The sequence below is a fragment of the Actinoplanes sp. NPDC049265 genome, from assembly GCF_043197135.1.
Classification (GTDB): domain Bacteria; phylum Actinomycetota; class Actinomycetes; order Mycobacteriales; family Micromonosporaceae; genus Actinoplanes.
Genome location: NZ_JBICSP010000002.1, coordinates 354,070 through 404,794 on the forward strand (window position 1 = coordinate 354,070; position 50,725 = coordinate 404,794).

At 70.8% G+C, this 50,725-nt stretch carries 45 protein-coding genes (1 of these 45 cut by a window edge); 27 read left to right on the forward strand and 18 right to left on the reverse strand.

Annotation, left to right across the window (positions count from 1 at the left end; translation table 11 throughout):
• On the forward strand, positions 1–208 hold the 3' portion of the coding sequence (locus ACGFIO_RS07370; RefSeq protein WP_392823278.1) for a prolyl oligopeptidase family serine peptidase. It extends 1,547 nt beyond the left edge of the window; the window shows 208 of its 1,755 coding nt (coding positions 1,548–1,755); its start codon lies off the left edge, out of view; the stop codon is at positions 206–208.
• Here the strand turns inward: ACGFIO_RS07370 and ACGFIO_RS07375 are convergent.
• Positions 186–623, reverse strand: a complete 438-nt coding sequence (locus tag ACGFIO_RS07375; RefSeq protein ID WP_392823280.1) for a hypothetical protein — start codon at positions 621–623, stop codon at positions 186–188. The two genes, ACGFIO_RS07370 and ACGFIO_RS07375, sit on opposite strands and share 23 nt — an antisense overlap.
• 167 nt (positions 624–790) lie before the next feature.
• Between ACGFIO_RS07375 and ACGFIO_RS07380 the strand changes: the two genes are divergently transcribed.
• Genes ACGFIO_RS07380 through ACGFIO_RS07390 form a run of 3 tightly spaced genes read left to right on the forward strand, consistent with a single transcriptional unit; the run spans position 791 to position 3,458 of the window.
• Complete coding sequence (locus tag ACGFIO_RS07380) at positions 791–2,098, forward strand: nitrate/nitrite transporter (RefSeq protein WP_392823283.1); 1,308 nt, start codon at positions 791–793, stop codon at positions 2,096–2,098.
• 51 nt (positions 2,099–2,149) lie between these two features.
• The gene (locus tag ACGFIO_RS07385; protein ID WP_392823285.1) at positions 2,150–2,941 is read left to right on the forward strand and encodes a hypothetical protein; all 792 of its coding nucleotides are present in this window, start codon (positions 2,150–2,152) and stop codon (positions 2,939–2,941) included.
• Between the two features lie 10 nt (positions 2,942–2,951).
• Positions 2,952–3,458: a DinB family protein gene (locus ACGFIO_RS07390; protein WP_392823288.1), complete on the forward strand. Its 507-nt coding sequence runs from the start codon at positions 2,952–2,954 to the stop codon at positions 3,456–3,458.
• A 10-nt stretch (positions 3,459–3,468) separates the two neighbouring features.
• On the opposite strand, the gene ACGFIO_RS07395 is transcribed toward ACGFIO_RS07390, so the two are convergent.
• The 4 genes from ACGFIO_RS07395 to ACGFIO_RS07410 are packed head-to-tail and all read right to left on the reverse strand — an operon-like array spanning position 3,469 to position 8,061.
• Positions 3,469–4,941: an ATP-binding protein gene (locus ACGFIO_RS07395; protein WP_392823290.1), complete on the reverse strand. Its 1,473-nt coding sequence runs from the start codon at positions 4,939–4,941 to the stop codon at positions 3,469–3,471.
• Positions 4,938–6,596, reverse strand: a complete 1,659-nt coding sequence (locus ACGFIO_RS07400; RefSeq protein ID WP_392823292.1) for an FAD-dependent oxidoreductase — start codon at positions 6,594–6,596, stop codon at positions 4,938–4,940. Before ACGFIO_RS07400 ends, ACGFIO_RS07395 begins: the two co-directional genes overlap by 4 nt.
• Positions 6,597–6,606: 10 nt before the next feature.
• Entirely contained in the window at positions 6,607–6,906 is a 300-nt protein-coding gene (locus ACGFIO_RS07405; RefSeq protein ID WP_392823295.1) for a UBP-type zinc finger domain-containing protein, read from the reverse strand.
• A gap of 3 nt (positions 6,907–6,909) precedes the next feature.
• Entirely contained in the window at positions 6,910–8,061 is a 1,152-nt protein-coding gene (locus tag ACGFIO_RS07410) for an NAD(+)/NADH kinase (protein ID WP_392824340.1), read from the reverse strand.
• Positions 8,062–8,243: 182 nt separating this feature from the next.
• Between ACGFIO_RS07410 and ACGFIO_RS07415 the strand changes: the two genes are divergently transcribed.
• The 4 genes from ACGFIO_RS07415 (at position 8,244) to ACGFIO_RS07430 (ending at position 13,816) form a co-directional block, all read left to right on the forward strand.
• Positions 8,244–9,773, forward strand: a complete 1,530-nt coding sequence (locus ACGFIO_RS07415) for a ricin-type beta-trefoil lectin domain protein (RefSeq protein ID WP_392823297.1) — start codon at positions 8,244–8,246, stop codon at positions 9,771–9,773.
• Between the two features lie 70 nt (positions 9,774–9,843).
• Positions 9,844–11,466 carry a beta-1,3-glucanase family protein gene (locus ACGFIO_RS07420; RefSeq protein ID WP_392823298.1) on the forward strand — a complete coding sequence of 541 codons (1,623 nt, stop codon included), beginning with the start codon at positions 9,844–9,846 and terminating at the stop codon, positions 11,464–11,466.
• Positions 11,467–11,722: 256 nt separating this feature from the next.
• The gene (locus ACGFIO_RS07425; RefSeq protein ID WP_392824342.1) at positions 11,723–12,946 is read left to right on the forward strand and encodes a multidrug effflux MFS transporter; all 1,224 of its coding nucleotides are present in this window, start codon (positions 11,723–11,725) and stop codon (positions 12,944–12,946) included.
• A gap of 69 nt (positions 12,947–13,015) precedes the next feature.
• A complete protein-coding gene (locus ACGFIO_RS07430) occupies positions 13,016–13,816 on the forward strand; it encodes a PrsW family intramembrane metalloprotease (RefSeq protein WP_392823300.1) in 801 nt (266 codons plus the stop codon).
• A 340-nt stretch (positions 13,817–14,156) separates the two neighbouring features.
• Here the strand turns inward: ACGFIO_RS07430 and ACGFIO_RS07435 are convergent, their stop codons facing one another.
• Entirely contained in the window at positions 14,157–15,164 is a 1,008-nt protein-coding gene (locus tag ACGFIO_RS07435; RefSeq protein ID WP_392823302.1) for a hypothetical protein, read from the reverse strand.
• Between the two features lie 130 nt (positions 15,165–15,294).
• Here ACGFIO_RS07435 and ACGFIO_RS07440 point away from each other — a divergent pair, with 130 nt between their 5' ends.
• Genes ACGFIO_RS07440 through ACGFIO_RS07460 form a run of 5 tightly spaced genes read left to right on the forward strand, consistent with a single transcriptional unit; the run spans position 15,295 to position 20,396 of the window.
• Positions 15,295–15,690 carry a molybdopterin-binding protein gene (locus ACGFIO_RS07440; protein WP_392823305.1) on the forward strand — a complete coding sequence of 132 codons (396 nt, stop codon included), beginning with the start codon at positions 15,295–15,297 and terminating at the stop codon, positions 15,688–15,690.
• Positions 15,690–16,475: a molybdate ABC transporter substrate-binding protein gene (modA, locus tag ACGFIO_RS07445; protein WP_392823308.1), complete on the forward strand. Its 786-nt coding sequence runs from the start codon at positions 15,690–15,692 to the stop codon at positions 16,473–16,475. Before ACGFIO_RS07440 ends, modA begins: the two co-directional genes overlap by 1 nt.
• Positions 16,472–17,251 (forward strand): ABC transporter permease, encoded by a 780-nt coding sequence (locus ACGFIO_RS07450; RefSeq protein ID WP_392824344.1) that lies wholly within the window; start codon positions 16,472–16,474, stop codon positions 17,249–17,251. The genes modA and ACGFIO_RS07450 overlap by 4 nt, the downstream gene beginning before the upstream one ends.
• A complete protein-coding gene (locus ACGFIO_RS07455) occupies positions 17,248–18,279 on the forward strand; it encodes an ABC transporter ATP-binding protein (RefSeq protein WP_392823311.1) in 1,032 nt (343 codons plus the stop codon). The genes ACGFIO_RS07450 and ACGFIO_RS07455 overlap by 4 nt, the downstream gene beginning before the upstream one ends.
• A gap of 32 nt (positions 18,280–18,311) precedes the next feature.
• Positions 18,312–20,396, forward strand: a complete 2,085-nt coding sequence (locus ACGFIO_RS07460) for a S8 family serine peptidase (RefSeq protein WP_392823313.1) — start codon at positions 18,312–18,314, stop codon at positions 20,394–20,396.
• A 233-nt stretch (positions 20,397–20,629) separates the two neighbouring features.
• Here ACGFIO_RS07460 and ACGFIO_RS07465 read toward each other — a convergent pair whose 3' ends face one another.
• Positions 20,630–21,724, reverse strand: a complete 1,095-nt coding sequence (locus ACGFIO_RS07465) for an AraC family transcriptional regulator (RefSeq protein WP_392823315.1) — start codon at positions 21,722–21,724, stop codon at positions 20,630–20,632.
• Between the two features lie 85 nt (positions 21,725–21,809).
• On the opposite strand from ACGFIO_RS07465, the gene ACGFIO_RS07470 reads away from it, so the two are divergent.
• Both ACGFIO_RS07470 and ACGFIO_RS07475 read left to right on the forward strand, forming a co-directional pair.
• Positions 21,810–22,097 carry a DUF1330 domain-containing protein gene (locus ACGFIO_RS07470; RefSeq protein WP_392823318.1) on the forward strand — a complete coding sequence of 96 codons (288 nt, stop codon included), beginning with the start codon at positions 21,810–21,812 and terminating at the stop codon, positions 22,095–22,097.
• Between the two features lie 10 nt (positions 22,098–22,107).
• Complete coding sequence (locus ACGFIO_RS07475) at positions 22,108–22,686, forward strand: DUF1684 domain-containing protein (protein WP_392823321.1); 579 nt, start codon at positions 22,108–22,110, stop codon at positions 22,684–22,686.
• 107 nt (positions 22,687–22,793) lie between these two features.
• Here ACGFIO_RS07475 and ACGFIO_RS07480 read toward each other — a convergent pair whose 3' ends face one another.
• Positions 22,794–25,043, reverse strand: coding sequence for a M4 family metallopeptidase (locus ACGFIO_RS07480; RefSeq protein WP_392823323.1), 2,250 nt, complete (start codon positions 25,041–25,043; stop codon positions 22,794–22,796).
• Between the two features lie 127 nt (positions 25,044–25,170).
• A complete protein-coding gene (locus tag ACGFIO_RS07485) occupies positions 25,171–26,151 on the reverse strand; it encodes a hypothetical protein (RefSeq protein WP_392823324.1) in 981 nt (326 codons plus the stop codon).
• Between the two features lie 136 nt (positions 26,152–26,287).
• On the opposite strand from ACGFIO_RS07485, the gene ACGFIO_RS07490 reads away from it, so the two are divergent.
• Together ACGFIO_RS07490 and ACGFIO_RS07495 are read left to right on the forward strand one after the other, a co-directional pair.
• The gene (locus ACGFIO_RS07490) at positions 26,288–27,145 is read left to right on the forward strand and encodes a helix-turn-helix transcriptional regulator (protein WP_392823327.1); all 858 of its coding nucleotides are present in this window, start codon (positions 26,288–26,290) and stop codon (positions 27,143–27,145) included.
• Positions 27,146–27,173: 28 nt separating this feature from the next.
• Positions 27,174–27,497, forward strand: a complete 324-nt coding sequence (locus tag ACGFIO_RS07495; RefSeq protein WP_392823329.1) for a putative quinol monooxygenase — start codon at positions 27,174–27,176, stop codon at positions 27,495–27,497.
• A 211-nt stretch (positions 27,498–27,708) separates the two neighbouring features.
• Here ACGFIO_RS07495 and ACGFIO_RS07500 read toward each other — a convergent pair whose 3' ends face one another.
• Positions 27,709–28,077: an STAS domain-containing protein gene (locus ACGFIO_RS07500; RefSeq protein WP_392823332.1), complete on the reverse strand. Its 369-nt coding sequence runs from the start codon at positions 28,075–28,077 to the stop codon at positions 27,709–27,711.
• Positions 28,078–28,334: 257 nt separating this feature from the next.
• Here ACGFIO_RS07500 and ACGFIO_RS07505 point away from each other — a divergent pair, with 257 nt between their 5' ends.
• A complete protein-coding gene (locus tag ACGFIO_RS07505; protein WP_392823334.1) occupies positions 28,335–28,736 on the forward strand; it encodes a response regulator in 402 nt (133 codons plus the stop codon).
• 148 nt (positions 28,737–28,884) lie between these two features.
• A complete protein-coding gene (locus tag ACGFIO_RS07510) occupies positions 28,885–29,214 on the forward strand; it encodes a hypothetical protein (protein ID WP_392823337.1) in 330 nt (109 codons plus the stop codon).
• Here ACGFIO_RS07510 and ACGFIO_RS07515 read toward each other — a convergent pair.
• A complete protein-coding gene (locus ACGFIO_RS07515; protein WP_392823339.1) occupies positions 29,204–29,755 on the reverse strand; it encodes a GNAT family N-acetyltransferase in 552 nt (183 codons plus the stop codon). The genes ACGFIO_RS07510 and ACGFIO_RS07515 overlap by 11 nt on opposite strands.
• Positions 29,756–29,930: 175 nt before the next feature.
• Complete coding sequence (locus ACGFIO_RS07520) at positions 29,931–32,066, reverse strand: carbohydrate-binding protein (RefSeq protein WP_392823341.1); 2,136 nt, start codon at positions 32,064–32,066, stop codon at positions 29,931–29,933.
• 81 nt (positions 32,067–32,147) lie between these two features.
• Here ACGFIO_RS07520 and ACGFIO_RS07525 point away from each other — a divergent pair, with 81 nt between their 5' ends.
• Together ACGFIO_RS07525 and ACGFIO_RS07530 are read left to right on the forward strand one after the other, a co-directional pair.
• Positions 32,148–32,843, forward strand: a complete 696-nt coding sequence (locus ACGFIO_RS07525; protein ID WP_392823344.1) for a nicotinamide riboside transporter PnuC — start codon at positions 32,148–32,150, stop codon at positions 32,841–32,843.
• A gap of 59 nt (positions 32,844–32,902) precedes the next feature.
• Entirely contained in the window at positions 32,903–34,048 is a 1,146-nt protein-coding gene (locus ACGFIO_RS07530; RefSeq protein WP_392823346.1) for a PQQ-binding-like beta-propeller repeat protein, read from the forward strand.
• 69 nt (positions 34,049–34,117) lie between these two features.
• Here ACGFIO_RS07530 and ACGFIO_RS07535 read toward each other — a convergent pair whose 3' ends face one another.
• Positions 34,118–34,450 (reverse strand): DoxX family protein, encoded by a 333-nt coding sequence (locus ACGFIO_RS07535; RefSeq protein WP_392823347.1) that lies wholly within the window; start codon positions 34,448–34,450, stop codon positions 34,118–34,120.
• A gap of 258 nt (positions 34,451–34,708) precedes the next feature.
• Between ACGFIO_RS07535 and ACGFIO_RS07540 the strand changes: the two genes are divergently transcribed.
• Together ACGFIO_RS07540 and ACGFIO_RS07545 are read left to right on the forward strand one after the other, a co-directional pair.
• Positions 34,709–35,128, forward strand: coding sequence for a hypothetical protein (locus tag ACGFIO_RS07540; RefSeq protein WP_392823349.1), 420 nt, complete (start codon positions 34,709–34,711; stop codon positions 35,126–35,128).
• A gap of 160 nt (positions 35,129–35,288) precedes the next feature.
• On the forward strand, positions 35,289–37,916 hold the full coding sequence (locus ACGFIO_RS07545) for an AAA family ATPase (RefSeq protein ID WP_392823351.1): 2,628 nt from the start codon (positions 35,289–35,291) through the stop codon (positions 37,914–37,916).
• Here ACGFIO_RS07545 and ACGFIO_RS07550 read toward each other — a convergent pair.
• On the reverse strand, positions 37,913–40,747 hold the full coding sequence (locus ACGFIO_RS07550; protein WP_392823352.1) for an ATP-binding protein: 2,835 nt from the start codon (positions 40,745–40,747) through the stop codon (positions 37,913–37,915). The genes ACGFIO_RS07545 and ACGFIO_RS07550 overlap by 4 nt on opposite strands.
• Before the next feature lie 357 nt (positions 40,748–41,104).
• Between ACGFIO_RS07550 and ACGFIO_RS07555 the strand changes: the two genes are divergently transcribed.
• Positions 41,105–41,599: a ricin-type beta-trefoil lectin domain protein gene (locus ACGFIO_RS07555; RefSeq protein WP_392823355.1), complete on the forward strand. Its 495-nt coding sequence runs from the start codon at positions 41,105–41,107 to the stop codon at positions 41,597–41,599.
• Between the two features lie 93 nt (positions 41,600–41,692).
• Here ACGFIO_RS07555 and ACGFIO_RS07560 read toward each other — a convergent pair whose 3' ends face one another.
• From ACGFIO_RS07560 to ACGFIO_RS07570, 3 genes are read right to left on the reverse strand one after another with little or no spacing between them, the layout of a single operon-like run.
• Entirely contained in the window at positions 41,693–42,652 is a 960-nt protein-coding gene (locus ACGFIO_RS07560; RefSeq protein WP_392823357.1) for an NAD(P)-dependent alcohol dehydrogenase, read from the reverse strand.
• Positions 42,649–42,885: a helix-turn-helix transcriptional regulator gene (locus ACGFIO_RS07565; protein WP_392823360.1), complete on the reverse strand. Its 237-nt coding sequence runs from the start codon at positions 42,883–42,885 to the stop codon at positions 42,649–42,651. The genes ACGFIO_RS07560 and ACGFIO_RS07565 overlap by 4 nt, the downstream gene beginning before the upstream one ends.
• Positions 42,879–43,283, reverse strand: coding sequence for a hypothetical protein (locus ACGFIO_RS07570; protein ID WP_392823362.1), 405 nt, complete (start codon positions 43,281–43,283; stop codon positions 42,879–42,881). Before ACGFIO_RS07570 ends, ACGFIO_RS07565 begins: the two co-directional genes overlap by 7 nt.
• Positions 43,284–43,384: 101 nt before the next feature.
• On the opposite strand from ACGFIO_RS07570, the gene ACGFIO_RS07575 reads away from it, so the two are divergent.
• The 3 genes from ACGFIO_RS07575 to ACGFIO_RS07585 are packed head-to-tail and all read left to right on the forward strand — an operon-like array spanning position 43,385 to position 47,770.
• Entirely contained in the window at positions 43,385–44,026 is a 642-nt protein-coding gene (locus tag ACGFIO_RS07575) for a TetR/AcrR family transcriptional regulator (protein WP_392823364.1), read from the forward strand.
• A complete protein-coding gene (locus tag ACGFIO_RS07580) occupies positions 44,026–45,762 on the forward strand; it encodes an ABC transporter ATP-binding protein (RefSeq protein WP_392823366.1) in 1,737 nt (578 codons plus the stop codon). The genes ACGFIO_RS07575 and ACGFIO_RS07580 overlap by 1 nt, the downstream gene beginning before the upstream one ends.
• A gap of 40 nt (positions 45,763–45,802) precedes the next feature.
• Positions 45,803–47,770, forward strand: a complete 1,968-nt coding sequence (locus ACGFIO_RS07585; RefSeq protein ID WP_392823367.1) for an ABC transporter ATP-binding protein — start codon at positions 45,803–45,805, stop codon at positions 47,768–47,770.
• Positions 47,771–47,839: 69 nt separating this feature from the next.
• Here ACGFIO_RS07585 and ACGFIO_RS07590 read toward each other — a convergent pair.
• Positions 47,840–50,725, reverse strand: a 2,886-nt coding sequence (locus tag ACGFIO_RS07590; RefSeq protein ID WP_392823369.1) for a Calx-beta domain-containing protein, incomplete at its 5' end; no start/stop codon positions are given.

Genomic DNA, 50,725 nt, shown 5'->3' on the forward strand with positions numbered 1-50,725 from the left:
CACCCCGTTGCTGATCGTGCACGGCGAGAACGACAGCAACGTCCCGGTGATCGAGGCCGAGCAGGTGGCCGCGGCCCTGACCGCGCGCGGCGTGGAGCATCGCTACCTGCTCTTCCGCGACGAGGGCCACGAGCTCCTGCACCGCCACTCCCGGGCGGAATACCTGCGCGAGACCGTCGACTGGCTCACCCGTCACCTGCGCGCCTGAGGATCGCCGCCACGTCGCCCTCGGTCCGTCCCACCCGCCCGTCGTCCCGGAGACGCTCCAGCCACTCCGGGGCGGCGTCCCGCACCTCGTCCATCGCCCGCCGTTCGGCCTCCCGCCGACGCGCCCACCGCCGGCATTTGGGCGGCGGGGTGAGCCGGCCGGGAAAGCCGGCGTGGAAGGTGCCGTCCGGGGCGTGGGCCACGGCCGCCCGCCCGGTGTCGGCGGCGAGCACCGTGCCGGTCAGCAGAGCCAGCTCGGCCCCCTCGGCCACATCGACACGGCTGAACGACACGAGTGTGTGGAGCCCGCTGCTCCACACCACCTGAATCGGACCGGCCACCGACCTGATCGGCTCGCACGGCGCGGGCGTGGCGGCCAGCCGGCGAACGACGTCGATCAGCCGGTGCTGGTCCATGTCGTCGGCTCCTTCGCTCGTGTGTCCTGGGTCGCACAGGTCCCAACGAGCGCCGGACCGCACCGTGACCAGGCCCACGTGTGGTGTGGGACAGATTCCGTTGTGACCTTGGGCCGGCCCGGACAAGTGTGGGGGGCGTTCCCCGTAGTCCGGCTGGAAGGTTTGAGATGGCCCTGCGAAGAGCCTGGGCCGTCTGGGCCGTGGGTCTGTCCGCCTACATCATCGCCGTGCTCAACCGCACCTCGCTCGGGGTCGCGGGCCTCGACGCGCAGGATCGCTTCGGCGTCGGTGCGAGCGCGCTCGCTTCGTTCGCGGTCCTTCAGCTGCTGGTGTACGCGGTCCTGCAAGTGCCCGCCGGCCTGTTGCTGGACCGCTTCGGCTCGTTGCGGATGGTGGTCGCCGGCGCGGTCGTGATGGCGGCGGGGCAGGCTCTGATGGCGTTCGCCGGCGGGATCACCGGTGCCGTCATCGCGCGCGTGCTGGTCGGGGCCGGTGACGCGGTGACCTTCCTGAGCGTGCTGCGGCTGGTGCCCCGCTGGTTCCCGGCCCGCCGGGTGCCGGTGCTGACCCAGCTGACCGGCATCGTCGGCCAGCTCGGCCAGATCCTGAGCGCCGTGCCGCTGGCCGCCCTGCTCGCCTACCAGGGCTGGACGGCCGCGTTCGTCGCCACGGCGGCGCTGGGCGTGCTGGTCGCGGTCCTCGCGGTGGTCGCCCTTCATGACACCCCGGAGGTACGGGTGAGCGCCGGCCCGGCCATCACCCCGCGGCAGGTGGCCACCGACCTCCGGCACGCCTGGCGTCATCCGGGCACCCGGCTCGGCCTGTGGACACACTTCACCACCCAGTTCACCGGCACGGTGTTCGCGCTGATGTGGGGCTTCCCGTTCCTGGTGGCCGGTGAAGGCCTGGCCCGGGGCACGGCGAGCGCGCTGCTCACCGTGTTCGTGCTAACCGGCATGGTGGCCGGGCCGGTGATGGGGGTGCTGGCCCAGCGGCATCCGTTGCGGCGGTCGTGGCTGGTGCTGGCGGTGGTCGTGATCAACGCGGCCGGGTGGGGCCTGGTGCTGGCCTGGCCCGGTCCGGCGCCGCTGCCCGTGCTGGTGCTGCTGGTGCTGGCGCTGGGCCTGGGCGGCCCGGGTTCGGTGATCGGCTTCGATCTGGCCCGTACGTTCAACCCGCCGGCCCGGCTGGGCACCGCGACCGGCATCGTCAACGTGGGCGGCTTCACCGCCTCGCTGCTGACCATCCTGCTGGTCGGGCTGATCCTCGACTGGCGGACCGGCGGGACGTCGGCCTACGGGCTGGACGACTTCCGGGTGGCCCTGAGCGTCCAATATCTGGTCGGTGTGATCGGGGTCGTCGGCATCCTGCGGACCCGGCGTCTGGCCAGGCGAAAGATGGCCGAGGACGGGGTGGTGGTGCGCCCGATCCGCGAGATTCTGGCCGAGCGCCGTGGTTTAGCGATTCGCCGCTAGGTAAAGGCACAGACTCACGCGTGGCGTCGAGAACAGGATTCTGAGGAGGACATGAGCGAGCAGGCAGTAGCACCAGAGCGGATCTGGTCCGGGATCGACATCACCAAGGCGCTGGGCGGTGCACTGGCCGCGGTGTGCGCGGCGGTGCTGGGTTCGTTCCTGGGGGTGGCCGGCACGCTGATCGGCGCCGCCCTGGCGAGCATCGTCGGCACCATCGGTACGGAGATCTACACCCGGTCGCTGAGGCGGGGCGCCGAGAAGCTGCAGACGCTGGCGCCGGCCTTCGTGACGGCACCGGCCGCGGTGGGCACCCCCGAGGTGGCCGCGGCGACCGACGACGACAAGCCGTCCGAGACGGTTCCCGAGGAGGAACGGGGGCACACGATCCGGTGGAAGCGGGTGGCACTGATCGCCGCCGGTGTGTTCGTGCTGACGATGGGTGCGCTGACCGCGGTCGAGCTGATCGCCGGCAAGTCGGTGGCGTCCATGGTCGGGCACGGTTCGTCCGGCTCGACCACGTTCAGCAGCGTGACCACGGACGGCGGCCACGACCAGCAGCAGCGGAACATCCCGGTCGAGCAGCCGTCGACCAACCCCGCGACCCGGTCGACGGGTACGCCGGCCGATCAGAGCAGTGCGCCGGCCGGAACGCCGACGACCGCCCCGACGGACGCGCCCCCCACCGGTGGCACGACGACCGGGCCGGCCGAGGCCCCGGCGACCGACGCGCCCACCCAGGGCAGCACGCCGGACAGCGGCACCGGGGAGGGGGACGGCACCGGCGAGGGCGGCGGTCAGCAGGAACAGCAGCAGGCGCCGCCGGGAGACAGCGGCAACGAGTGAGGGAGCAGCGGTGCGTGGCAACGAGGTGTTGATCGAGGCGTTCGGGCGGCTGCCCGAACTGGTCGCCCGGGCGGTCGAGGGGCTCAGCCCCGAGCAACTGCGCCAGGCGCCGGCCGAGGGCGCCAACACGATCGGCTGGCTGGTCTGGCACCTGACCCGGGTGCAGGACAGCCACCTCACCGAGCTGATCGGCGGCCAGGAGGTCTACGTCTCGGGCGGCTGGGCGCCGATGTTCTCCCAGCCCGCCGACTCCACCGACACCGGTTATGGGCACTCGGCCGAGCAGGTGGCGGCGCTGGCCCCGGAGACCTCGCAGGCGCTGCTCAACTACTACGCCGCCGTGCACGAGCGCACCCTGGACTACCTGCGCGAGGTGTCCGACGACGACCTCGACCGGGTGGTCGACAAGAACTGGGAGCCGCCGGTCACTCTCGCCGTGCGCCTGGTCAGCGTCTACGACGACGACGCTCAGCACGCCGGGCAGGCCGCCTACGCGCGCGGCCTGCTCGGCCTCTGAGCAAGGGCGGTCAGGCCGAGGAGGGCTCGCTGAGCGGCAGCCGCACGATGAAGCGGGTGTCGCCCGGCGCGCTCTGCAGCTTGATGTCGCCGCCGTGCCGGTTGACCACGATCCGGTACGAGATGTCCAGCCCGAGGCCTGTCCCCTCGCCCACCGGCTTGGTCGTGAAGAAGGGCTCGAAGACCCGCTTGCGCAGCTCCTCGGGCACGCCGGGCCCGGTGTCCCCGATCGACACGCAGAGCTGGTTGCCCTTCAGGTAGGTCTTGACGGTGAGCGTGCCGGCCCCGTGCATGGCCTGCACCGCGTTGTCGATCAGGTTGGTCCACACCTGGTTGAGCTCGGCCGGGTGGGCCGGGATCTGCGGCAGCGAGCGGTCGTAGTCCTTGACCACTGTGACGCCGTCGCCGATCTTGTGGGTGAGCATCACCAGCGTGCTGTCCAGGCCCTGGTGCACGTCGATCCACTGGTGCGCGGCCCGGTCCATCTGGGAATACTGTTTGGCCGCGGTGACCAGGCTGGAGACCCGGCTGGTGGCGTCCTCGATGTCGCTCATCAGCTGCTCGGTCTCGAGGGCGTACCCGAGCCAGTGCACCGCCTGGTCGAGCAGCTCGGGCGCACCGACCTTCTGCTCGATCATGGTGAGGCACTCGACGTCCAGGCCGCCCTGGGCGAAGACCGGCGCGATGTCCCAGCCGCCGGTGATCCGGTGCTCGTCCATCCACTCGCCGAGTTCGTCCTCGAGGTCGGCGGCCTGCATGGCGGTCAGCGCCGGCGCCTTGGCCGCCCGCTCGATGACCTCTTCCTGCAGCTCGACCAGGGCGTCGAGGCGGGCCGGGTCGACCTTGCCGGCGGCCAGCATGCCCAGCTTGTGGCGCATGCCGGCGACCCGCTGGCGCAGTGAGCCGGTGGCCCGGGAGGCGGCGGCGGCCGGGTTGTTGAGCTCGTGCATCAGGCCCGCGGTGAGCGCGCCGAGCGCGGTCAGCCGCTGCCGTTCACCGATGGCCACCTGCTGGTTGCGCATGCCGATGGCCAGGCCTTCGAGCAGGTGTACGGCCATCGGGAACCACTCGCGCATCATGTGACCGAAGTCCTCGGCCTCGATGACGTAGAACTCGCACTGGTCGAGCGCGCGCATCGAGCCCATGTACTTGCGCTCCACGCCGTCGTCGCGCAGGTAGGCGTTGGTGGCGCCCATGTACACGCCGCGCTGCTCGGTGCGGTTGGTCTCGACCTCGTCCTGGCCGACCAGGCGGGTGAGCTGGATGGTGCCGCTGAGCAGGATGAAGAACTTCTCGGCGGGGTCGCCCTCGCGGAGCACGTACGAGCCGGCCTTGGCCCGCATCGTGCACCCGTGGTCGGCGATCCAGGTCAGCTGCTCGTCGGTGAGCTTCTCGAACAGGAAGAGGGTCCGCAGCTCGTCGATGGTGAGCTTGCCCGGTTCGCACGGTTCGAGAGAGATCTCCCTGCTGTCGGTGTCGGTCATTGCGCCTCCAGGTAGCGGTGCACGAGCGTCACGGCCATCGCGCCCTCGCCGACCGCCGAGGCCACCCGCTTGACCGAGTTGGCCCGGACGTCGCCCGCCGCGAAGATCCCCGGAACGCTGCACTCCAGGTAGAACGGATCGCGGTCCCGATCCCATCCCTTCGGGCGTGTGCCGTTCGTCAAAAGATCCGGCCCGGTGTAGACGAAGCCCCGTTCGTCGCGGGCGACGGCACCGTCCAGCCAGTCGGTGCGAGGCTCGGCGCCGATGAAGACGAACAGGTACCCGCATTCGACAGTGGTGGACATGCCGTTCTTGCCGTCGCAGACGGTGATCGCCTGGAGGTGTCCCTCGCCCTGCGCCGCCACGACCTCGCAGCGCGTACGGACCGAGATGTTCTCCTTCTTCTCGATCTGCTGGATCAGGTAGTAGGACATCGACGTCTCCAGAGAGTCGCCGCGGACCAGCAGGGTGACGTGCTTGGCGAAGCGGGAGAAGTACATCGCCGCCTGGCCGGCCGAGTTGGCCCCGCCGATGATGTAGACGTCGGCGCCCTCGCAGGCCGGCCCCTCGGACGCGGCCGAGCCGTAGTAGATGCCCGAGCCGGTCAGCTCGTGCACGCCGTCGGCGACCAGCGGCCGGTACGCGACACCGGTGGCGAGGACGACCGAGTGGGCCGACACCTCGCCGCCGTCGGAGAATGCCAGCGTCTTGGCCGGCCCGTCGACCCGTAGGCCGGTCACCTCGCGGGTGTTGAGCACCTCGGCCGAGAACTTGCCGACCTGGCGCCGGGCCCGGGTGGTCAGGTCGCCGCCGGAGATGCCGTCCGGGAAGCCCAGGTAGTTTTCGATCCGGGAGCTCTGACCGGCCTGCCCGCCGACGGCCTGCCGTTCGACCAGCAGCGTCTTGAGGCCCTCGGAGGCGCCGTAGACGGCCGCGCCCAGCCCGGCCGGCCCGCCACCGACGATGATCAGGTCGTAGAAGTCGCGGTCGGGCGCGGTCGACAGCCCGGCCGCCTCGGCCACCTCGGTGGTGCTGGGCTGGGACATCGCCCGGCCGTCGGGGGTGACGACCAGCGGCACCGCCTCGGGACCGACCCCGGCCGCCTCGAGCAGGCGGCGGCCCTCGGCCTCCTCGGCCGACAGCCAGCGGTACGGCACCAGGTTGCGGGTGAGGAAGTCGCGCACCTGGAACGACTGCTCGTTCCAGCGGTGCCCGACCACCCGGATCGATTCCATCTCGCGGTCGCCGCTCTCGAGCCAGGCGTCGAGCAGGGCGTCGATCACCGGGTAGAGCTTCTCTTCCGGCGGGTCCCAGGGCTTGAGCAGGTAGTGGTCGACGTCCACCTGGTTGATGGCCTGGATCGCGGCGTCGGTGTCGGCGTACGCGGTGAGCAGCGCCCGCCGCGCGTTCGGGAACAGGTCCATCGCCTGTTCGAGGAAGTCGATGCCGTTCATCTGTGGCATCCGGTAGTCGGCCAGCATGACGGCGACGCGGCCGCCGCGCAGCTTGAGCTCACGCAGCGCCTCGAGTGCGTCGGCGGCGGCCGAGGCCCGGATGATCCGGTAGTTCTCGCCGTACCGCCGGCGCAGGTCACGGGCGATGGCGCGGGAGACGGAGGGGTCGTCGTCGACGGTCAGGATCGCGGGATGGCCCATGTGTCAAACCTCAGGGATGAGAGAACGTCGGGGCGCCGGGGACATTGAAGACGAGTTCGTCGGTGTAGCACCACCACCACTCCTCGCCGGGCTCGTACGACTGGACGAGCGGGTGGCCGGTCTCGTGGAAGTGGGCGGTGGCGTGCTTGGCCGGCGACGAGTCGCAGCATCCGACGTGGCCGCAGTTCTCGCACAGCCGCAGGTGGACCCAGCGGCCGCCGTTCGCGAGGCACTCGACGCAGCCGTCACCGGACGGCCGCACCTCGTCGATCGCGATCTCGTCGACGTGCGCGCACGGTTTGTTGCTCATGTTTCAAGCTCCTTGGGTCAGGTCGGAGAACTCGGGGTGGCGTTCCAGCCATCCGCTGACGAACGGGCAGGTGACCTTGACCGGGGTGGCCCGGTTGCGGGCGTCGGTGAACGCGGCGGCGGCCAGGCGCCCGGCCAGCCCCCGGCCCTCGAAGGCCTGGTCGATCTCGGTGTGCATGAGGTCGACGTAGGTGCCGTGGCGGCGGTAGTGCAGCACGCCGGCCACCTCGCCGCCGAGCAGGATCTCGTAGCGGTTCTGCTCGAAGCTGTCGACCACCGTCGCGTCGCCGGCGTCCCCGGTGGTGATCTGGGCGCTGCCCTCGACCCGTAGCTTGCGCCGGGCCCGCTCGTAGAAGGAGGTGCGGCCGAGCCGGATGACCTGGGCGGCGGCCGGGACCGGGGTGATCGCCAGCGCCTCGCCCTCGGTCACGTACCCCTCGATGATGCCGTCCACCTCGACCGCGAGCCGGCCGCTGCGGGCCAGCACGTCGAGGTCGAGCCGCTCGTCGACGGAGAGCATCAGCGACCGGTTGAAGGAGGAGTGGGCGGCCGAGGCGGTGACGATCAGGCCCTCGACGTTGGGCGAGACGATCGGGCCGCCGGCCGAGAAGGAGTACGCGGTGGAGCCGGTCGGCGTCGACACGATGACCGCGTCGGCCGCGTAGCTGACGAAGTTCTTTCCCTCGACGCAGATGCCGACGTTGGCCAGCCCCTCGCCGGGCACCCGGACCAGGGCGATGTCGTTGAACGCGGACACCTCTTTGCCGCCGGGGAGCGTGGTGCGCACGGCCGTGCGGGACTCGACGGTGAACCGGTGCTCGTCGAAGGCGGAGAGCGCGCCGGGCAGGTCGGGCAGGTCGACCTCGGCCAGGAAGCCGAGCCGGCCGACGTTGACGCCGAGCACCGGGGTCTTGCGTCCCTCGACCAGCCGCATGGTCCGCAGCATGGTGCCGTCGCCACCCAGGCTGACCAGCACCTGGGCCCGCTCGATCATCTCCTCGGGACTGACCGCGACGGCGTCACAGTCGATCCGGTTGATCTCGTCCTTCAACCCGAGAACGGTCACGTCGCGTGACTTGGCCCACTCGACGATCGCGGCGATGGCGGCGCCGCAGTCGCGCCGTGGGTGCAGCACGAGACCGACGACCTTGACCATGCCCACGACTACCCCCTGTCGGATTTCGCCGCGTCCACCCTCGCACGTCAGGTGGCCCGGCGGCGAGTCACCTCGTACGGTCCTCGGCCCATGTTGCCTGGAGATTTCTTGACACATTGTTAATAGATAGACAGACTCCGATGAGAGCGCTCTCCCATCCCCCCTTTCACCAGGAGTGAGCTATGGCCCGCCCCCTCAAGGCGGTCGTCGTCGCCGCGGCGGCTCTCGCCGCGATCGGCTTCGTCGCGCCTCCTAGTCAAGCCGCCGAACCGGACCCTTCCCCCTCGTTCGATCTGGCGCCCGGCATGCTCGCCGCGATGCGCCGCGACCTTCGTCTCGACGACAACCAGATCCGCGCCCGGCTGGCCACCGAGGCGGCCGCTCCGGTCGTCGAGAAACGGGCCCGGGCCGCGCTCGGTACAGAGTTCGGCGGCGCGTGGATCCCGGCCGGCGGCACCCGGCTGACCGTCGCCGTCACCTCGCCCACGGCCGCCGCCAAGGCCCGCGCCGAAGGGGCCGACGTCACGCTGGTCGCCCGCAGCGCCGCCGACCTCGCCGCCGACCAGGCGAAACTGGACCGGCGGTCCGCCCAGGCGGACCGAACGGCCATCCGGGGCTGGTACACCGACGTCGCCACGAACAGCCTGGTGGTGCGGGCGGCGCCGGGCCAGGAAGCGGCGGCGCGAGCGTTCGCGGCCGCGAGCGGCGCCGGCGCGGTCCGGGTCGAGATCACGCCCGAGCAGGCACGGCCGATGTACGACACCCGCGGCGGTGACCAGTACGTGATCAACGGCAACACGCTCTGCTCGGTCGGCTTCTCGGTCGCCGGCGGCTTCGTCACGGCCGGGCACTGCGGCGGGACCGGCAGCCCGACCCTCGGCTACAACAACGTCGCGCAGGGTACGTTCGCCGGCTCGTCGTTCCCCGGCAACGACTACGCCTGGGTCCGGACCAACGGCAACTGGGTCTCGCAGCCGTGGGTGAACAACTACTCGGGCGGGAACGTGACCGTGGCCGGGTCGCAGGACGCCGCGGTCGGCAGCTCGATCTGCCGCTCCGGGCGTACCAGCGGGTGGCGGTGTGGAACTCTGCTCGGCCGCGACGAGACCGTGACCTACCCGCAGGGCTCGGTGTCCGGGCTGAGCCGCAGCAACGCCTGCGCCGAACCGGGCGACTCCGGCGGCTCGTGGATCTCCGGCAACCAGGCCCAGGGCGTCACCTCGGGCGGCAGCGGCAACTGCACCTCGGGCGGCACCATGTGGTTCCAGCCGGTCAACGAGATCCTCGGCGTGTACGGGCTGTCGCTGACCACCACCGGCGGGGGCGGTTCGGGGCAGGCGATCATCAGCAACTGGAACAACAAGTGCATCGACGTGCCCGGCGCCAACTTCTCCGACGGCGTGCTGGTGCAGATGTACACCTGCAACCAGACCAACGCGCAGCGCTGGAACTCGGTCGGCGGCACGCTCCAGGTGCCGAACAACAAGTGCCTGGACGTGCAGTGGGGCAACACCGGCAACGGCACCCCCATCCAGATCGCCGGCTGCAGCGGCAACCCGGCCCAGCAGTTCGTCCTCAGCGCGGCCGGCGACCTGGTCAACCCCCAGGCCAACCGGTGCGTCGACATCAAGGAGTGGAACGGCAACGACGGCGCGCAGCTGCACCTGTGGGACTGCGTCGGCGGGGCCAACCAGAAGTGGCGCCGCGGCTGAGGCGGACTTTCAAGGTTCTTTAATGTTGCTTTAAGGGCGAGAGAGCGTTCTCTCGACAGAATTCACGGCCATGCGCCGCTTGCGAACAACACTGCTTACCGCCGCCGCGATCGTCGCGGCGGCGGGTACCGCCTGGATCGCCCTTCCCGCCTCGGCCGCTTCGGCGACCGCGACCGTCAAGACCGTCTCCGACTGGGGCACGGGCTGGCAGGCCGAGGTCACGATCGACAACGCCGGGTCGGCGATGTCGAACTGGAAGGTCGAGTTCGACCTGCCGGCCGGTGCCCGGATCGGCAGTTTCTGGGAAGCCGACATGGCCACCAGCGGCGCCCATCGCACGTTCACCAACCGGGGCTGGAACGGCTCGGTGCCGACCGGCGGGAAGGTCACCTTCGGCTTCGTCGGCGCCGGGGCCAAGCCGGTCAACTGCACGCTGAACGGCGCGCCCTGCGGCGGTGGCGGTGGCTCGGTCGCACAGCCGCCGGCCCAGCCACCGGCGGCGCAGCCGACCCAGCCGACGCAGGCACCCACCCGGCCGACCAAGCCCCCGGCCACTCCGCCGACGACCGAGCCGACCCAGGAGCAGCCGCCGCCGGCCGCGTCGAACGTCCTGCCGCTGACCGTCACCAACCGGACCGGGCGCGGCGACAAGGTGTTCCTGTACGTGCTCGGCACCAACCTGAGCACCGGCAAGCTCGGGTACGTCGACGCGGCGGGCGCCTTCCACAACTGGACCGGCGGGCAGCCTGTACCCGTACCCGCCCCCGACGTGGCCATCGCCGGACCCGGCAACGGAAGCGCGACCACCGTCAAGCTTCCCAAGGGCCTCTCCGGCCGGCTCTACATGTCCTTCGGCCAGAAGCTGGACTTCCGGCTCAGCACCGACGGCCTGGTGCAGCCGGCGCCGTGGGCCGGAGCCGACCCCAACCGGGACATCCTGTTCGACTGGTCCGAGTTCACCCTCGACAACGGCGGCCTGTTCCTGAACAGCTCGCAGGTCGACATGTTCGCGGTGCCGCACGTGGTCAGCGTGCGCGGCGGCGACGGAAAGACGATCAAGGCGGGCGAGCTCAAGGCGGGTGGCCGGCAGCGGGTGATCAACGCGATCAAGTCGCAGCCCGGTTTCGAGAAGACCGTGGTGACCCGGGCCGACGGAACCGTGCTGCGGGTGCTGGCGCCGGGCAAGGCAGCCGACGGCGGCCGGTTCAGCCCGACCTACCTCGACCCGTACATCACCGAGGCGTGGAACGCCTACACCGGAAAGACACTGACCGTGACGCCGTTCCTGGACCGGCCCGAGGTCAAGTTCTCCGGGCGTACGGCCGGGAACGTCATGAACTTCACCGACGCCTCGGGCCGCACCGTGGCCTCGTTCACCAAGCCCAGCACCAGCAACGTCTGGGGTTGCGACGGTGCGCTGGGCGCCCCCAACGACCAGACGGTCGGGCCGATCGCCCGGACCCTGTGCGCGGCGCTGCACCGGTCGACGCTGGGCCGGATCGACACTCAGCCCGGGGGCACGGCGGTCGACTTCTACAAGGGGTCACTCACCAATCACTACTCTCGGGTAATTCACGAGAACATGAGTGACGGCAAGGCGTATGGATTCGCGTTCGACGACGTGCAGAACCAGGAGTCGCTGGTGCACTCGGGCGACCCACGGACCGCGGGTATCGAGCTCACAGCCTTCTGAGGTAGTCACCGGGAGCCCGGCGCGTCAAGCGAAATTCCACGGAATGACGCGGCGCGCCGGGCTTTTTACCTGTCCGTAATCTGCGATTTCCGAGCGGTGTGACGGGCGGCACGAAAAAGCAATTCCAGGAATTGTCCGAATGCCCGGGGACTTGTTCGTCAACGTGTCAGACACGCACCACGACGGACGGAACGAGACGATGACCCTGGCCCCGGAGCAGGCGCCACCGGCGCCCGACCTCACCCCTGGCGAGCTCATGAGCACTCGCCAGCGCGTCAAACTCGTGCTGGTGCTGGGCGCGCTGATCGCGATCGGCCCGCTCACCATTGACATGTACCTCCCCTCGCTGCCCGCCATCACCGGCGACCTGAACGTCACGCCGGCCGCCGTGCAGCTGACCCTCACCGGCACCCTGCTCGGCCTGGCCCTCGGTCAGCTGGTGATCGGGCCGCTGTCGGACAAGCTCGGACGGCGTACCCCCCTGCTCGCCGGCGTCGCCGTGCACGTGCTCGCCTCGGTGATCTGCGTGATCGCCCCCAACCTGGCCGTCCTCGGCACCCTGCGCGTGCTGCAGGGCCTCGGCGCCGCCGCCTCGATGGTGGTGGCCATGGCCATCGTGCGCGACCTGTTCACCGGATACGCCGCGGCGACGCTGATCTCCCGCCTGATGCTGGTGATGGGCGCCGCCCCGATCCTCGCGCCGACCCTGGGCAGCATCACCCTGACCTGGACCTCGTGGCGCGGCGTGTTCGTCGTGCTGGCCGTCTACGGCATCGGCATCATCACGCTGACCGCCCTGGCCCTGCCCGAGACGCTCGCGCCCGAAAACCGGCGCAGCGGCGGCGTGGCGGGCACCCTGCGCGACTACGGGCGGCTGTTCGCCGACCGGTCCTACATCGGGCTGATCCTGGTCGCCGGGCTGGCCATGGCGGCCATGTTCGCCTACGTGTCCGGTTCGTCGTTCGTCTTCCAGGAACAATATGGTCTGAGCGCGCGGTCGTTCGGCTTCGTCTTCGGCGCCGGCGCGGTCGGCCTGATCGCCGCCACCCAGGCCAACCCGATCCTGCTCAAGCGCTGGAGTCCCGCCCGGGTGCTCAGCTCGGCCCTGGTCGTCGGCGCGGTGGCCGGCCTGGTCCTGCTGCTGATGGCCTCGACCGGCTTCGGTGGCCTCGTCGGCCTGCTGGTCCCGCTCTGGGTCGTGCTCGCCTCGGCCGGCCTGGCCCTGCCCAACGCGCCCGCGCTGGCGCTGTCCCGGCACGGCGAGGCCGCCGGTACGGCGGCGGCGCTGCTGGGCGCCGTGCAGTTCGGCGTCGGCGCGCTCGCGGCCCCGCTGGTCGGCATCCTCGGCACCGGTGCGACAGGCATGGCCCTGGTCATCGCCGGCGGCATGCTCGCGGCCAACCTGGTGCTGGTCGCGGTGGCCCGCCCGTGGCAGCTGCGCATCGACGAAAGCGAGCCCGCCGTCGCGGTCGCGCACTGAGCGGTGATCGGCGTCGCGACCGAGCGGCGCGAGGTTTCTCTTTTCGGTCCAGAGGCAGAGACTACGAGCATGCGTGAAGGTACGCGCCGGTGGGCGTGGCTCGGTGTGCTCGTGGTCGGCCTGATCCTCTACGTCGTGGTGCTGCGTACGCTGATCAGCACGCAGAACCCGAACTTCGTACCCGCCCTGATCCTGCTCGGTGCGACAGTCGTCCCGCTGGCCTTCCTCACCTTCGCCCAGGCGCGGACCGGGCAGTGGCAGGTGCCCGCGTCCGCGCTCGTGGTGTCCGGCTTCTTCGGCGGCGTGATCGGCACCGTGGTGGCCGGCACGCTCGAATACAACACGATGCACGACCTCGGCGCCCTGCCGATGCTCCTCGTCGCGCTGATCGAGGAGGCGGCCAAGCTCATCGTGCCGGTCGTCCTGCTGTTCACCGTGCTGGCCCGCCACCAGCGCCGCCTCCCCTCGGACGGCCTGATCATCGGGGTGGCCGCGGGGATGGGTTTCGCCGCGCTCGAGACCATGGGGTACGCCTTCAGCGCGCTGCTGTCCTCGCAGGGCAACATCGGCGCGGTCGAGCAGACCCTGTTCATCCGCGGCCTGACCGCCCCCGCCGGCCACACCGCCTGGACCGGCCTGACCGCCGGCGCGCTGTGGGCCCTGCTGGCGTCCCCGTCCGGCCGACGCTTCCTCGAGTTCGCCCTCACCTTCCTGGGCGCGGTCATCCTGCACACCCTGTGGGACACCTTCTCCGGCGCGATCACCTTCGCGATCCTGGCCGTGATCAGCCTGGGCTGGCTCTTCTGGGCCCTGCACCGCTACCGCGCCTTCGGCGACCGCCTCTTCACCGTTCCCCTGGCCCACACCTGACCGACCGTGCGCGAAATCGCCGCGGGAAAGCCGGGCGGGATCCGTCCGCAACCTTGATCACGGGTACGGCGTGTAGTGCCCCTGACAGAACACGTCGGAGGGATCGGGGTCGACGGTGGCGGCTGAATCCCCGATGAGCTTCGCCGAGGTCTACGCCGCGCAGTACGGCGAGCTGGAAGCCGGGCGAGCCGCGCCGCCCGGCCGAGACCGGAGGATCAAGAGCCGCGAGACCGGAGGATCAAGAGCCGGATGTCGTAGCTCGGTGGGTGGTGCTGACCGTCGCTCACGCCGAGGGCCCTTCGGGCTACGTGCGTAAATGGTCGCGCTTAGGAAAAGCGCACTAAACGGTGGGGTGGCGCTGGGACGGGATCGGGCGGGGTTTGCCGCCCGCGGCGAGGTAGGCCGACTGGGCCCGGGCGGCCAGCGCCGGTGAGCCGCAGTCGACGGCGATCTGCAGGCCCTCGCGCAGGACGCGGCGGGCCTGCGGACGGCGGCGGGCCGCGTTCAGGGCGGTGCCGAGGTCGACCAGCGCCTGCGCGTACTCGAAGCGGCGGGGTGAGCGCTGCAGCACCTTGACCGCCTCGTCCAGCGCGCCTATCCCGGGGCCGCCGGGCACGATGCCCTCGACCCTCAGCGCGCGGCCGAGGGCCGACGCCGGGCCGGACCGGCGGGCCAGGCCCACCTCGGCCGCGACCAGGCGGGCCGCGGCCTCGGTGGCGCCGGTCGCCACCAGCGCCGCGGCCGCGGCCGACCGCCAGGGCAGCACGCCGGGCCGGTCGGCCTGCCGGGCGGCCAGGCGTTCACCGCAGGCGAAGAGGTCGGCCAGCGCCTCGCCGACCAGGCCGGCACACGCGTAGAAGCGGCCCCGGGCGTAGCGCAACGCCAGCATGCTGGGGGTGTCGGTCAGTTCGCCCCGGAAGCCGATCAACAGTTTTTCGGCGCCGGGCACGTCGCCGGTGTCCAGACGGGTCGAGACCCGGCGGGCGCGCAGCAGCACGGCGGCGTCGTCCCACGGGTCGTCGGCCAGCATGCGGGCGGCCAGCTCGCCGTCACGTTCGGCGCCGGCCAGCCGGCCCAGGCGACGGCCGACCGAGGCGCGCAGCGAGTAGGCCGCGGCCAGGGCGGGGCCGGCCCGCCAGCGGCCGGCCGCGTCAAGGGCCACGCCGCAGTTGGCGAAGGCCGTCTCGAGTTCATCGGCGTCGGCCCGCGCGGCCGTGGCCCGCAGATAGCGCGACAGGTCGGCCTGGTCGGCCGGTGGGGGCACGGGCGCCCGCAGGCGGACCTGGGGGCTCGAAGTGATGTTCCGAGCGGGGTCCGCCAACCCCAGACGGTTGTCACTGACTCGCATGGTTCGTTCCTACCCCCTCCGGGTCCGGAATTACCACGTCGGGCGGCGACGAATTCCGCGCATAACGATTCCGGCAGATGCGAGAGCCGGGGCCTTCGCGTGCTGGCAGATGCGACCGTAGGGTGGGCTGGTGACGACGTATCGCATCGGTGAGGCGGCCGATCTTCTCGGTGTCAGCCCCGACACGGTACGCCGGTGGATCGACGCCGGCCGGCTCGCGGCGGCGCGCGACGGGCAGGGGCACCGGGCGGTCGCCGGCGCCGACCTGGCCGCGTTCGCCCGCTCACTGGCCGACGAACCCGACCCGGGCTCGACCCGGTCGTCGGCCCGCAACCGGCTGCCGGGCATCGTCACCGCGATCTCCCGCGACACGGTGATGGCCCAGGTCGACATCCAGGCCGGCCCGTTTCGTGTGGTGTCGCTGATGAGCCGGGAGGCGGTCGACGAGCTCGGGCTCGAGGTCGGTTCGCGAGCGACAGCTGTGATCAAGTCGACCACCGTCGTGGTGGAACGGGGAGGAACATGATGAAGAAGCGGATTGTCGCGCTGGCCGTCGCGCTGGCGCTGACCGGGTGTGGCTCGTCCGAAACGGACAAGCCGGCACCGACCCCACCGAGTCCGCGGGGTGGCGGCGTCACCGGGCAGCTGACCGTGCTCGCCGCGGCCTCGCTGACCGAGTCCTTCAACCAGATCGGCAAGAACTTCGAGGCCGCCAACCCCGGGGCCAAGGTCACTTTCTCGTACGGGGGCAGCTCCGGCCTGGCGACGCAGATCACCTCGGGCGCACCGGCCGACGTCTTCGCCTCGGCCAGTCCGGCCACCATGAAAACGGTGACCGACGCCGGCGACGGCGCGGCCACCCCGGTCACCTTCGTCAAGAACCAGCTGGTGATCGCCACGGCCAAGGGCAACCCGAAGGGCATCACCTCGCTGGCCGCACTGGCCAGACCCGACTTCAAGGTGGCGCTCTGCGCCGAGCAGGTGCCGTGCGGCGCGGCGGCGAAAAAGGCCCTGGCCGCGGCCGGCGTCAAGGTCACCCCGGTCACCCAGGAACAGGACGTGAAGGCAGCCCTGGCCAAGGTCAAGCTGGGTGAGGTGGACGCGGCGCTGGTCTACCGTACGGACGCCAAGGCGGCCGCGGCCGACGTGGACGGCGTCGAATTCCCCGAATCGGCCAAGGCGATCAACGACTATCCGATCGTCGCCCTGAAGAACGCGGCCAACCCCGCCGCGGCCGCGGTGTTCGTCGCCTATGTCCAGTCCGAGCCCGCGCAGAAGGTGCTCGCCGACGCGGGGTTCCAGAAGCCCTGAGGCGCCGCGCACCCCTGGCTCTGACGCTGCCCGCGCTGCTCGGGCTGGCGTTCCTGGTCCTGCCGCTGCTCGGGCTGCTGATCCGGGCGCCGTGGGCGACGCTGCCCCAACGGCTGGCCGAGCCCGGCGTGCTGGCCGCGCTCCGGCTGTCGCTGCTGACCGCGACCCTGGCCACCGCGCTGTGCCTGCTGCTGGGCGTGCCACTGGCCTGGCTGCTGGCCCGCGGCGGCCGGCCCGGCCTGCGGTTCGTCCGAGCCCTGGTGACGGTGCCGCTGGTGCTGCCGCCGGTGGTCGGCGGGGTGGCGCTGCTGCTGGTGTTCGGCCGGCGCGGGCTGCTCGGGTCGTGGCTGGACGCCACGTTCGGGGTGAGCCTGCCGTTCACCACGGCCGGGGTGGTGGTGGCCGAGGCCTTCGTGGCGATGCCGTTCCTGGTGATCGCCGTGGAGGGGGCGTTGCGGGCGGCCGACGCCCGGTACGAGGAGGCGGCGGCGACGCTCGGGGCGACCCGGTGGACCACGTTCCGACGGGTGACGCTGCCGCTGATCGGGCCCGGGGTGGCGGCCGGGGCGGTGCTCTGCTGGGCCCGCGCACTGGGCGAGTTCGGGGCGACGATCACGTTCGCCGGCAACTTTCCCGGGCGTACCCAGACCATGCCGTTGGCCGTTTATCTCGCCCTGGAACAGGACCTGGACACGGCCATCGTGCTCAGCCTGGTCCTGCTCGTCGTCTCGGTGACGATTCTGGCGGCGCTGCGCGATCGGTGGCTGACCACGTGAGCCTGGACGCGCGTCTGGTCGTGCGGCGGCCCGGGTTCACGCTCGACCTGGAGCTGACGGCCGAGCCGGGTGAAGTGGTGGCGCTGCTCGGGCCGAACGGAGCGGGCAAGACGACCGCGCTGCGCGCCCTGGCCGGGCTGGAACGAACCGACGGGCACATCACGCTGGACGGGGAACGGCTCGACGGGATGCCGCCCGAGCAGCGGCGGATCGGCGTGGTGTTCCAGGACTATCTGCTCTTCCCGCATCTGAGCGCCCTCGAGAACGTGGCGTTCGGGCCGCGCTGCCGGGGCGTGGGCAAAGCCGAGGCACGGCGGGCGGCGCTGGACTGGCTGACCCGCGTCGGGCTGGCCGAACACGCCCGCAAGAAGCCGCGTCAGCTCTCCGGCGGGCAGGCCCAGCGGGTGGCCCTGGCCCGCGCCCTGGCCACCGAGCCGCGCCTGCTGCTGCTGGACGAGCCGCTGGCCGCCCTGGACGCACGCACCCGGGTCGATACACGCGCGCACCTGCGGACCCGGCTGACCGGCCACCCCGGCGCCACGGTGCTGGTCACCCACGACCCGCTGGACGCCATGATGCTGGCCGACCGGCTGGTCATCGTCGAGGACGGCGCGGTCGTGCAGACCGGGGACGCGGCGACGATCACCAGCCGGCCGCGGACCGACTACGTCGCCCGGCTGGTCGGGCTCAACCTCTACCGGGGCGTCGCGGACGGGCACACCGTACGCGTGAACGCCGATTTCGACCTGATCGCCCGCGACCCGCACACCGGCGACGTGTTCGTGGCGTTCCCGCCGGCCGCGGTCGCGCTCTGGGCCGAACGGCCGTCCGGCAGCCCCCGCAACACCTGGCCGGCCGAGGTCACAGCGGTCGCGCGGCACGGTGACAGCCTGCGCGTCGAACTGACCGGACCGGTGCCGGTGGCCGCCGACGTGACACCGGCCGCGGCGGTCGAACTCGGCCTCGAACCGGGCCGCCGGATCTGGGCGACCGTCAAGGCTTCCGAAGCCCATAGTTATCCCGCGTAGACTCACCGTCGTCTATCGAGAGCGAGGTGGGCGTGCACGCCGGATTTGCGCTGCTCTCCGTCCTCGCGGCGGGGCTGATGACCGCGCCGGCCCCGAGCCCCGAGCCGGCGGCCGCGGCCCCGTCCCGCACTGTCACGCTGATCAGTGGCGACCAGCTGCGGGTGGCGGCCGACGGGCGGACGGCGAGCCGGGTCACCGGCTCCGCGCGGTCCGGGGTGGCGCTGCTCTCCCGCTATGTCGACGGGCGCCTGTCGGTGCTGCCGATCGACGCCCTGCCGCTGCTCAACGACGACCGGCTCGACCCGCGGCTGTTCGACGTCACCGGCCTGATCGCCGCCGGCTACGACGACCGCCGGGCCGACCTGCCACTGATCGTCACCGCACCCGAGGGCTCGGCGGTGGGCGCGCGGTTCGCCGGGGCGCCGGCCCGGGAACTGGCCGCGCTCGACGGCTCGGCGGTACGCGTGACCCGGGCGCAAACCCCGGAACTGTGGACGGCGCTGCTCGGCGGCACCGTCGCCTACCGCAAGGTGTGGCTGGACGGGCTGGCCCAACCACAGAGCGACGTGAGCATCCCGCTGGTCGGCGCGCCGGCCGCCTGGGCCGAGGGGCTGACCGGCGGTGGCGTCCGGGTCGCGGTACTGGACAGCGGCATCGACGTCGACCATCCCGACCTGGCCGGAGCGGTGGCCGAAACGGCCGACTTCACCGGTGCCGGCGTCGACGGCACCGTCGACCGGACCGGACACGGCACACATGTCGCGTCGATCATCGCGGGGTCGGGGGCGGCGTCGGCCGGCCGCTACCGCGGTATGGCACCGGACGCCAAGCTCTACAGCGCGACCGTGTGCACGGCGGGCGGCTGTCCCGAATCGGCCATCCTCGACGGCATGTCGTGGGCGGTGCGTGACCGCGGGGCCAAAGTGGTCAACCTGAGCCTGGGCGAACCGGACACACCCGGCACCGATCTCCTCGAGGAGGCCGTGGACAAGCTGACCGCGGCGTACGGGGCATTGTTCGTGGCCGCCGCGGGCAACGGCGGCCAGGTGCTGTCGCCCGCGGCGGCGCCCGCCGCCCTGTCGGTCGGTGCCTCCACCGAGGAGGACGAGCTGGTCCGCGGCACCGCCGGCCGGGTCGACATCGTGGCCCCCGGGGTCGACATCACCGCCGCCCGGTCCGGTGAGTCGGCGCTGCCCGGGTCGGCGTACACCACTCTCAGCGGCACCTCCACCGCCGCGCCGCACGTGGCCGGCGCCGCCGCCCTGCTCGCGCAACAGCATCCGGAATGGACTCCCGCACAGCTCGCGGCCGCGCTGATCGACTCGGCCACCCGGCTGGCGGGCGGCCCCGGCCGGCTCGACGTGGCCAAGGCCATCGCCGCGACCTCCCTCCCGCCCGTCGTGACCGGCCTGGCCGCGTGGCCGCCGGCGCGAAGCACGCTGGCGGTCGACTTCCGCGACCGCACCGGGGTGGCGACCCGGCGGGTGCTGGCGTCGGCGTCGGACGGCCGCCGTTTCGTCGACCTGTCCCGCGGCGGGATCGTGGCCGTGCCGGCCGGCCGGTGGACCGTGAACGCGGCGATCGCCGAGGCGGACGGCGCGGTGACGCTGATCCGGCGTACGGGCGTGGCGGTCACCCGGTCCGGGCGGCTGACGCTGGACGCCCGCACGGGCGAGCCGGCCACGATGCCGCCGCCCCGGCCGGACGCCGCCCAGACGTACGCGATGGCCGGGCTGGCCGACCCGGGGCTGAGCGTGCAGGCGGCGAGCTTCACCCAGATCTTCGCGGCGGCGGACGGCCCGGTCACCGCGGCCGCGCGCTGGGCCGCCGCCGACGCCGAGTGGACGTTCCGGTCGGCGACGCTGCCCGTGCGGACCGAGCCGGTGCGCTTCGACCGGCGGCCCGGCGGGGCGGTCGCGTTCACGTCGCCGTTCGCGGAGAGGTTCGCGCTCGAGGTCTCGTACGACAATGGCGAAACCTGGCGGCGCCCGTTGTTCACGCGCGTCGGCGATCGGGGGGTCGCCTATCTGCGCCCGCCGCCCGGTGCCCCCGTGTCCGTGCGGGCCACCTCAGGCGACGGCCACGGCAACGAGGTCCGGCAGACCCTGCCCGGCTGAGTCCCTTTCGGCGTGACGTGGCCTGGGTGCGGCTGGGTACGGCCCGCTGCGGCTGGGTGCGGGGTTGGGGCGGGCTTCAGGCGGCGGGGTTGCCACGTCGCGGTGTTTGCCGCCGGTTCCGCATCGCGTCCGTTCCGCCGGTGGTAGCCCGTGGCGGCATATCGGTCCCGGATACCGCCCCGGGCCTACCACTGTCAGTTCTAGTGGTAGGGCCGGGCGGCGTGCGGGCGGGGCTACCACTGGGTTGGGCGCTCGCGGTCGGCGGTGGTCGGGGTGCGGCGGAAAAGGCCGGCGGGCATGCCGAACTCGCGCTTGAACGCGTGGGCGAAGGCGAACTCGGAGCCGTACCCGATCTCACCGGCTATCGCCGCGAGCGGGGCGTCGGTCTGGCGCAGACGCCGGGCGGCGATGGTGAGCCGCCACCACGCGACGTAGCGCAGCGGCGACAGGCCCAGCGTGTCGGTGAAGCGCCGGTTGAAGGTGCTGCGCGACAAGCCGGCCAGCGCCGCCATCCGCTGGACGGTCCAGGGCTCGGCCGGCGCCTCGTGCACGCGCTGGAGCACCTTCACGATGGCGGGATCGCCGCCGGAGACGTCCAGGGCGTGCCGGTCGGTCCACCGCCGCAGGATCCACACCAGCAGCAGGTCGAGCACCGCGGCCCGGATGGCCCGGTCACCGGCCCGATCGTCACGGCGATCGCCGGCCCAGTCGCCGGCCCAGTCGCCAAGGCGGTCGCCAGCCCGGATGGTCCGGTCGCCAGCCCAGTCGCCGGGGCGGTCGCCGGCCCGAGTGGCCCGGTCGCCGGGCGAGTCGCCAAGGCGGTCGCCGGCCCGGACGGCCCGGTCGCCGGGGCGGTCCCAGTCGATGAGGTCGATTGCGCTGCGCCAGGCGTCAGCGCCGTCGTTGCCGCCGCAAAGACCGTCGCGGGGCAGGAGCACGTGATCGGGCATCGCGTCGAGCAGCGGCTGGACCGATCGCCGGCGCAGCTCGTACGCACCGCACAGTATCTCCACGACCGGCCCGCCGCCGGTGCCGTCGCCCAGGTCGGGGCCGTCGGCGTGCTCGTCGGGCAGCGCCCGGAAGTCGGGGAAGGGCCGGTTCCCGAGCGCATGCACCGTGCCCCGCGGCAGGAACAGGACGTCGCCGGGGGTGAGTGCCACGGGCGGCCCGGACGCCGGGGAGAACCAGCAGCCGCCCTCGACGATCAAGTGGAAGCCGGCGCCGTGGTATGGCCCGAACCGGTTGCCCCAGTGCCCGGTGCGCCGGGTCCGTCGGAAGAACGCGTCGCCCTCCCGCAGCGTCATGATCACCTGGCTGAGCACATCCACCCGGCCACGATAGTGATCCGGCCGCGCATGAAGTCCGGCCGCGCGCGCATGGCCCGGCCGGTCTTCCCTCCTTAGCGTTGTGGGCATGCCCGCATATGTCGTCATCGATCTGAAGGTCACCGACCCGGAGGGGTTCGGCCGGTACGCGAAGGAGGCGGCCGAGGTTCTGGCCCGGTTCGGCGGCCGCAACCTCCTGGTCGACTTGAAGCCCATTGTGCTGGAGGGACCGTGGCAGCCGGCCGGCCTGGTGATCCAGGAGTTCCCGGACGCCGCGACCGTGGACCGGTGGTACCGCTCGCCCGAGTATCAGCGCCTCACTGAGCTGCGGCAGCGGTCCTCCGAGGCGACCATGGTGGCCGGCGCGTCCGGGTAGCGTGGGCCCGGTGGACGCACTGGACCTGGCCGGCTTCCGTGCCGCCGTCGCACGCATGTATCTGGCCGAGACCGACGTCCGGGGCTGGCGCGCCGCCCGCGACGAACTGTTCCGTGACCATCCGCAGTCGCCGATCCCCCGGGACGCGTCGTTCGACGGGCTCAACTACTTCCCGCCGGACGACGCGGCCGTGGTCGAGGCGGTGGTCGAGCCGGCCGGCGGCGAGATCGAGATCGACACCGGCGGGCCCGACGGTGTGTGCCGGTACACCCGCGTCGGTGTTCTCGACACGCCGTTCGGCGAGCTGTCGCTGTGGTGGCTGGCGGCCTACGGCGGCGGCCTGTTCCTGCCGGTTCGCGACGCCACGTGCGGCCCGGAGTCGTACGGCGGCGGCCGCTATCTCACCGACACGGTCAAGGGCACGCACGGCCGCGGGGTGGTCCCGCTCGATGCCGACCGTGTCCGGCTCGACTTCAACTACCTCTACAACCCGAGCTGCGCGTACGACGACCAGTGGCTCTGCCCCCTCGCCCCGCCGGAGAACACGGTGCGGGCCGAGATCCGGGCCGGCGAACTGAGGTACCACTGATCCCTTGGACCTGCGGCCGGCCGACGATCCGACGTGGTTCCCGCCCGGGGCCAAACACCGGTACACCCGCCCCTGAAGGATCTCAGGGGCGGGTGTACCGGATCGGGTCAGAGGGTCAGGCCCCAGCTGTTCAGTGTGCCGGTGTCCAGGGAGGCCGCGTCCTGCACCCGGAGCTTCCAGGCGCCGGTGGCGGTCTCGCCGCTCAGGTTGACGGTGTAGGTCTTGACGATGTTGTCGGCGCTGCCACCCTCCCGGTTGTGCAGGACGTAGGCGGTGCCGTCCGGCGCGATCAGGCTGACCACCAGGTCACCGATCCAGGTGTGGGTGATGTTGACGCTGACCGTGCTGGCCGACGACGGCGTCGCCTCGCAGCCGCTGATCACGATCGTGCTCTCGACCGTGGCGTTGTCGTTGATCGGCAGGTTGGCCGCGGTGGTGCTGTCGCAGCCGGGCAGGCCGTTGACGGTCAAGGTCAGGCTCACCGTACGGGCGACCGACGGCGACGTGGCCACCAGCGTGATCGGGTAGCTGCCGGAGCCGAGCGTGTCGCTGGTCGTGATGGTGGCCGTGGTCGCGCCGCCGGCGGTGACCGAGGCCGGGTCGAACGCGACCGAGACGCCGGCCGGCAGCCCGCTGGCCGAGAAGGTGACCTCCTCGGGGTCGCCGGCGATGACCGTGGTGCTCACCGTGGTGGTGGCCGAGTCGCCCGGGTCGACCGTGAGGGCGGTCGGGGACGCGGCGGCGGTGAAGTTGTTGGCCACGCAGTTGTCGTTGTCGGAGCCGGCCACGTTGACCGCGTTCCACGCCGACTGCACGGCCTTGTACTCGGTGCCGCACAGGCCGTAGAGGTCGGCCGCCGCGGAGAGCGAGTGGGCCCGGGCGGTGTTGGCCGGCGTGGTCGTGTTGATGTAGCCGGTGTTCGAGACGAAGTAGGTGTCGAGCGCGCGGAACCAGATCTTCTCGGCCTTGTCCCGGCCGATGCCGGTCACCGGGGCGGCCGAGCCGCAGACCGGGGAGGTGCCGTACGCGGTGGCGCCGGTGCCCTCGGCCAGGTCGAAGAAGAAGTGGTTGGCCACACCCGAGGAGTAGTGCACGTCGACGTTCTTGGTCGAGGTCGACCAGCAGCTGTGCGAGGTGCCGTCGAGCGACGGGTTGTACATGTAGCGCAGCGGCTCGCCGGTACCGAAGATGTCGATCTTCTCGCCGATGTCGTAGTCACCCGCGTCCACGGCGTTGTCCGCGTAGAACTCGACCATGGAACCGAAGATGTCGCTGGTGGCCTCGTTCAGGCCGCCGGACTCGCCGGAGTAGGTGAGGCCGCCGGGCACCACGTTCTCGGTGACGCCGTGCGACATCTCGTGGCCGGACACGTCCAGCGCCACCAGGGGGCGGGCGTTGCCCTCGCCGTCGCCGTAGGTCATCTGGGCGCCGTCCCAGAACGCGTTCACGTACGCGCTGCCGTAGTGCACCCGGGACGGCACGCCGGTGCCGTTGCCGAAGATGCCGTTGCGGCCGTGCACGTTGGTGAAGTAGTCGAACGTCTTGGCCGCGCCGTAGTGCGCGTCCACCGCGGCCGAGGCCCGGTCGCTGTTGGCGCCGGTGCCCCAGACGTTGTCCGGGTCGGTGAAGGTGGCGCAGGTGCCCGAGGTGCGGTTGCCCATGTCGCAGGTCCGCCCGTCGCCGTGCGAGGGGTCGACCAGCGAGTACGACGAACCAGACTGCGTCGCGTCGACGTCCACGGCCCCGGTGTAGATGCCGTTGCCGGTGCCGACGACCTGCTCGATCTCGTCGTAGGAGCCGATCGCTTTGCCGGTCTTGGCATCGACGATGACGTGCAGCTTGGACGGCGTCTGCCCGTCCGGGGCCCAGCCGGTGACGACTGTCTCCCAGGCCAGTTGCCCGCCGCCGCTGCTCGCGTCGACGAACAGTTCCGGCGTACCGGTCGAGGTCGCCTTGCCCTTGAACGTCTTCGTGGCGGCGGCGCGAGCCTTGGCTTGGGCGTAACCCGGGGTGGTGTCCAGGCTCAGCGGCGCGGCCAGGCCGGCCGAGGCGCCCGCGAACGAACCGTCCTTCCTGGTCCGGACAACGATGTCACCGCCGTACACGCGGAGGCCGTCGTACTTGCGTGTGTAGCGGACGACACCGAGGCCGGTGCTGTCGGTCTTGCTGCTGTAGACCGTGAACGCGTCCTTGGCCGAGGCGCGGACGGCCGCGCTGTGGGCTTTGAGGGCGGTGCCGGCCGCGACGAGCGGGGACGGTGCCGGGGCGGGTGGTGCGGCGGACGCGCTCACGGCGGTGACCGCGAGTCCGGATCCGGTCAGCAGGGTGATGCCGACCAGGGCGAGAGCCGATTTCAAGCTGATCTCCCCACAGAGAAGGTGAGACTTCCTCGATAACGGACATCATGGAAGGTTCAACGTTCATGGGGAAGAGATCGAAGCCTATGAATTTAATTTTTATGTTTCCCAGGGGTTTCTCCGCTGGTCAGCGCCAGACGGTGGCATGGTCACGAACCGCGCCGGCCAAGGTCCCTTTCTCGTTCAGCGAGAAGACACCCGCCGATCGGCCGTCGGTGACCGTCCGGCCGCCCTTGATCAGAACCGCCCGGCCGTTGACCGAACCGGCGATCCAGCCCCGCTCGTTGACGTCGCTCATCGACCCGGCGAGCTCGGTGCGCCGGCCCGCCCGCCAGCGGAACGAGCCGCCACTGTGGTTGGACCCGACCACCAGACCGTCGTCGTTGACGGCGACGGCGCCACCCGGGCCCAGATCGGTCATCCGACCGTCACGCCACAGGAACGCGTGCGAGACACCGGCCGCGGTCTGGCTGGTGCCTACGATCCAGCCCCGCTCGTTGATGTCCGCCGGCACCGACTCGAGTCCGCCGAGCGTACCCAGATCGGTGGTTGTGCCCTTGTCCCAGAGAAAGCCGCGCCGGCCGGTCCGCAGGTTGCGCACGCCGATCACCTGGGTCCGGTTGTTGATGCCGGAGGCACTGCGCCCGGTCCCGACCACGACGAGCTTGTTCCTCGCCCACAGAAAGCCGTTCGAGCCGGTGAGCGTCTGCAGATCACCGACCACTTCGTCGCGGTCGTTGACGGCCAGCGCGATGCCGGCCGGGGCCAGCTCGAGCGGCTTGCCGTGCCGCCACAGACACGGCCGGACGTCGATCGGCCCCGCCTGGCTGAAGCCGACCACGACGCCGTGCTCGTTGATGTCGCGAGCCAGTGTCGCGTACCCGCCGGGTAGTGGCCGCAGCTCGGTGCGTCGCCCGTCCCGCCACACGAACGCGCGCGGCGGCTGGATCTCGTCGTCGGTCACCACTGTCGCGGTCAGGATCACCTCGTCCCGGCCGTTGACATCGGTGGCCACGCTGTCGGTGAAACCGCCGGGATGGATGTCGGTCGCGGCCAGCGGCGAAGCGGCCTGTACGGCGATCAGCAACGTGCTCAAAATTGCCTTCATGGTCTGATCAACGGCGTCAGGTCGCCGACGTGGCGGATCGCGCACAGCAGCGCGGTGGCCAGCTCAACCGCACCGCCATCCGCGTACCACCCTCTCCGGGCAGAACACCTGGGGCGTGGGGTGCGAGGCTGGGCGGGTGGTTGTGGCATCGACGAGCGCCTGGCCGGCGCGGCAGAGGGAACTGGCCGACTTCTTGCGCCGTCGCCGGGACGGCTTGTCGCCGGGGCGGGCCGGGCTGCCGGACGACCCGCGGCGGCGGACACCGGGGTTGCGCCGCGACGAGGTGGCCCGGATGGCCAACATGTCGGAGAACTACTACGAACGCCTGGAGCGCGGACGCGGCCCGCAGCCGTCGGCCACCATCCTCGCCGGTCTGGTCCGGGCGCTGCGGCTCGGGCCGGACGAAAGCGACTACCTCCATCATCTGGTCGGACACGCCGCTCCGGCCGCACCGTCCCCCGACGACCGGCCCGACGCCGAGCTGCTGCCGGTGCTGAACGCCCTCGACGCGGCGTCGCCGGCGTTCATCTGCACCGAGATCGCGACCGTGGTGACGCAGAACGAACTCCACGGCGCGCTGTTCGGGGACCTCGCCGGTCTGGCCGGGCTGGAACGCAACCTGATCTGGCGCTGGTTCCGCGGCCCACACGGGTGCCCGGAACCAGCCGCCGAGGCGACCGGGCGGACGTACGTGGCCGATCTGCGCGCGGTCCTGGCCCGGCACCACCGCGACCAGGCCGCGGCCACGCTGGTGGCGACGCTGCGGGCGAACAGCGCCGAGTTCCGCCGGATGTGGGACGAGCACCGCGTGTCGGCACCGAGCTGTCCGACCGTGACCGTCGCCGACGAGCGGGTGGGCCTGCTCGAGTTCGCCTGCACCGTGGCGGTCAGCCCGCGATCCGGGCAGCGACTGGTCGTCTTCCGGGCCGTTCCGGGCACCCCCACGACGGCGCGGCTGGCCCGGCTCCGCCTCGGATCGACGGTCAGTGGCTGAGTAGGCCGGCGGAACCGATCATGGACGCATGTCACCGCACCGCGGCCCGGCCGCTGTCACCATGGTCGTCCGTTTCTCCGTCGACCCGGACCGTCAGGACGACCTGATCGCCGCGCTCGACGCGACCGGTGCGGTGATGCGCCGCCGGCCCGGGTTCCTCGGTTCGGCCTGTTACGCCGGCACGGACGGCGCCCACGTGGTCAACATCTCGCACTGGGCCAGCCAGGCCGACCTGGAAGCGGCCCGCGCCGACCCGGCCGGAACCGTGCTGGCCCAGCGGATGTTCGACATCGCCACCCCGGACCCGGTCCACTGCGTGCTGCGCTCCACCCTCGAGCCGCCCGCGGCCTGACGCCGGGCCTCCTCCGTTCGCCCGCGGCCGGCCGCGGCCCGCGCGGTTCGCTCAATGCCAATACCGAGGTGCACGGGCCGGAAGAGGCCCAAGTAATCGAGGCCTGACAATTGCGCGGCCGGGCCGTAGGGAATTTGGTGAGACGCTCTCGCCACCGATTTCCGCCGGCAATGGTTGAATTCGCATCTCACCCGGCTTTCCGAAGTTGACATCACTCGCTCGGATCATCGCCGATCTCGAATATTTCGTCCACGCCGCCGAGCCGCATGATTTGGTGAACGATCGGAGACGGGTTGCGCAGGGTGAGGTGTGCGCCTCGGTCTGCGACGGTGGTGCGTGCGTCGAGTAAAGCGGTGATACCCGCGGCGCTGAAGAAGCACACCTCCGACAGATCGAGCGTCAAGGTCAACGGTGACATGCGGTCGAGCGTGGCGGCGATCTCTTCGGCCAACGCCGGCACTGTCGCCATGTCGAGCTCGCCCGCGACCGTGATCACGACTACGGGGCCTTGCTTTCTGACGCCAAGATCGAGTTGCGGATCAGGCGTTCGCGAATAGTTGGACCCTGGTCGACCCGGCACAATCCTTTCCCTCGAATCTTCGTCGCGATTCTTGGCCTGGCGCGGCTGCGCGTTCTCTCGAACAAACCTTAGTACGACTTCCCTGGCTCTCCTATCCGGGACCAAAGTCCCGAAGTTAAGGACTTTGGTCCCGAATCGTCGGGACTTTGGTCCCGACCCGCGCTGCCTCCGGGTGCTAATCGATTGCCATTACCACCGATTACGGCACGGTGGTACAGGCTCAGTCAGGGTGCCTACTGACTATGAGGGAGTTCGCTATGACCACGATCCTCATTGCCGAAGACGAGGACGACATCCGCGAGGTGTTACGACGCCTGTTCGCTCGGGCCGGGTTCACCGTCCAGACCGCGCCCGACGGGCGCGCCGCGCTGGAGCTGGCCCGCCGGCACCCACCGGACATCGTGCTCACCGACCTCGACATGCCGTTCCTCGACGGGCTGCAACTGTGCGAGGCCATCCGCCAGGACGCCGCCCTCACCGCTGTCCCCGTGGCCATCCTGAGCGGGGGTCTGCGACCCGGCGACCCGCGTATCGCCGGCGCACACGTCTGCGGTGTGCTGCTCAAACCGTTCGCCGGCCAGGACCTGGTCACCGCCGTACGCCACCTCGCCCGCACCGGGCGCCACCCGAACCACTCTCCTTGCTCGGCAACCGCTTGACGCCTCACCCGAGACCTCACCCGGACGATCGCTGTGCCGGCCGACGGGGCGACCCCGATCGTGACGCACGGCAGCGGAAGTGGGACGGTTCGGGCGGCGGTGTTCCACTTGCGGGGGCGGTGGCGCGGGCGGGGCTTACCGTCGCGGTATGCGTACCCGGAGTCAGCTTCTCGCCCGCGGTGTCGGCCGGTTCAACGGCTGTGTGCTGCGCTGGCGGGCGGCCAGCCCGGCCCTCCGGCGGCGGCTGACGGTGGTCAGCTACACGGGGCGGCGGTCGGGCCGGACGTTCAGCACGCCGGTGGCCTATCGGCTGGTCGAGGGCGGGGCGGTGATCGAGGTGTCGCTTCCGGAGCGTAAGACGTGGTGGCGCAACTTCACCGGGGACGGCGGGCCGATCACCGTGCTCGAGCGGCGCGGGCACGCCACGGCCGAGCGGGCCGGCCGGCGGGTGCGGGTGACCGTGCGGTTCACCGACTGACCGGTCGCCACTCGGTGGCCAGGACGGCCCAGATCTCGGTGTCGTGGTGCACGTCCCGATAGAAGTACGCGTCGCGCAGGGTGCCCTCCAGCCGCAGGCCGAGGCGCCGGGCGACCGCGCTGCTGGCCTCGTTGTCGGTGCGGCACTTCCAGTAGCCGCGGTGCCAGCCGCGCTCGTCGAAGGCGTAGTCGAGCAGCCGCCCGACCGCGCGGGTGACCAGGCCGCGGCCGGCGGCGGCCGGTTCCAGCCAGCAGCCGATCTCGAACTGGCCGGCGTCGAGCTCGACGTTGAACAGCATGACGCCGCCGGACAGGGTGCCGTCGAGCCAGATGCCGAAGATGCGCCCCTCGTCGCGGGCCTGCTGGTCGGCCCAGCGCTGCAGGGTGGCGCGGGCCGAGTCGAGGTCGGTGCTGCGGGTCGCCCACGGGATCCACGGGTCGACGAAGTCGCGGGCCCGGTCGATGTGGGTCAGGAACTCCTCCGCCTGCCACGGCTCGAGGGGGCGCAGCTGCGCCCCCTCGCCGAGATCTACTGCGTACACAATGCGGAGCTTAAGGCGTGTGCCCTGACCCGGCCAGGACTGCGGCGTGGTCCAGAGCGCCTGACGGCGTCCGGGAGACACCGACTACAACACCGGTATGACGGCGTCTCCCGAGCGACGCCAGCCACACTCTGGACCTCGCCTCGCATGTAGCCGGGTCATGAGACACGCCTTATTACAAAGTCAGCCGCAGATAGTCGAGGTTGAACCCGCCGGTCTGGCACAGGACGGTCACCAGCTGGTCGCCGGCCGGCAGGGTGACCGGCACGTGCACCGACCGGTAGGCGGCCCAGCCACCGGTGTCCGGTACCGAGACGACCGCGTCCCCGAACCTGATCGCGTCGGGGGCGGCCGCGCCGGAACCGTTGGCCACGCGCAGTTCCAGGTCGTAGGTTCCGGCGGTGGCCAGGTTGACCCGGTACGACAGCCAGTTGCCGGGCGCCGTCCAGCCCACGTTCCGGCCGCCGCTGGCCGAGGCGGTGCTCTCGATGAAGTTGGCGCCGCCCTCGGTCCAGCCGTGCTGGGCGGTGTACGCCTCGGCCTCGACAACCGCGCCGGCCGGTGCTCCCGCGGGGTTGACGGTCAGCCGCACCGTGACGTCCTTGCTCCTGACGCCGTCGGTCGCGGTGACGGTGAACTCGCGGACGCCGGGGGTGGTGGGCCGGACGGTCAGCGTGGAGCCGTCGATGGTCACGTCGCCGGGCAGGTCGGCGCCGTAGAACGAGGCGGGCCGGTTGGTGTGCAGCGGGATGGTCACGGTGCTCCACTGGTCGGCGGTGACCGGCGGGACCGCGGCGAAGGACAGCGGACCCGAGGCGGCGGGTACGGACGCGCGCCAGCGGTAGGTGGCCCACGCCCCGGCCGGCACCGTCACCGTGAACGACCGGCCGGCCAGGGTCAGGCGTACCGGCGTGGCCGTGCTGTTGCTGTTGCCGAGGACGGCCACGAACTGGTTGCCGTCGCGGAACACCACGTTGCTGACCCCGGCGGCGGGCGCGCTGGAGGCCACGCGCACGTGCCGCGGCGTCAGGTAGCGGGCGAACTGGCCGAGTTGGTACAGCTCGTCGCGTACCGTGAAGGTCTTGGTCTCGGTGTTGACCTTGACCATCCGGTCGGGCCACTTGGTGGTCCGGCCGACCTCGTCCCAGTCGACGTCGTTGTCGCGCTTGTCGGTCCAGTGCAGCGTGCCGCCGTCCTGGTCGGTGGTCTGCGCCCAGAGGATGTACGAGCTGGCGTCGAGCCGGAAGTAGCTGCTGACCGTGGCCGGGCTGAGGTCGCTGGTCTCGGTCATGTGCACCGGCATCTTGAACTCCCGGCGCGCGTCGCGCATCACCGCCGGGTCGCCCCAGTACGGGTGGAACGCGATGCCGTCGGCCGCCCGGCGTACCCGAGGGTCGTTGAAGATCCGGTGGTAGTTCTTGGTCTCGGTGCTGTTCGGGTCGCGCCAGTCCCAGAAGTTGAAGTCGTGCACGTAGAGCCCGGTGTCCAGCCCGGCGGCGGCGACCGAACGTCGCACGGCCAGCGCGAGCTTCTGCTGCTGCTCCCAGCTGATGTCCATGGCCGGATAGACGACGTCCATGCCGGGCTCGTTGAGCAGGGTCAGCGTGTCGATGTGGATGCCCTGCGCGGCGTACGCCCGCAGATACTCGACGTAGTACCGCGCGAACACGTCGATGCAGTCGTCGCGCAGCTTGCCGACCTGATAGTGCGCGGTGTCGCTGCCCGGGACGAGCGCGACCTCGCCGGTGAACCGGTTGTTGGTCTTCATCCAGGCGGGCGCGCTCCACGCCGAGGCGAAGAAGGTGGCGTCCGGGTTGACCCGCTGGATCGCCTTGACCGTGGCCACGATCTTGAGGTCGATGTCCCGCTTGATCGAGAAGTACTTCAGGCCGAAGTCCGACGTCACCCCGGCCGGCAGCTCGTCGTAGGACCAGAACGGCAGGTGCTCGATCAGGTCGGGGCTGCCGATGGTCAGCCGGAACCGGTCGAAGCCGGCCCCGCTCGCCGGATCCGCCAGCAGCCGGATGGCCCGGTTGCGTTCGGCCGGCGCGAGCTTCCACAGGTTGGACACGCTGGTCTCATCGAGAGAGAAACCCATTCCCGTGTACGCCTGGGAAGCACGCGACGGATCGATGACGACGGTGGTGCCGGCCGGACCGTTCGAGGCCCGGGGCGCGGTCGTCCAGTGGTGTCCCGACGAGTCGGAATAGGTCCCCGCGACGGCGGGGGCCGGTGCGGCTGACGCGGGGCCGGCCGACGACGCCAGCCCCAGCGTCAGCGCGACGATGACTGACGTCAATGTTCGCCTCATAGGCAGACACCTTAAACAAAGCTGTGACGTGTGGCCGGAAACTCATCGCGCCGATTTAGTTGCGGTGTCAGACTTCCGCTCATGGACTGGCTCGACGCCTTCTACCACGCGACCTGGCAGGTCACCGACACGCAGTCGATCTACTGGCGCGAGATCGTCGGCAACGTCTTCGGCCTCGGCTCGGCCCTGTTCGGACTGCGTCGCAGCGTCTGGGCCTGGCCGGTCGGTATCGTCGGCAACGTTCTGCTGTTCACGGTGTTCATGGGCCAGGCGGTCGGCAACGACCAGGGCACCCCGCTCTACGGCCAGGCCTCCCGGCAGGTGTTCTTCCTGATCACCAGCGTGTACGGGTGGTGGCGCTGGCGGCAGAACCGGCGCACCGCCGACGGCGTGGCCGTCACCCCGGCCTGGGCGTCGGCCCGGCAGCGGGTGGCGCTGGTGAGCGTCGCCCTGGTCGCCGTGGCCGGCTGCTTCTTCGCGTTCCGGGCGATCGGCGCCGGCTTCCCGGTGCCGTGGTGGTACTACCTGGCCGACTCCTGGATCTTCGTCGGCTCGATGCTGGCCACCTACGCCATGGCCCGGGGCTGGGTCGAGTTCTGGCTCTGCTGGATCGCGGTCGACCTGGTCGGCGTGCCCGAGCTGCTCCACTTCGGCTACTACCCCTCGGCCCTGCTGTACGCGTTCTACGCCGCGTTCGTGATCTGGGGCTTCGTGGTCTGGCTGCGGATCTCGCAACGCGTGACGGTGGTCCCGCCTCGCCTGGAAGCGGTCGGCTGAACGGCCATAATTCGGGCTTTCCGGCGTACCCGCCGCCTTGGTTCTAGATCATCTTGCGCATGCGAACCAGAACTTCTGTCCTTGCCGCGTGCCTGCTCGCGAGTCTCGCGTTCACCGCTCCGGCCCAGGCGGCCGTCCCCGACCTGTGGGCCCAGGACGGCTACGGGCCCGGTCACACCGGATACAACCCGAACGAGTCGGTGATCAACACCGGCACGATCGCCAAGCTCAAGCAGCGCTGGACGGTCAAGGCCACGCTGGAGCCGGAAGGCTGCTGGCCCACCCCGCAGCCGCCGCTGGTCCAGAACGGCAAGATGTTCCTGCTCGACCAGGGCAAGGTCTCCGGGTACGACAACGAGACCGGCAAGAAGCTGTGGACCGCCACCACGGCCTACCTCGACGCCCACGCCATCACCGTGGCCGGCGGCCTGGTCCTCGCCACCGAGGTCAACTGCTTCTCGAACAGCAACTACGACACCAACGTGGTCGCCATCAACCCCAACACCGGCAAGCTGGTCTGGGGCGAACTGCAGGGCTACAGCATCAACACGTCGGTCGCCGACGCCGGCGTCTTCGTGGTCTCCGGCTACTGCGGCATCTGCGACGACGAAGAGTACGGGACGACCGCGTTCCGGATCTCCGACGGCAAGCAGCTGTGGAGCCGGATCAATTACGTCCTGGCCGGCCCGGTCGCCGCGAACGGCCGCATCGTGCTGCGCGACACGGAGGTGCCGCAGAGCCGGGTCGTCGACATCAAGACCGGCGGTGACGTCGCCGGTGGCGGGGTCTGGCTGGCCGCCGCGGCCAACCCCGCCGGCGACCAGTTCTACCTCTACAACACGTCCGGCATGGGCGCCTTCGACGCGAAGACCATGAAGGCCAAGTGGACGGTCAAGAAGGAGTCGGGCGCCCTGGTGTCGGACGGCAAGCGCGTCTTCGTGGCGTCGGCCAACCGGATCAACGCCTACAACGCGGCCACCGGCAAGCTCTACTGGACCCGGGCCATGGCCAACCCGAACAACCTGATCCGGGCGGGCGGCCTGCTCTATGCCCTGTCCGGCAAGAACCTCCAGATCCTGTCCCCGGTCACCGGAAAACCTATCGTCTCCGGCGCCGGCTACGGCAACCTGACCGACCACGTCGTGGCGGCCGGGGGTCGCCTCTACACGACGAGCGGCGCGACCGTCCGGGCGTACACACCCTGATCCTGTCCTTCTCCGCGGCCGGCCCTGCTCCCAAGGGCCGGCCCCTTTTTTCGCATGTGTACGGCCCTTTCACATGTGTAGGACCAGAGTGGCGACCGCCGTGCCGAAGAAGACCGCCCACCCGGCCAGCTTGCGCGACCCGACCCGCAGATGAGCGACCAGCGCCAACACGAAGTAGAGCACCAGCCCCGCCGCCGCGACCGTGCCGACCCAGGGCACGACGAACCCGGCGAGCAGCCCGAGCGACCCGGCCGCGAGGATGCCACCGAGCATCGGCATCCACGACCGCGGCAGCCGCTTCATGTCGAGCTGAGCCTTCGGGTACGCATGCCCGACGAGATAACTGACCGCGGCGATCCCGGTGAAGACCGCCGCCACAACCGTGACGACCGCAACCAACATGCCTTCACGACGAGCCGCCGCCCTCAGATGTGACGTCCCTGCGGCAAGCCCGCGAAAGGCGAGTCTGTGCCGCACGGCGACCAAGTCCCGCCGGTACGCGGCCCTGATGGGCTTGGCCTGACCGGTGCAGAAATGCGGCCGATACGTGCCTAGCCCCGCACGTAGGTGAACATCGCCGACGCGAGTGCCGAAGCGGCGATGCGACCGTGAATCCGATCCTGGACGGGCCCAGCGATCCCTTAGCGTAGGAGACAGTCAATGTCCATTGTTGACGCCCCATTGGCTGGCGGCTCCGCTCGCCGACTCGATTACTTCGGTCGCGGGCTGATGGCTCTGCTGTCGCTTTCGACCGTGTACGCGTTCATCGATGGTCTTCGGCTTGTGGCCGCGGCTGACGACGACCGTCTCTGGGTGGAGTTCTGGCGTACGACCGCATACCTGGTCTTCGTCGGACTGTTCGCCATGCTCGCCATCGCCCCACGGACTCGGTGGGGAATCTGGGAACTCGTATTCGGCCAGAAGTTGGCGGTCACCATCTTCGGACTGCTGCATTTCGGCGTGAACGAGGCCCGCCGAGACGCCACAACCGACCTCGTCCTGGTGATCGTGACCGCGATCGCCTACTTCCTTTGCCGAGGCTGGTACACATGGCGGTCCCAAGCCACCGCCCCTGAATAGACGCCGTCGACTACCTGGGTGCCCGAACCCGGGCACGGCGGTCGACCGGGCGCCCCGCACCGTCGACGACGGGTCGGTACGCGCATTCGGAGCCGCGGCGGTGGGCCCGGTTGTACTGATGACGTCCGCGACGACGTGGTCGATGACCTAATCTCTCGGCATGCCACTGATGGGTCGACACGCCGAGACCCGCCGCATCGACGAGTTGATCGGCGCCGCGCGGACCGGCCGGGGCGGGGTGCTCGTTCTGCGCGGCGAGGCCGGCATCGGCAAGAGCGCGCTGCTCGACCATGCCCGGCGGTCCGCACCCGGCTTCCGGATTGTCGAGGCGTCCGGGTCGGAGTTCGAGACCGAGCTGCCATTCGCCGCGCTGCACCAGTTGTGCGTACCGATGCTCGGCCGGCTCGCCGAGCTGCCGGCACCGCATCGCGACGCCCTCCGGATCGCTTTCGGCCTGGTCACCGGCGCGCCCGACCCCTTCCGCATCGGCCTGGCCACCCTGGAGCTGATGTCCGCGGCCGGCGGGCAGCCACTGCTGTGCGTGGTCGACGACGCGCACTGGCTGGACGCGGCCTCGTCGCGAGCGCTGGCCTTCCTCGCACGGCGGGTGTCCGCCGAACCGGTCGCGATGCTCTTCGCGGTCCGCGAGGCCGGCGTGCTCGACGAGTTGCCCGGCCTGCCGGTTGGCGGGCTGAGCGACGCTGACGCGCGGGCCCTGCTGACGGTCGACGGGCCCCTCGACGAACAGGTCCGCGAGCGGATCGTGGCCGAGGCGCGTGGCAACCCGCTGGGCCTGCTCGAACTGCCCCGGGCCGGCGGTTTCGCGTCGCCCGGCCCGGCGGTGCCGACCCGGATCGAACGCGGATTCCAGGCCCGGCTGGACGGTCAGCCGGACGACGTACGGCTGCTGCTCACTCTGGCCGGCGCCGACCCGACCGGCAACCCGGGCCTGCTCTGGCCGGCCGCCCGGCGACTGGGGCTGGACGGTCCGGCGACCAGCAGGGCCGCGACCGCCACCGGGCTGGTCGAGTTCGCCACCCGGGTCCGCTTCTGCCATCCGCTAGCCCGGTCGGCGGTTTACCGGGCCGCGACTGTGGACGATCGCCAAGCCGTTCACCGGGCGCTCGCCGAGGTCACCGACCCGATCGCGGACCCCGACCGGCGGGCCTGGCACCGCGCCGAGGCCGTCGGCGGCCCCGACGACGACGTCGCCGCCGACTTGGCCCGGTCTGCGCACCGCGCCCAGTCGCGCGGCGGCATGGCGGCCGCGGCGGCCTTCTTCGAACGCGCGGCAGCCCTGTCGCTGGACGCCGGGCCGCGCTTCGAGCACACCGTCGCCGCGGCGCAGGCCCACCTCGACGCGGGCCGTGCCGAGACGGCGGCCGGGCTTCTCACCACCGTCGAGGACAGCGCCCTGACCGAGGTCCAGCGGGCCCGGGTCGAGCTGCTACGGGGACGGATCGCGTTCGTCCGCCGCGGCGACAACGACGGCCCGGCGTTCATGCTGCGGGCCGCCCAGCGTCTCGCGCCGATCGACCCGAACTGGTCCCGTACGACTTTCCTGGACGCGCTCGAGATGAGCCTGGCCGTGGGGCGGGCCGCCGGGCTGATGGACGTCGTCCTGGCCGCGGCGCCGGCGACCGGCGACGGCGACGTTCTCGACGCCCTGAGCCTGCTGGCCAAGGAGGGACACCGGACTATCGCCCCGCTGCTGCGCGAGGTGTTACACACTCCTCTGTGGACGACCCGGCCGGCGCTGGCCGTCATGCTCGCCGGTGAGCTGTGGGATCCGCACGCGTACGCCTCGATCGTCGACTGGCTGCTCACCACCGGCCGGGAGCAGGGCTCGCCGTTCGTTCTCGGGCTCGGCCTCGCCCAGTTGACCTCGCTGTCGGTGCTGACCGGCGACCTCGGCCGGGCGATCGCCGCGATCGCCGAGGAGGAGGCGATCGCCGATGCGATCGGCGCGCCCCCGAAGTTGTACCCCCGGCTCCAACTGGCCGCGCTGCGCGGCCGCCGCGACGAGGCGTTGGCGCTGTTCCGTACGGCCACGGCGGCGGCCACCGAGCACGGCGCCGGGCAGCTGATCGCCAACGTGCACCTGTCGGCGGCCATCCTGCACAACGGTCTGGGCGACTATCCGGCCGCGCTGGCGGCGGCCCGGCAGGCCGCCGAGCCCGGCGATCTCTCACTGGCCGGCTTCGCACTGCCCGAGCTGGTGGAAGCCGCGGTCCGGTCCGGCAAACCCACTGCCGCCCGGACCGCACTGGCGGCGCTGACCGAACGCGCTGATGGGAGTGGTACCAACACCGGGCTGGGCGTCGCCGCGTACGCGAGAGGCCTCGTCACCGGCCGGGAGGAGGACTACCGCGAGGCGGTCGACCGGCTCACGGACAGCCCGCTGGTGCCCTACCGCGCCCGCGCCCACCTGCTGTATGGCGAGTGGCTACGCCGCGAGGGCCGCCGGCGCGACTGCCGGCCGCAGCTGCGCACCGCCCACGAGCTGATGTCGGCGTCCGGCATGGAAGCGTTCACCCGGCGCGCCGCCAGCGAACTGCGGGCAACGGGCGAGACCGCCCGGAGCCGCACCGGGCACACCTACGACCAGCTCACGATGCAGGAGATGTCGATCGCGCGCCTGGTGGCCACCGGGGCGACGTCCAATGAGGTGGCGGCCCGCCTCTTCCTCAGCCCGCGGACAGTCGACGCCCACCTGCGCAACATTTTCCGCAAGCTGGGCATCACGTCCCGCCGCCAGTTACGTGACCAGCCCGACCTCGGAGGCTAGCGGCGGGCAGGATCAGCCGGCCGGCTGTGGCTGCCAGAATCATGCTGGTCCCCGCGGCGCCGACCAGCTCCGGCGTCATGCTGCGGTTCGCTCACCCCGGCCTGGTCGTCCGGCGGCCGACCTCGGTCGAGGTAGGTCAGGTGCGCCTGGATCGTCGCGACGGTGGCTTCCTCATCGTCGGTTCCCTCGACGCCGGTGCGGGTGAGGATGTGCAGAGCGTGTTGCCAGTGCTTACGGGCTTGTTCGCGCTGGTCAAGTGCGTAGTGGGCGTGGCCGAGGCCGTCGTGTGCGCGGGCCTCATCTACGGGTTGGTCCAATTCGTTCACGCCTGCCAGGGCGAGCGCCTGATCAAGGTGGGCCACGGCTGCATCCGGGTCGCCGACGGCCTGTCGTAGTCGGCCTAGTCCATGCAGGGCCTCGAACTCGTAGTTGCGGTCACCGGTGGCCCGAGCCAGCTCGAGGGCCTGTTGATAGCCGTGCGTGGCCTGCTCGTACCGGCCCTGCAGGCGGCCGACGTGGCCCAGGCTGGTCAGCGCGGACAGCTCACCAACGCGGTAGCCGACGGCCCGCGCGATCCGCAACGCCTCTCGATGGTATTCGGCAGCCTGCGCGTACCGGCCCTGCCGGCGGTGGATGAGGCCGAGGCCGTTCAGCGCGGCCAGCTGACTGACGCTGTGGCTGGTGGCCCGGGCCATCCGCAACGCCTGCTCGAAAGAGTCGGCGGCCTGCGCGTAGCGGCCCTGCGCCCAGTGGAGTCGGCCGAGGCCGATCAGGGCGTCCAGCTCACCGATGCGGTGACCGGCGGCCCGGGCCATCCGCAACGCCTGCTCGAAAGAGTCGGCGGCCTGCGCGTAGCGGCCCTGCATCCAATGGAGTCGGCCGAGGCCGATCAGGGCGTCCAGCTCACCGATGCAGTGGCCGGTGGCCTGCGCGATCCGCAACGCCTGTTCGAGGTGCTCGGCGGCTTGCGTGTACCGGCCCTGTAGCCGGTGGAGGTGGCCGAGGCGGGTCAGCGCTTCCAACTCACCGGCGCGCCGGCTGGTGGCGCGGGCCGTGGTGAGGGCCTGGTGGTGGAGGGTTTCGGCGTCCTGGTAGCGGCCGCGGCAGCGCAGGTGCCAGTGCAGGATGGTCGCCAGGTACAGAACATCCTCAGACCGGCTGTGCTCGGCGGTGTGTCGGGCAGCAGCCAGCAGGTTGGTCAGCTCGTCGTCCAACCAGCCCAGCGCCGCTGCCGGGTCGTGCAAGTCGGGGCCGCGGATACTCGTCAGCGACACCTCATAGTGGCGTTCGCGCTCGTAGGGGTAGGCGGTGTCCACCGCGAGCGCGGCAGTATGCCGGTAGTAGTCGAGCATCCGATTCAACGCCGCGCGCCTGGCGGGCTGGGCCTGGTCGCGGGCTGCGGTCTGCGCGGCGTGAGCGCGAACGAGGTCGTGGAACCGGTACCGGCCGGGTCTCGGTTCCTGCAGCAGGTGGACATCGAGGAGCTGGCCGAGGACCCGGCCGGCCCGGTCCACGGTGGAGTCGAGCAAGGCGCCGGCCGCGTATTCGTCGAAGTCGGGACCGGGATGCACGCCCAGCAGTCGGTACGCGTGCTGCTGCTCGGGGCTTAGATGCTCGTAGGACAGGTCCAGGGCGGCGGTCACGCTGCGCTCGCCGGCCTCCAATTCGGTCAACCGTTGTCGCTGGTCGCCCAATCGCGCCACCAGGTGGGACAGGCCCCAGGCGGGGTGCGAACGCAACCGCGCGGCGGCGACGCGGATTGCCAGTGGCAGTCGGCCGCACAGCTCGACCAGCTCGACCAGCAGGTCCGGCGGTTGACCGACGAGACGCTCCGCACCCGAGGCGTGCAGCAGGAGGGTCACAGCGTCGGGACGGGACAGCGTGTCAAGCGACAGCGTGTGAGTACGGTCCAGGCCGGCCAGCCGGCACCGACTGGTGATCAGGACCAGGCAACCCGGGCCGCCGGGCAGCAGTGGCGTCACCTGGCTTTCCGCGGCGGCATTGTCCAGCACGATCAGTGTCCGCTGGTCGGCGAGCCGGGTACGGTACAGCGCGGCGCGCTCCTCCAGGCTGGTCGGGATCTGTGTCCCGGGAAAGCCGAGAACGCGTAGCAGGTGGTCGAGCGCCTCGCCCGGCTCACGGGGCGCCATCCCCGGCGTGTGGCCGCGGAGATCGATGAAAAGCTGCCCATCCGGGTAGCGGTCGGCGACCAGTTGGGCCGCGTGGACGGCGAAGGCCGTCTTACCCACCCCGGCGGTTCCCGAGATCATCGCGATCACCACCGCCGTGGGCGGGCCGTCGTCCGTCACGGGAGGCAGCGCGGTGAGACGGTCGAGCTCGGCGGTCCGGCCGGTGAAGTCGCTGATGCCCGCAGGAAGCTGCTGGGGAACCGGGGCATCCGGGCCGAGCCCGGATGACGCGCTGAGGGCCGTGGCAGCGGACAGGGGTTGTCGGTGCGACTCCCGGCCCGCCTGGCCGGTAGGAGGCGGGCCGGTCCGCCGGCCCCGTTCCCGGACGTCGGCGTCTTCCCACATCCGGCGCCACTGGGGCAGCAGGCGGTCGATATCGGCCTCCCGGCCGGCATGGCGTAGGCACCCGGTCACGTAGCCGCGGGTCGTCTCCCAGGTAGGGAAGCGGCGCCCGCTCGCCGCCTCGGACAGCGAGCCCGAGCAGCAGTGGGCGAACCGGCTCAGGGCGCGGTACGGCGGCTGGCCGCACTCGCGCCGCAGGTCACGCAGCCGCGTGGCGAAGCCGAAGCGGTACGCCGGCAGCGCGGCGTCCAGAATGCCCTCGCGACGCCCTCGCCGCGGGGCGTCCCGATTCACATCCATTCGACTCCCCGCTGAAACTGATCAACCTCGATATTACTGCGGATCGTGCCTGCCGCTGTCGCCTGAATGTCAGTTTTGTTCGCCGCTGTCCGTGAACATTGCGCTGGCCAGCGCGAACACGCCCGTTGTTCGACCTCGTCCGGCGGCCCTTGCCGGGGCCGCTCGCCGCCGAACAGTGTGGTCCCGCAACCACCGCGCCGAGGAAGACCGACCGCGAACACGTTTCCCGTAGACGGAGCGGCCCGGACGGGTCGACGGACACGAACGCGGCCAGAAGGTTGACCAACGTGCAGGTGAGACCGCTTCAACCAACGGGAGGAAACCCCAATGCGCAGGACAATGCTGACACTTGTCGGCGTGACGGTCGTACTGGCGGCAACGCTGGCCACACCCGCCGCCGCGTCGGTCTCCGGCTTCAGCGCAACCGCTGGCCAGGTGACCAACGGCTCTACCGTGGCGGACAAGACCGACAGGGCATCGGCGGCCACCACGGAGACGTACAAGAACCTGGCGACACGCCTGTGCCTGGACAGCAACAAGTCCAAGCACGCCTACACCAACCCGTGCAGTTCCCGCAACAAGTACCAGAACTGGACTGTCATCCGGCACGGCAGCACTCGGTTGTTCAGGAACGTGGCGACACGCCTGTGCCTGGACAGCAACAAGTCCAAGCACGCCTACACCAACCCGTGCAGTTCCCGCAACAAGTACCAGAACTGGACTGTCATCCGGCACGGCAGCACTCGGTTGTTCAGGAACGTGGCGACACGCCTGTGCCTGGACAGCAACAAGTCCAAGCACGTCTACACGAACCCGTGCACCCGCAACAACAAGTTCCAGAACTGGCACTGACCCCTCCTTCCGCGGGTGTCGCCGACCAGCGACACCCGCGGCAGCGTCCCCCGTCCCCCTCGGGGTGGTGCTGAACCTTCGACAGGCTCCCGCCTAGGGCGTGATCACGTACTTGCCCTGGGCCTGGCCCTCCATCAGCCGGCGCAGGGCCTCGGCGGTGCCGGCGAGGGGGAACGTCCGTTCCACCCGCGGGGTCAGCGTGCCGGCTTCGAGCAGGGCCGCCAGCTCGGCCAGGTCGGCCCGGTTCTCCAGGGCCAGCACGGGACGCAGGCGCTGGGTGGTGAACAGGTTGACCAGGTTGGCGCGCAGCGAGCGGGTGGTCGCGCCGCCGAGCCAGCGGCCGCTGTCCTCGCCGCCGATCAGGACCAGGGTGCCGCGGGGGGTCAGGAGCTTGCGCAAGGACGGCAGGCCGCGCAGGCCGGCCAGGTCGAAGACCGCGTCGTAGCCGGTGCCGAGCGGGGTGACCCGGTAGTCGATCACCGTGGCCGCGCCCAGGGAGCGGACCAGGGCCGCCTTGGACGCGCTGCACGCGCCGGTCACCGACACGCCGCGGGCGGCGAGGATTTGGACCAGCATGGTGCCGATGCCGCCGCCGGCCCCGATCACGAGCGCGCGCTGCCCGGGCGTGAGGGCGGCCTTGGCCACGGCTCGCAGCGCCGTGTAGCCGGAGGTGGGCGTGGCCGCGGCGACCGTGGCCGGCACGTTCGCCGGCCGCTGGACCAGGAGGCCGGCCTTGGCCACGGCGTACTCGGCGAAGGATCCGTCGGCGACGCCGAAGACCTCGTCGCCCTCGGTCAGGCCGGTGACGCCCGGTCCGGTCTCGACCACCGTGCCGGCCACATCACGGCCCCGGACGACCGCGCGCGGGCGGGATGGACCGAACGCCAGGCGGGCGGCCAGCGGCAGCCCGGCCATGAGGTGCCACTGGCCGGGGTCGACGCCGGCCGCCGCCACCCGCAGCAGCACCTGGCCGGGGCCGGGCGCGGGGCGCGGCACCTCCTCGTGGTGCAGCACCTCGTACGACCCGTACCGATGCTGCGTGATCGCTTTCATGAGCCCTCCCGGGGCGAATCCGACGGGTATTGAAAGACCTGTTCGAGCGGGACCTGGAAGATCCGGGCCATCTGGAACGCCACCTCCAGCGACGGGGAGTATTTCCCCTGCTCGATGGCGATCACGGTCTGCCGGGTCACGCCGAGGCGCTCGGCCAGCTCGGCCTGGGTCATCTCGCCGTGGGCGAAGCGCAGCGCGCGGATCGAGTTGGTGATCCGGGTGGGTTTCACCACGGGTGGAACCCCCGGCGGTAGGCGAACAGCTGGGCGGTGGACTGGAGCACGGCGGAGAGTACGAAGCCCGCGTACAGGGTGTTGGCGATCCAGAAGTACGGGGCCTCGGTCAGCGACAGGGCGAGCGCCACGACCGCGCCGATGACCAGCATCGACTGCCCGATCGCCTGCCCGAACCGGGCGATCTCGCGGTCGCGCTGGTCCTTCTGGTTCGCGTCCTCGCGCCAGATCGCCGTGGCCGCGATGTGCAGCACGATGCCGGCCAGGATGGCGGCGCCGACCGTCCACGGCATCGCCACCCGGTAACTCACGCCGCCGGCGACCGCGATCCAGTAGGCCGCGTAGCCGAGCACCGCGACGCCGCCGAGGATCCAGACCCGTCTTTCTTCCGCTCCCATGTCAAAAATTCTATACATGATGTCAAGGATGATGGACATGGTTCGCGACACCATGACAAATGTCAGTGGCTGAGTGAGCACTCGCTCATTAAAGTGGCGGCGTGCAGGAGGAAAGACGCCGGCGGGTGCCGGCCATGGCCCCGGAGGAGCGGCGCGCCGCCCTCATCGAGGCCACCGTGCCGCTGCTCGAGGAGCACGGCACCGAGATCAGCACCAAACAGATCGCGGCCGCCGCGGGGGTCGCCGAGGGCACCATCTTCGGCGTCTTCAAGGACAAGAACTCGCTGGTCATCGCGGCCATGCTGCGGGCCGTCGACCCGCAGCCGACGATCGACCGGCTGGCCGCTGTCGACCGGTCGCTGGGCCTGCGCGAGCGGCTGACCGTGGCGACGCGGATCGTGCACGAGCGGTCGGTGCAGAGCATGCGGCTGCTCCAGGCGGCCCGGATGCTGGCGATGTCCGGCGAGCACGCCGAGCAGACCCACGCGCGGATGCACCTGATCCGCGAACAGTTACACACGGCGGTGGCCGAGCTGATCGAGCCGGACGCCGCCGATCTTCGCCGGACGCCGGCCGAGACAGCCCGGATGGTGCTGATGTTCACCGGCGCCAACGTCTTCGGCCCCTATGCCGACCCGGACAACTTCCGGGCCGAGGAACTGGTCTCGCTCCTGCTCGACGGCCTGCTGGTCACCCAGGTCGGTCCCTTCGTAGTGCCCACCATCGGGAACGGGGAAAAGTAGTGCTGCTCAAGCTCCTACGAACACACCTGCGGCCCTACCGCAGAGACATCTGGCTGGTGATCGCCTTCCAGCTGGTGCAAACCCTGGCGACGCTCTACCTGCCGACCATGTTCGCCGACATCATCGACAACGGTGTGGTCAACGGCGACACCGGCTATGTGATGACGATCGGCGGCGAGATGCTCGGCATCACGCTGCTGCAGATCGCGGCCCAGATCGTGGCCGTCTACTTCGGCGCCCGCACGGCGATGGCGGTGGGCCGTGACGTACGCGCCGCGATCTTCGACCAGGTGCAGGACTTCTCCGCCCGCGAGGTCGGCCAGTTCGGCGCGCCCTCGCTGATCACCCGGATCACCAACGACGTGCAGCAGGTCCAGATGCTGGTGCTGCTGACCTTCACGCTGATGGTGTCGGCGCCGATCATGTGCTTCGGCGGCATCCTGCTGGCGCTGCACCAGGACGTGCCGCTGTCCGGGCTGATCCTGGTCATCGTGCCGATCCTGATCCTGCTGGTCGGCCTGATCATCCGGGCCATGCGGCCGCTGTTCCGCACCCTCCAGGTGAAGATCGACCAGATCAACCGGGTGATGCGCGAGCAGATCACCGGCATCCGGGTGATCCGCGCCTTCGTCCGCGACGAGCGCGAACAGGACCGCTACCGCGACGCCAACGCCGAGGTGACCGACGTGGCGCTGCGGGTCGGCAAGCTGATGGCGCTGATGTTCCCGGTCGTGCTGCTGGTGGTGAACCTGTCCAGCGTGGCCGTGCTGTGGTTCGGCGCGGGCCGGATCGACTCCGGCGACATGCAGATCGGCGCGCTGACCGCGTTCCTCAGCTACCTGATGCAGATCCTCATGTCGATCATGATGGCCACCTTCATGTTCGTGATGATCCCGCGGGCCGAGGTGTGTGCCGAGCGGATCGAGGAGGTGCTCGGCACCGAGTCCTCCGTACGTATCGCCGCGAAGCCGATCACCAGCCTGGACGCACACGGTGAGCTGGAGCTGCGCGGGGTTGACTTCCACTACCCCGGCGCCGAGGCACCCGTCCTCTGCGCCATCTCGCTCGCCGCCCACCCGGGTGAGGTGACGGCGGTCATCGGCAGCACCGGCGCCGGCAAGACCACACTGCTCAACCTGGTGCCACGGCTGTTCGACGCGACCGGGGGCTCGGTGCTGGTCGATGGCGTCGACGTCCGCGAGCTCGACCCGGCCCTGCTGTCCCGGGTCGTCGGCCTGGTCCCGCAGCGGCCCTACCTGTTCACCGGGACCGTCGCCTCCAATCTGCGGTACGGCAACCCGGACGCGACCGACGACGAACTGTGGGCGGCGCTCGAGGTGGCGCAGGCCCGCGACTTCGTCGAGCGGATGGACGGGCAGCTGGACGCCGCGATCGCCCAGGGCGGCACGAACGTGTCCGGTGGCCAGCGGCAGCGTCTGGCGATCGCCCGGGTGCTGGTCCACAAGCCGGAGATCTATCTCTTCGACGACTCGTTCTCGGCGCTGGACTACGCGACCGACGCGGCGCTGCGGGCGGCGCTGGCCGCACAGACCGCCGACGCCACCGTGGTGATCGTGGCCCAGCGGGTCAGCACGATCCGCGACGCCGACCGCATCATCGTGCTGGACGACGGCCGCGTGGTCGGCGAGGGAACGCACGCCGACCTGATGGACACCAACGAGACGTACCGCGAGATCGTCTTGTCCCAGCTGACTGAGCAGGAGGCCGCGGCATGAGCGAGCGAAGCGAGCCCTTCCACGGTTTCGGAGGCACAGCATGACCGCTCCCCGCAGACCCGCAGGGCCGCCGATGGGCGGGCCGGGGCGGATGATGATGGCCGGCGGCCAGCCGACCGAGAAACTCAAGGACTTCAAGGGATCGCTGCGCCGGCTGCTCGGCCTGCTCAAGCCGCACCGGGCCAAGGCCGCCCTGGTCCTGGCCCTGGGCGTCACCAGCGTGTTCCTGACCGTGCTGGGCCCACGCCTGCTCGGCCACGCCACCGACATCGTCTTCTCCGGCGTCGTCGGCAAGATGATCGGCAACACGGCGCCGCCCGGCACCACCAAGCAGCAGGCGGTCGACGCCCTGCGGGCGCGGGGTGAGACCAACCGCGCCGATCTGCTGTCCGGCATCGACTTCACGCCCGGCGTGGGCATCGACTTCGACCGGCTGATGCACATCCTGGCCTGGGTGGCACTGGTCTACCTGTTCGCGTCGGTGTTCGCCGCGCTGCAGGGCCGGCTCGTCGCGACCCTGGTGCAGCTGGTCGTCTTCCGGCTCCGGCAGGACGTGTCGGCCAAGCTGGCCCGGCTGCCGCTGTCCTACTTCGACAAGCAGGCCCGCGGCGAGGTGCTGAGCCGGGCCACCAACGACACCGACAACATCGCCCAGACGTTGCAGCAGACCTTCGCGCAGCTCATCACCGCGTTGCTGACGATCCTCGGCGTACTGGCCATGATGTTCTGGATCTCGCCCCTGCTGGCGTTGATCGCGCTGGTCACCGTACCCGTCTCGATCTGGGTGACCACCCAGATCGGCAAGCGGTCGCAGCCGCAGTTCGTCAAGCAGTGGGCGACCACCGGCAAGCTCAACGGGCACATCGAGGAGATGTTCACCGGTCACTCGCTGGTCAAGGTGTTCGGTCGGCAGAAGGAGGCGGCGGACACCTTCGCCGAGCACAACCAGGGGCTGTACCAATCAGCGTTCCGGGCGCAGTTCGTGTCCGGGCTGATCCAGCCGGCGATGATGTTCATCGGCAACCTGAACTACGTGCTGGTGGCCGTGGTCGGCGGCCTGCGGGTGGCGACCGGCTCGCTGTCGCTGGGTGACGTGCAGGCGTTCATCCAGTACTCGCGCCAGTTCAGCCAGCCGCTGACCCAGGTGGCGTCGATGGCCAACCTGGTCCAGTCCGGGGTGGCGTCGGCCGAGCGGGTGTTCGAGCTGCTGGACGCGGACGAGCAGAGCAGCGACCCGGCGCCGGTGGAGATGCCGCCGGTGCGGGGCCGGGTCGCGTTCGAGAACGTGGCCTTCCGGTACGTGCCGGACCAGCCGCTGATCGACGACCTGTCGCTGGTCGCCGAGCCCGGTCAGACGGTGGCGGTCGTCGGACCGACCGGGGCCGGCAAGACCACGCTGGTCAACCTGCTGATGCGGTTCTACGACGTGACCGGCGGCCGGATCACGCTGGACGGGGTGGACATCGCGACCATGCCGCGCGAACAGCTGCGCGAGCACATGGGCATGGTGCTGCAGGACACCTGGCTGTTCGGCGGCACGATCGCCGAGAACATCGCGTACGGGGCCGACTCGTTCGTGCTGGAGGACGTGGTCCGGGCGGCCGAGGCGGCCCACGTCGACACGTTCGTACGGATGCTGCCGGACGGTTACGAGACGGTGATCGACGAGGAGGGCTCGAACGTCAGCGCCGGGCAGAAGCAGCTGATCACCATCGCCCGGGCGTTCCTGGCCGAGCCGAGCATCCTGATCCTGGACGAGGCGACCAGCTCGGTCGACACCCGCACCGAGGTGCTGATCCAGCGGGCGATGAACTCGCTGCGGACCGGCCGGACCAGCTTCGTCATCGCGCACCGGCTGTCCACCATCCGCGACGCCGACGTGATCCTGGTGATGGACTCGGGCGCGATCGTCGAGCAGGGCACGCACGACGAGCTGATGGCGGCCGGCGGAGCGTACGCCCGGCTCTACTCGGCCCAGTTCGCGCAGGCCACGGCCGAGGTCGACTGACACCGGCGGATACAGCGAACCGGGGGTGGCCGATCGGCCACCCCCGGTTCGCTGTATCGAGACGCCGGGTCAGCGCACCCTGATCGCCTTGCTCGCGGAGGTGCCCGCGAGTGTGCCCCAGGTGGCGTTGGCCGCGATCGTCGCCCGGAACGTGATCGTGGTCCCGGACTTCTGACCACGCAGCGCGTAGGCGTACGTCTTGGCGGTGCCCGCGGTGGCTCCGCGAACCACGACCGACCAGGTGCCGTTGGCGTTCTGGCGCTCGATCGTGACCGCCAGACCCGTCTGCTTCGGGTTACCGGCCACCGTCAGGTTGACCACCCCGGCCGTGGTGGACGTCGCGGTCAGGACGGGCACCTGGGTCACCCGCACCAGCGTCGACGCCGAGGTGGCGCTGCCGACCCGGGCCTGCAGGTAGTAACCCATGTCGAACGGCACCGACGCGACGTAGATGCCGTACACGTTGGCCGTGACGGTAGCCGCGAGGAACCACTTGGTCGGTGTGGACGCGGCCGCGGCGTAGATCCGCACCTGCGCGCCTTCCCGCGCCCGGCCGCTGACCGGGACGGCGCCCGCGCCCACCCGGCTCGCCGGGGCGGTCAGCGTCGGACTGCCGTCGCCGTCGTTGTCGTTGATCTCGACCTGACCCGTGTCCTGATCGATCCCGACGCCCTTCGGCAACGCGTTGGACAGGGTGACGGAGAAGTCCTGGGTCGGCTCGTCCACGGTGTCGTTGACGATCGGCACGTTGGCGCTCAGGTCCGTGACGCCCGGTTCGAAGGTCAGCACGCCGGTCTTCGACGTGTAGTCGTAGCCCGCCCTGGCCGTGCCGTCGGCGGTCTTCCAGCCGACCGACAGAGTCTGCTCGGTCGACGTCGCGTCGCTGTCGAAGTTGAGCTTGACGTGCACGTCGACCGTCTCGAGATCCTCGTCGATCGTGGTGGTGTCGTCGATCGCGATGGTCGGCGGCAGGTCGTTCGGGTCGTCGTTGATCCGGTAGCTGGCGGTCACCGACACGTCCGCGTCGGCCGTGTCGGTGGCCGTGATCCGGAAGAACTCGGCCGGCTCGTCGATCTCGTCCTGGTTCAGCGTCACCGTGCCCAGGGTGAGCGGCTTGACCGGGTTGTAGCCGGCCGGAATCACCCCGGAGACCTCGTTGTCGGTGTAGTCCTCGTCCTCGGCCGGGTTGACCCCGCCCGAACTGTCCCCGTCGAAGGCGACGTCGAACGGCAGGTCCCGCTGTGCGACGCCGGTGACGGTGGCCCGGATCTGCAGATCGGTGCCCTCGCTGCCGGACGACGGGCTCAGCTGGAGCGTCGGCCGGGCGTCGTTGTCGGTGATGGTCAGGTCGCCGGAGTCGGACTGTCCGATCACGTCGTCCTCGCCGGTGGCCGGCGACACGGTCAGCGTCGCCGCCTCCTCGCCCTCGTAGGCGCTGTCGTCGGCGACCGGAACCGGGATGGACACCGTCGCCGAGCCGGCCGGCACGGTCACCGTGGTGGCCGGTTCGGTGAAGTCGTTCTGCCCGGGACCGGTCAGGTTCACGCCGTGCGTGGCGGTGCCGTCGGTGACCGACACCTCGAAGTCGACCGGCTGGGTGGTGACCGACGACAGGTTGATCGTGAAGTTCGCGTTCCCGGACGCGCCCTCGGTGAACGTCGCGTCGGAGACCGAGAAGGTCGGCTTGCGGGTGCTGTCATCGTCGGTGATCGTGACCGTGGCGACGTCGTTGTCGAGCGTCACGCCGGTCGGGCCCGGTTCGGTGATGGTCACCGTGAAGTCCTCGGTCCGCTCGAAGATCAGGTCGTTGATGATCGGTACGGAGATGTTCTTCGCGGTGGTCCCGGCCGGGAACGAGACGCTCGCGTTGGCCGCGGAGGCGGTGTAGTCACCCGGCGTTCGGGCGGTGCCGTTCGCCGTGGCGTACTTGACCGTGACCGTCTTCTGGGTCGAGTCGGCGTCCCCGCTGTCGGTGAAGTCGAGGGTCACCGGCAGCAGCGCGGGACCTGCGTTCTCGGCGACGGGCTGGGCCGGGTCGGCGACCCCCACCGACGGCGGCAGGTCGTTCGGGTCGTCGGTGATGGTCAGCCAGGACGCGGCCGGTGAGCCGGCGCCGGTGAGCGAGACACGGATCGTCTCGTCCCACTCGTCGGCCTTGTCGTTCAGGAGGCTGATCGTGCCGAGCGGGACCACGGCGCTGTGCAGACCGGCCGGCAGGCTGGTGACCAGACCGGTCGCGGTGAAGTCGCCGGGCTCGGCGGGATCGCTGCCGGACGGGTTGGCCGCACCGGCCGCGGTCAGCGTGATCGGGTACGCGTCCTGCGCCACACCGGTCATCGCGCCCTGCACCGCGACCGAGGTATTGCCCTCGGCGGCGGAGCTGACACCGCTCAGGGCGGTGATCACCGGCGCCGCGTCGTCGTCCACGATGGACAGGGTGGCGGTCACCGGCGACGACGCGTCGACGGCGTCCAGTTCACCGGCGGCGACCACCACCTTGACCGTGGCGGTCTCGGTGAGCTCGTACACGTCGTCGTTGTTGATGGTGATCGGAACGACGGCCGAGCTGTCACCGGCCAGGATCGTCACCGGTACGGCCGGCGCCTCGAAGTCGTTCTTGCCGGGCACGTTGGACTGGTGCGTCGCGGTGCCCGGGGTGACCGTCACCGTGACGTCGACGTTCTCCGAGGCCACGCGGTCGAGCTGGACGGTGAAGCCGGCAGTCGCTGTCACGCCTTCCTTGACCGTGGTCACCGGTGCGGCGAGCTGGTTGAGGACCGGCTTGGCACCACTGTCGACGTCATCGATCCGCACCGTCACGCTCATCGGAGCGATCGGCGCGTCACCCGGCGACGGACTCGACAGGTTCACCGCGAAGGTCTCGCTGAGCTCGTACACCCCATCGGTCTTGATCGTCACCGGAATCGACTTGGCCGTCTCACCCGGGTTGAACTC

Coding starts and splice junctions, on each gene's coding strand:
- ACGFIO_RS07375 (WP_392823280.1), bottom strand. CDS start 623: ATGGACCAGCACCGGCTGATCGACGTCGTTCGCCGGCTGGCCGCCACG.
- ACGFIO_RS07380 (WP_392823283.1), top strand. CDS start 791: ATGGCCCTGCGAAGAGCCTGGGCCGTCTGGGCCGTGGGTCTGTCCGCC.
- ACGFIO_RS07385 (WP_392823285.1), top strand. CDS start 2,150: ATGAGCGAGCAGGCAGTAGCACCAGAGCGGATCTGGTCCGGGATCGAC.
- ACGFIO_RS07395 (WP_392823290.1), bottom strand. CDS start 4,941: ATGACCGACACCGACAGCAGGGAGATCTCTCTCGAACCGTGCGAACCG.
- ACGFIO_RS07400 (WP_392823292.1), bottom strand. CDS start 6,596: ATGGGCCATCCCGCGATCCTGACCGTCGACGACGACCCCTCCGTCTCC.
- ACGFIO_RS07405 (WP_392823295.1), bottom strand. CDS start 6,906: ATGAGCAACAAACCGTGCGCGCACGTCGACGAGATCGCGATCGACGAG.
- ACGFIO_RS07410 (WP_392824340.1), bottom strand. CDS start 8,061: ATGGTCAAGGTCGTCGGTCTCGTGCTGCACCCACGGCGCGACTGCGGC.
- ACGFIO_RS07415 (WP_392823297.1), top strand. CDS start 8,244: ATGGCCCGCCCCCTCAAGGCGGTCGTCGTCGCCGCGGCGGCTCTCGCC.
- ACGFIO_RS07420 (WP_392823298.1), top strand. CDS start 9,844: ATGCGCCGCTTGCGAACAACACTGCTTACCGCCGCCGCGATCGTCGCG.
- ACGFIO_RS07425 (WP_392824342.1), top strand. CDS start 11,723: ATGAGCACTCGCCAGCGCGTCAAACTCGTGCTGGTGCTGGGCGCGCTG.
- ACGFIO_RS07430 (WP_392823300.1), top strand. CDS start 13,016: ATGCGTGAAGGTACGCGCCGGTGGGCGTGGCTCGGTGTGCTCGTGGTC.
- ACGFIO_RS07435 (WP_392823302.1), bottom strand. CDS start 15,164: ATGCGAGTCAGTGACAACCGTCTGGGGTTGGCGGACCCCGCTCGGAAC.
- modA (WP_392823308.1), top strand. CDS start 15,690: ATGAAGAAGCGGATTGTCGCGCTGGCCGTCGCGCTGGCGCTGACCGGG.
- ACGFIO_RS07470 (WP_392823318.1), top strand. CDS start 21,810: ATGCCCGCATATGTCGTCATCGATCTGAAGGTCACCGACCCGGAGGGG.
- ACGFIO_RS07485 (WP_392823324.1), bottom strand. CDS start 26,151: ATGAAGGCAATTTTGAGCACGTTGCTGATCGCCGTACAGGCCGCTTCG.
- ACGFIO_RS07495 (WP_392823329.1), top strand. CDS start 27,174: ATGTCACCGCACCGCGGCCCGGCCGCTGTCACCATGGTCGTCCGTTTC.
- ACGFIO_RS07505 (WP_392823334.1), top strand. CDS start 28,335: ATGACCACGATCCTCATTGCCGAAGACGAGGACGACATCCGCGAGGTG.
- ACGFIO_RS07510 (WP_392823337.1), top strand. CDS start 28,885: ATGCGTACCCGGAGTCAGCTTCTCGCCCGCGGTGTCGGCCGGTTCAAC.
- ACGFIO_RS07520 (WP_392823341.1), bottom strand. CDS start 32,066: ATGAGGCGAACATTGACGTCAGTCATCGTCGCGCTGACGCTGGGGCTG.
- ACGFIO_RS07525 (WP_392823344.1), top strand. CDS start 32,148: ATGGACTGGCTCGACGCCTTCTACCACGCGACCTGGCAGGTCACCGAC.
- ACGFIO_RS07530 (WP_392823346.1), top strand. CDS start 32,903: ATGCGAACCAGAACTTCTGTCCTTGCCGCGTGCCTGCTCGCGAGTCTC.
- ACGFIO_RS07535 (WP_392823347.1), bottom strand. CDS start 34,450: ATGTTGGTTGCGGTCGTCACGGTTGTGGCGGCGGTCTTCACCGGGATC.
- ACGFIO_RS07540 (WP_392823349.1), top strand. CDS start 34,709: ATGTCCATTGTTGACGCCCCATTGGCTGGCGGCTCCGCTCGCCGACTC.
- ACGFIO_RS07545 (WP_392823351.1), top strand. CDS start 35,289: ATGCCACTGATGGGTCGACACGCCGAGACCCGCCGCATCGACGAGTTG.
- ACGFIO_RS07550 (WP_392823352.1), bottom strand. CDS start 40,747: ATGGATGTGAATCGGGACGCCCCGCGGCGAGGGCGTCGCGAGGGCATT.
- ACGFIO_RS07560 (WP_392823357.1), bottom strand. CDS start 42,652: ATGAAAGCGATCACGCAGCATCGGTACGGGTCGTACGAGGTGCTGCAC.
- ACGFIO_RS07570 (WP_392823362.1), bottom strand. CDS start 43,283: ATGGGAGCGGAAGAAAGACGGGTCTGGATCCTCGGCGGCGTCGCGGTG.
- ACGFIO_RS07585 (WP_392823367.1), top strand. CDS start 45,803: ATGACCGCTCCCCGCAGACCCGCAGGGCCGCCGATGGGCGGGCCGGGG.